The sequence below is a fragment of the Lactobacillus selangorensis genome (assembly GCF_001437205.1).
Lineage (GTDB): Bacteria > Bacillota > Bacilli > Lactobacillales > Lactobacillaceae > Paralactobacillus > Paralactobacillus selangorensis.
On sequence record NZ_JQAZ01000005.1, the window covers coordinates 56887 to 113781 of the forward strand.

Consider the following 56895-nt stretch of genomic DNA (forward strand, 5'->3'; position numbering starts at 1 on the left):
ACTCCTGTGCACGTGGTTCCTGCGGATGTTCGAAAAAGCCCTTCACATCGGTTTCATCTTCGAGAATCTTGCCGTCATCCATGAAGATGATTCGATCGCCCACTTCCTTAGCAAAACCCATTTCATGGGTGACGACCACCATCGTCATGCCCTGTTTGGCGATTTTCTTCATGACGTCTAAAACGTCTCCAATCATTTCAGGGTCTAAGGCCGATGTCGGTTCATCAAACAAGATGGCTTTCGGTTTCATCGCTAAACTGCGCGCAATGGCCACTCGCTGCTTCTGGCCCCCCGATAACATGCTAGGATAACTGTTAGCTTTGCTGTCAAGCCCAACCATTTCCAACAGTTGATGTGCTTCAGCTTCCACTTCAGCCTTGGGACGCTTCAAGACGATCAGCGGCGCTAACGTGATGTTTTCAAGGACCGTTTTATTGGCGTATAAATTAAAATGCTGGAACACCATGCCGACATTTTTGCGAATTTTGTTCATATTCGTATGTGGATCAGCGAGATCAAAGTTATCCACAATCAGCTGGCCGGAGGAGATACTCTCCAGTCCATCGATCGTGCGCAGCAGCGTGCTCTTTCCAGAGCCCGAAGGACCAATAATGGTCACCACTTCTTTGTTATCAATGTGCAGATTGATATCTTTAAGGGCGTGAAACTTTCCGTAATACTTTTCAACGTCGTGAAACTCGATCATAGACATGGCGAGTCCCTCCTTTTGATAGTTTCTTATTGTTTGTTCTTACAATTCTAACGGATTGCTCATTGATACGCAAGCTAAATATTTAAAAAGGGCATAAAAATAGCATTCGCACTTGATAAATGCGAATGCTAAGTCTTATTTTCCTCTCATTTTTCTTGATAAGCCACCTGTACTGCAATGGCATACGGCTCGCTGCCTTCGACGATGCCGGAACGGCCGGCAATTTTATAAGGACCGCCAGTGATGTATGCATTTGCCAATGCTAGGTTGAACTTTTCTTCGGCTTCACGGACACTGGTCATCCCGATAGCGGTCAAGTGACCGACGGGCTTGGCATCCATGCTGTTCATGCCGGCATAAACAACTGGCAGACGGCCTTCGAATTTCAAAGTATAGTATGGCAGCTGTACCCCAGCCTGACCAAGGGCATAGAACGGTTTCGCTGTTTTATGGGCTTCGGCATAAATCTCACGATCGGATAAACCATCGTAGTTCAAACTCAAGTAACCGTTTTGGACCAAGGTTTGTGCGAATTGATCGATTGTTGCCTGTTCTTCTGGCGAAGAGACCAAGGTGCTGGGCAGGACATGCTGATCGTTGAATAGCCCTGCCGCAGGTACGACCGGCTGTTTAACCATGCGTGCAGCTCGTTGATCGGCAGTTGCTTGCTGTGGTGGACCGCCTAAGAGCTGCTCGACTTTCGGTGAAATGTCCCACTTCGTCGTTTTATCGGTAAAGTAATAGAGAAAATTAAGGACCGAAAAGTAAAGCAGCAACAGGAACAGCAAGACAAACAGAATCCACCGGAACCGCCCATTTTGAAAGGCTAAGACAGCGGCATACAAAAAGTAAAAGTTGGCAAAAAAACCGACGATGGTAAAGAGGCGATTTTTGAGCTTTGTATTGAAATTAAAGTAGCCCAAAAACTGGTTGACCAAACTCAAAAAACCAAGCATACAATCGTCTCCTTTCTATTGACCGCTGGCATTCGTGGCCGCAGTTGTTCCCTGCTGGGTCGATGTTGCAACGGTATTATTATTAGTTGTCGCAGCGGAACTTGAAGTGGCGGCACTACTGCTGCCAGTCGAGCCGGTATTGGTCCCATCATCGGTAGTCCCAGTTTGATTTTGAGTGGTGCCGTTATTTGTATTATCAGTGGTATTGCCAGTATTCGTCCCAGTGTCGGTTGAAGTTGAATCGGCAGTTGTTGCCGAACTCGATGTAGCATCCGGCTGCTGACTGGTCTCTGTATCTGGCGTTGATTGCTGGTCATCAGAAGTGGCATCTGGTGCCGATGATTGATCATCCGAAGAAGAGGATGCAGCCGGTTTGCTGGGCGCAGATGTTGATGAGGAGGTGGTCGTCGCAGGCGTGTTCTTTTTTTCGACACTTGCGGTCGGTGTCCCACCAGCCTGAGTCACGTTCCCTTTGTTGACGACAAAGATGTTGGTGGCACTTAAAGCTAAAATAAGTGAAATAATGGCTGCCGGCGTTAACAGCGGCGGCGTACGATAGGCCATAGATAATCCTCCGTTTCATTCATTCAATAAAACCATTGTACCCTGAATTTGTAACGAGAAAAGGACAAATTCATTAAGAAACGATAAAGGTTCCTAACTGGCGGCCTTCAGCTTCTTTTGGCAATCCGGACACAAACCATACATTTCGATGCGATGCCCATCGATTTCATAACCCGGCAGCTGGTCGGTAAAGAAATCAATCGGGCACATCTTCAGTTCAGTCACCTTGCCGCAATTGCGGCAGATGAAATGATGATGGTGCGGTTGCTCGAAGTCGCATTGAAATTTGACCCGCGCCTGTTCGCCCTCTTCTTGTTCCTCTAAAATACCGGCTTCGACAAATTCTTTGACGTTGCGATAAATCGTATTGTGGCTCATGCCGGGATAACGTTTGCGCATATAGGCATCCAGCGCTGTTACTGTAATGTAATGATCTTGAAACTGACTTAAATAATTGATCAGGTCCCGTCGCTGGCTCGTCAGACGGTAGCCGTGTTTTTTTAATAAGGCTAAGGCCGAATTTTCGGTTGTCATAATCGGCATCCCCTTTTCTTGACAATCTGCTGAATCTTTTTATAATAAGCACTAATAAATCGTAATCGCTACGATTTATTTTATTGTAGCATATCTGAACGAATGCAACAATTTGAATAAGGAGGCGCCTATTATGGCTGAAAAAAATGATTACAGTAGTGCTTTACGGCGTTTGAAGAGTCGCAACAAACGGACCAAAGGGCGTGCCCTCAAGGTCATCAAAGAATTAAAACAAAAGCGCAGTAAAAAACGGGTTTAATTGAAGCAAAAACGGGACAGAATTCGACTTCTGTTCCGTTTTTTTACATATTGTGAGCACAAAACTTGCAATCAAGAAAACGGTTTCGTATAATAAAAACCATCGAGTTAGTGACAAGGAGGTCCTTACTGATGCAATTTGGAAATTATAGTTCAGCTTGGTATTGGATGGCATTGGATACCCAGAAACAAGTTTTTTATGCCACATCGAAAGCACAACCAGATTTGACGGCTGAAGGAATCACCGTTGATGATGCCGTTAAAAATCTGATTACTTTGGTGCAGCAAAACTCTGCTAAATCCAACTTAGCTACTAAAACCACTGCTTAAAAAAGTCCGGCTCACGAGTCGGATTTTTTTATTGCAATTTTTTTTGCGCCTGCACCACGATGGCATCAATCTGCTGACGTGCTGTTGTCCGGTCATCGTTGACAATCACATGGGCATACGGTTTCAAGGGCGCTGGCAAAGCCAAATCACGCCGATATTCAGGACTCGCTAAGCGTTCGGCCACCATTTGCTGTGCATCACCCCGTTGCAGCATCCGTTTTCGGAGCAGCTGCGGCTCATGCACGGTCAGAAACAGCAAGAGAATCTCATTCGGATTTAGCGTCTGCAAGTAAGTTTCAGCGCCCTTTGTATCAAGCACGATGCTGACGAGATTGCTTTTTTGCCAAGCTAAATCTAATGCTTCATGCGACGAACCGTATTGATAGTTAGAATAGGTCACATGTTCAATATAGTGTTTCGTTTTAAAAGAAGCCGGCGTTTCAAAATAATAGGCTGCCCCATCCTGTTCATGCGGCCGTTTAGGACGGGTCGTGTGGGTGATTACACGTGGAATCCCATAATGTGCCCGCAAGTACTGGCTGACCGATGTTTTGCCCGTTCCAGCTGCTCCTGTGATAATAATCAATTGATGTCCTGCCATGCTGCAACTCCTCCATAAAATGCTTTCCTCTATGATAACAAAAAAAGACGCCAGATAAAATCTGACGTCTTTTCAGCATGCTCACCATGACTAGTCGGTTTGTTTATAAACCGTTCCGATCAACCATACTGGTTCGCAACTAATCTTTATCAACATCGTTCGGGAAGAATGAGATAGATGCATGTCCTTCAAGTTCTTCTTCGATGCGGAGTAATTCGTTGTACTTTTCAACACGTTCTGAACGAGCTGGCGCACCAGCCTTTAATTGGCCACCACTGACAGCAACGGCAAAGTCGCTGACAAATGTATCGCCAGTATCACCAGAACGATGTGAAATCATAGTTGTGTAGTTGTTTTCATGAGCTAAACGAACAGCTTCCATAGTTTCGGAAACAGTCCCAATCTGGTTCAACTTGATCAAGATGGAGTTGGCCATGCCTTGCTTGATTGCTTTGCGAATCAAAGCAGGGTTGGTGCAGACGTTATCATCTGTGACGATTTGAACTTTATCGCCCATCTTCTTGGTGAAGGTTGTGAAGTTATCCCAATCGTTTTCACCAAATGGATCTTCCATGGAAACAATTGCTGGATACTTTTCAAGCAAGCCTTCATAGTAGTCAGCCATTTCCTTAGGTGTCTTTTCAGAACCTTCGAAATTGTAGTTGCCTGTCTTGTCATCATAGAAGGTTGATGAAGCAGCATCAAAAGCGATTCCGACATCTTCACCAGGCTTGTAGCCGGCCTTTTCAATGGCTTCGTACAAAACCTTGATGGCATCTTCACTGGATGGTAAATCAGGGGCAAAACCGCCTTCATCACCAACACCAGTTTGATAGCCTTTTTCTTCCAAGACTTTTTGCAGTGCATGGTAAGTATTCACGATACGTTCGAAACCGGCACGGAATGTGTCATGCTTCAAAGGTGTAATCATGAATTCCTGCATATCGATGCCGTTATCAGCATGTTCCCCGCCATTGATAACATTATGGAAGGTTTGCGGAATTTGAATGTATGTGCCGCCTAAGTAGCGATACAAAGGAATTCCTTGATAGTTTGCGGCTGCACGAGCAGTTGCCATCGAAACGCCTAAAATAGCATTAGCGCCTAAACGACCCTTGTTTGGAGTACCATCTAAGTCAATCATAATCTGATCAACATTGCCTTGGTCGAATGGTGAAACACCATTTAAAGCATCATTGATTTCGGTGTTGATGTTGTTAACGGCCTTTAAAACACCTTTACCGCCTAAACGGCTGCCGCCATCACGTAATTCAACGGCTTCTTTATCACCCGTTGACTTACCAGATGGAACTTCGGCACGGCCCATGGTCCCATCAGACAAAATCACATCAGCTTCAACAGTTGGAACACCACGAGAATCATAGATTTCGCGACCCTTAACTTGAACAATATAAGCAGACATAAAATACCCTCCCTTTGGGTTCAGACAAAAAAAGGCGTCATTCTCTTAAATTCAAACGAAAACGTTCGATTTTCAAAGAAGACGCGATTCATCGTTAAACCGATTTTACGGCGATTGAATCGCCTCTATCATCATTTTATCGTAGCACTTTCCAAATTAAAGTACAAATCTGAAGGCTCATTTTTTCAAAAAAAGGCGCTGACATTTGTCAGGCCTCATTTCATTTTTTTAAACCAAAATAGTCTCTAAAGCCGCTTTGGTACAGCTTGCTAACCGATTGGTTCCACTTCCAAATGCAGCTGATACTTTTCGCTTTTATCCATGACATCAATCACAAAATGATGTTCGTCAAACCAGCTGACATGCAGCTGGTCACTGGTTTGATTGTCTAAATCATTCAGATCATCCGAAGTGACCAGCGTTGATTTTTGCACCTGTGCGGCCAATTCATCTAACTCTTTAATCCCAGTATCCGTTAATTCTCCCTGCAATAAGGAAATGACACTCTGCAGCGCACTCTTAAATGATTCAATCCGATCGTCATCCAGTCCTTCAGTGAAGACGGACAACGACTTTTCATGATAGGTAGCACCAATTACTGCAAATCGCATTTGAACGACCCCCTTTTTCTAACTCTATTTTACTACGGAGTGGCTTATGCCGTCAGTAAATCATTGTAAAAAGCCGCATAAGTCAGCTGCTTATATGGGTTGAGCCATAAATAACCGATTCCGGCCGTACAGATTGCCAGAATATCCCAGCCGATGAAGCTCAGATCGAGCATAAATAAATCCATCTTATGCCCCCGCATCAGTTGCCGGCTGCGAGTAATACAGGCGTTGGTGTTCATCTGCTGTCCAGAAGCTTTGGCATCCTTCATGACCAGATAAGTCTGCCGATAAGCATAAAACTTGATGATGCCTGGGATAATCAATAACAAGCTCCACAGGAAGAGATAAATTGCTTTCAGAATGTAGATGAAGATGACACTGCCAAGATACTGACCTTGGAAGGCCTGAAATGAATCCTTGACTGGCGCAATGTCTGCATCAGCATTGCGAATCCAGTCTAACGAAGTAAAACTGACTCCGACTAAGAAAAATGTTTCGATGATGTTGATAAACATTCGGGCCCAGTCATGATGTTCGGCCTGAACGGTAGCATAGTAACGACCAAAGTCCGTCCAAGAATAAGTACTCGTTCGAAACGAGTTACCAATCAGCAACGCCAATAAGACCAATAAAATCACTGGCACTAAATTCAGCAGAATACCTTGCATCCAGTGTCTCCGCAGACGATTTTTTGCCGTCCGTTTCATTTCCGCACGTGTTTCCAATGTAAATTCCTCCTTTTACTTCTTTAAGACCATTTGGAGGGCAAATAAGATCAGGAATAAACCGCCAATCACATAACTCGGCCACTTGACCTTCTTACCTTCGCCAATACACCACTTGATGATCGAATAACTGATGAAGCCGAGTCCCATCCCATTCGAAATACTATTGGTAAATGGAATCAGGACGATAATCAGCGATGCCGAGACAACTGACGGTGCATCCGAAATAATATCCAAGCTATGAATTGATTGTAACATGCCGAGCCCAATCAAAATCATGATCGGAGCAGTTGCTGAAATTGGAATCATGCCTAAAAACGGGACAAAGGCTAATGAAATAACAAAGAAAGCCCCTGCAAAGACACTGGTCAAACCAGTTTTGCCGCCGCTGTCGATATCTGATTCACTTTCCAAAGCAGAAATCATGGAGGAAGTTCCCAACAGGCCGGCTGTCATATTGGACACGCCGACGACCCGAGTCACTTGGTCAAATTCCGTCGTACTATTGCCTTGGACCTCATCCAGCTGCCCAGGGACGGTGCCTAAAGTTTCAAACATCACGATCAGGAGCAAGGAAAAGACGCTCATCCAAAAACTGACTTTGGCAACACTGATATGCGCTGGATTAAACAAAATCTGATAATGATAATCCTGCAGCGACGGCACATGGAGATGGACCTGGCCGGTGATCTGTGCCAGAATCGTCCCGATAATCAGCACCCAGAGGTACGTGCCATGCACCTTGCGAATATGCAGGATCACAGCAATCAGCAATGTCAGCAACGTTAGATCCATCGTCGGGTTATAAAAAGTATTCATTGCAATAAAACTCTGCGAACTTTTGACAATCACTTTGCCTTCTCGAAGGCCCAGCGAGACTAAGTACAAGCCGATGCCGGCCCGAATCCCGTATTTAAAGTTAGCCGAAATCGATTGGTCAAGGATTCGGACAAACGGTGTCATCCCCAGCAGCAGGAATAACAGCCCACTCGTAAAAACGGCCAGTAAAGCTTCCGATAGCGTTAAATGAACCGTTTTGATCAAATCATACGTAAAGACAGCGTTCAGTCCCATTGCTGGTGCAATCATCAGCGGAACATTTGCAAAGAACCCGATTAGAACGCAGGCCACCGCCGTTGCTAAAATTGTGCCAATCAAAGCCGTTCCCAGTGGTTCGCCGGCGTGGTGCAGGACTTGGCCATTGATGGTCATCACATAAATCAGCGTAATAAAACCGATGAAACCAGCCGATAATTCTTGTCGCACAGAGGTGTGATTCTGCTGCAGTTGAAAATATTTTTTAAACATGCCCCATATTCGCCCCTTTTTAAGTTTTCAATCTTATTCTACCACCCTTTCAGCTCACAAGGTTGTACAAGACTTGGTTTGGGGATTGTATTCGATTTCAAAGTCGGATATCCTATTACATAGGAGGCGTTTTCGATGAAACATCCAGCAATTATTCTCATTGTCCTTGCCGCAATCATGCTGATTTTCGGTTTATTAGCGAAGGCGAATGCCGGCAGTTTTTATTCCATTAGCGGCATTTTATTTGTACTGGGCATTCTCTTCCTGCTACGTGAAACGCAAAATAACAATTCTGACAATCATTAAGGAGGTCTTTCAATGCGCAGGACAGCCTTATCGCTGATCAGCTTTGCACTCGTACTCTTTATTCTGATCTGGTCCGGACGCTTCTCAGCCTCCGCAACGATTTTGATGCTGAGCGGTTTTGCGGCACTGATCGTTGCGCTTATCTTACTGATCGCTAACCATTATAAAAAGTATTCCCGTTAAAATGGGAATCCTTTTTAAGTGCTTATTTTACCCGGGCCAAGAAGTACTTCTTCTTTCCCCGCCGGATAATGACAAATTTGCCGTCAAAACTGGCACTTGGATCAATTTCGTAATCGAGATCATTTTGCCGATCGCCGTTCACATAGATAGCACCGTTTTTGACATCTTCACGAGCCTGCCGCCGGGATGGTTCAATCTTAGTTGTATCCACCAGCCATGGAATGATGTTTTCCGTTTCATTCGGCACTTCCATACTAGGGACACCCTTAAACCCTTGTTCAATTTCTTCCGCCGTTAAATCTTTTAAGTTGCCGGAGAATAAGGCATCGGAAATATGCTGGGCTTGTTCAACGGCCTGTTCGCCATGTACAAATTTGGTTACTTCAGCTGCTAAAGCTTTTTGGGCAGCTCGTTTGCCCGGATCCGTTTTGACTTGTTCCGCCAAAGCATTGATCTGGTCTTCATCCAAGAAGGTAAAGTACTTGAGGTAACGAACGACATCCCGATCATCGGTATTCAGCCAGAACTGGTAGAATTCGTACGGCGACGTCTTCTTCGGATCGAGCCAGACGGCACCACCGGCTGTTTTACCGAATTTAGTGCCATCAGCTTTCAACATCAACGGAATCGTTAAGCCGTAGACTGGTGCTTCTGGGCCTTCGATTTTGTGAATCAAATCGATGCCGGCCGTAATATTGCCCCACTGATCAGCCCCGCCGATCTGCAGCTGGACACCATGATCACGGTATAACGTCAGAAAATCGACGGACTGCAAAATCTGGTAAGTAAATTCGGTGAAGGAGATCCCATTTTCAAGCCGGGATGCAACGACTTCCTTATTCAGCATCGTATTGACGTTGAATAATTTGCCATAATCCCGCAAAAATTCCAATAAGGAAATCTTGGACAACCAATCATAGTTATTGACGATCGAGAAATTTTCAGTCCCGAATAGCTTGACCATCTGCGCCGTTAAGGCATCTTCATTCTTCTTCACTTGATCCATCGATTGCAGCTGGCGTTCATCCTTGCGGCCGGACGGGTCTCCGATTGCGCCGGTTCCGCCACCGATCACGATAACCGGATGATGGCCCGCCAGCTGGAACCGTTTCAGCATCATAAAGGGAATCAAATGCCCGACATGCAATGAATCACCGGTCGGATCAGTTCCGCAGTAAAGGGAAATCTTCTTATCGGCGGTTAACTTGCGCAACGCATCCTCATCTGTCACCTGATTGATTGCATCCCGCCATTCGAGTTCATCGATAATGTTCTTTTTTTGTGCCATGCTTTTTTCCTCCTTGTTTCACGTGAAAATAAAAAAGTCCCTTGCCAAATAGGACAAGGGACGAAACGATCCGCGGTACCACCCAAATTGCCGGCACAACGCCGACCGCTCTGCTTATTTATTTTAAAGAAATGGACACGTGTGTAATTCGCCTGACGACCAGCATCGGTTCGCAGCTGCCACCGACTTTCTGAAGGCTAAGACCGTCATACTACTATTGAATAACCTCAGCTTACTGAATCCTCAGATGAAAGTCAACCTTATTTTAAAGAGTCGTCGCTGACCGTTTGATAAATTTTGCGAATAACTTTTTGTCTCGAAAAATGTTAAAATAGTTTTCATGAAATGTATTTTTGCAGCATGAGAGGATAGTTACATAAGATGAAGAAAAAGAAACGTTGGTGGTTATGGGGACTGGGAACGATCGTAGTTCTGGCTATCGTGATTCTGACAGCGGCCAGTTTCTACTTGTATCATTTTGCAATCGAGCCAACCCCCAAAACCCTTACGAAAGGCAACGGCCGTGATACACTGCTGATCCAGAACAAAAAGTGGCTCCAACAGCAGCATCCGCAAACATGGACGGAAACATCTGCAACGGACCACTTGAAGCTAGTCGCCGATTATTTGCCGGCGAAAAAGGCAACCACTAAAACGATGATTCTCGCCCATGGCTACATGAACAAAAAAGAAGACATGGCTAATTATGCCCGCATGTTCCACAATCAGGGCTATAATGTGCTGATTCCTGATGACCGTGGTTCTGGACACAGCGAAGGTACCTACATCGGTTTCGGCTGGCCGGACCGGCTGGACTATGTCAAATGGATTAAACAGGTGATTCAGAAAAACGGCTCGCACAGCAAGATCGGCCTGTTCGGCGTTAGCATGGGCGGGGCTACAGTGATGATGGCCAGCGGCGAAAAACTGCCGGCACAGGTTAAACTTATCATTGAAGACTGCGGCTACAGCAGCATCGAAAATGAACTGACCTATGAGCTCAACGAACAATTCCATATGCCGAAACAGCCATTGATTACAACCGCCGCCTGGGTAACCAAATTACGGGCTCATTATGATTTCCGTGACGGCAGCTCAACTAAGGCACTCGCCAAGAATAAGCTGCCAATGCTATTTATTCATGGGACTAAAGATACCTTTGTGCCGACCAAAATGGTTTATGCCAATTACAAAGCCGACAAAGCCCCTGGCAAGGAACTCTGGCTCGTCAAAGGCGCCAAACATGCCGCCTCATTCGAACATGACCCGGCCAAGTATGCCGCCAAAGTCAGTCAATTTGCACACCAATATTTCTAAACAAACAAAAGAACCTGCATGCAGGTCCTTTTGTTTGCCTTAATTTTCGGCACTGGCAATGTCCTTTAAAATATCTTTAGAAGGTTTTTGTTTTCGAAAAGCCTTATTCTTAGCCGGTAAATGCAAATCTAACTGGGCAAATTCCTGCAGATACAGTTTAGTGGCTACTGAATCAACCTTCAAAACATGGCCGCCAAATGAATGGTCCTTCGACAGGAAATGCAGATGAAAGCCCGGCACGGCAACGCCACCGTACAGCTGCGGTGCATAATAGCCAATCAGTGTTCCCTTGACGTGCGCCTTTTCGAAGACTTTCTGGGCATCCGCCGTCTGTTTCAATGTCGGATACGGTTCCTTCTGCTGTGCAACGGCCCGTGTTTTGACATTGGCAAACTCGCCGGTCATCCGCACTGCATAAAACAGATTCTGCGATGGCAGTTTATCTAAGATGGCTGAGCGGAGTTTCTCATCTTTCAGCGGTCCGATTTTATCAATAAACTGGTCCTTTTGATAGTGGACATTCGCAAACGGTACTTTTTCACGTTTTTTGATGCGGTTGACTTTGCCAGTCGCATTGACCTGATAAACTTTGCCGTCTAAGATGATTAGTTCGCCATTTAGACCGTCCAACGTTCCAATCCCAGTATCCCCATGTTCTAATAGTTTGCCTAACGTTTCCGTCCCGGCAAATAACCCCGGAACAAGCAATGCTAGTGTCCCATGCTGATATAACACCTTTGTCTTTTTCATGTTCATCCACCTCTTACAATTGATCTGGCAACAGATCCTCGCCTAATTTATGGTTATCGCTATAATCGACTGGAATATCGACTACAACAGGACCATCGTTATATTGGAAGGCTTCATCCAAAACGGCGCCTAATTGTGACGGATCAGCGACTCGCAGTCCTTTGGCACCAAAACTTTCCGCATACTTCACAAAATCAACCGGCCCGAATTGCACACCGGCACTTTGACCGTACTTCATTTCTTCCTGAAACTTGACCATGTCGTAATTGCCGTCATCCCAAATAATATGAACTAAGTTGGCATGCAAACGGACGGCCGTTTCGAGTTCCATGCCGGAAAATAAGAAGCCACCATCACCAGAAACAGAAATTGCCTTCTGACCGGGACGAGCTAACGTAGCGGCGATTCCCCATGGCAAAGCGACGCCCAGCGTCTGCATTCCGTTGCTGAACAACAGATGACGAGGCTCATAACTGCGGAAGTGGCGGGCCATCCAGATATGATGGCTGCCGACATCGACAGTCACCGTCATTTCGTCAGTGACCCGCTTTTGTAACGCCGCTACGATCGCCAATGGATGATTCAATTTCGAATCCGATGCCACTGGCGGCACATCGGCTTGGACGAGCTGCTCCTGCAGACTAGCCAGATAACGTGTCGCACCAGCATGAACCTTGTAATCCCGTAATTGCGGCGTCAGCAGATCAAGTGTTTGAGCAATATCGCCGATCAATTCTGTTTCCGGCTGGAAATGCGTATCAATTTCGGCGGGAATACTATCAATGACGATCGTACGCGCATCGGCCTGCGGATTCCAGTTACGAGGCTCGTATTCGATTGGATCGTAGCCGATGGCGATCACCAAATCACTCTGTGCCAATAATTGATCTCCAGGCTGGTTGCGGAACAAACCCACCCGTCCATAGAAATTCTGTACTTGATTGTGGCTGATGATACCAGCCCCTTGGAACGTCTCAACAACTGGCAGTTCGGTCGTCCGCAGCAAATTGCGGATAGCTGAGGTGACCTCTTCCGAAGAGGCACGCATTCCCAGCAATAATACTGGCAATTCAGCTTCTTTGATTTTACGAGCAACATCCATCATATCTGGCAGACTAGCCGGCCCTAACTTGGGTTTTTCCATCGGCTTAATGACGGGTGCCGTCACTTCGCTGTCGGACACATCCTGCGGGACCGACACAAAGGCCGCCCCCTGTTTGCCGGATTCCGCAGCTTGATAAGCATTTGCAATAATTTCAGATGTATTATCGGGATCCTGAATTTCGGCCGAATACTTCGTAATGGGTTCGAATAAAGCGGCGTTCCGCATGCTCTGATGCGTCGAACGCAGCAAATCGGCCCGTTTGACCTGGCCGGCGATTCCCAAAACAGGGTCGCCTTCTGCATTGGCAGTCATCAAACCGGTCGCCAAATTGGAAGCACCTGGTCCTGAAGTAGCGATTGCAATCCCTGGCTTGCCAGTAATACGGCCCATTCCAGCGGCCATAAAAGCAGCATTTTGCTCATGACGAGCCACAATCAGTTTAGGGGCATGCGGATTGATTGGATGTTCCAGCCGTTCGAACACCCGATCGATTTTTGCACCGGGAATTCCGAACACATAATCAACATGATGATTGGCCAGACTATCGACAATCATATCGGCGCCATATCTTTTTTCTGTCATTGCTTGTGCCTCGCATTTCTATTTTGATTTACTTTCTTAAAGTAAGTTGCTGTCATTGTAACACGAATTTTAACGCTTGCCAGCAATCTTTTGAAATCCTTTTCATTATTATACACAAAAAATAGGACGACGGCTGAAACCGAAGTCCTATTTTAGTGATTGTTAAAGTTGGAATTGAATAGGAAACACGAATGACGTATTCTGCCTATTTCATTGAGTTCAATGCTGCTTCAATCTCAGGGTTGCAAGCAAGTTGTAAACTCATGACATATTTACCGTCAATCACAATTGCCTTAGGGAAACGGACCGTACCGCTCATGTAGTAACCCTTGGCTGGATCGCCGCCGTCGACTGCGACATGAACCATCCCATCGTCACCCACACGAACATCGTATTCGTGTCCATCTTGTTCATACTTTTTGACTTGTTTTAAACTCACTGAAATCAATCCTCTCTTCGCACTATGCCGTCTTATTTGTCGCCGAGTAACTTTTCAGCAGCTTGTAAGACTTTTTCACCGTTCATCATGCCATAATCCTGCATGTTGATCATTGCCATTGGAATGCCGACTTTGTCAGCTTTCTTCTGCATATCATTTTGCATGTATGCAATCTGCGGTCCGAGCATCAGAATATCAGGACGATCATCTTCCGGTTTGGATAATTGGTTCGTAACATCAGCGGATGATGTCGCGAAGATCTTGTAGCTGACACCGTCTTTTTCGGCGGCATCCTGCATCTTCTTAACTAACATTGAGGTTGACATCCCTGCTGAGCAAGCTAGCATGATGATCTTTTCGTCTTTTGCCATTTTAAAAACATCCTTTCATAATCGAAAACTAAAATTTATTGAGCGTCAGCGGCTGTCTTATCAGCAGCTTCGTCTTCGGCCAACTTAGCTTGTTCTTTCTTATATAACATATTATCGTAGCTCTTAGCAAATGGCCAGTAGATCAAAGTCGAGATGACTAAGGTACATGTCTGCCAAATGGCCATCTTCCAGCCACCGATCAGGAAGCCGGAAATAATAGCTGGTGTTGTCCAAGGAGCAGCAACCCCGTTCAATGGCGGTACAATTCCGACACGGATAACAAAGTATGTGGATAATGCGACAACAACTGGTACTAAGAAGAATGGAACGGCTAACATTGGGTTCATAACGATCGGAATCCCAAACAGGAATGGTTCGTTAATGTTGAAGATCGCTGGTACTAATTCAATCTTCCCTAATGTCTTAAACTGAGTTGACTTAGCAGCAAACAACGTGAAGATAACTAATCCAATCGTAATCCCTGAACCAGTTAAGTTGATGAAGTTGTTGTAGAATTCGTTGGTAACAATGTGGGCCCCATTGGCTAATGATAATTTACCAGCATGGTACAATGTAGCGTTGGCAGCGGTGTTTGGAATTAAGAATGCGCCGGCAACGGCACCAACAATCAAGCCACCATGGATACCGAAGAACCAGAAGAATGGAACCGCAAAGGCAATAACCAAGGCACCACCCAGCGAATCTGACAAACCTTGTAATGGTAATTCGAGGACTTGGTACAAAAGTTGTAACAAATCTGTGTGTAAGTAACTGAAACCAGCATAGATGAACATTGCGACGGTGATAATCACACCGGCAGGAATCATCGCTGTAAACTGTTTTGCAACACTAGCAGGTACTTGTTCTGGCAAAGTAATCTTCCAGCCAGCCTTCATCATTGCTGAGTATGCCCAGCCAACGACAAGTCCGACTACGATGGCGCCGATCATGCCCTGACCGCCTAACCAAGTGATGTTCAAAACACCTGTAACGGGTGCTGTCATAACGCCTTGTAAAGCTTTAGGTAATTTATCGATGTTCGCTGTCACGGCTTTACCAGTCATAACGACTTTGCCGGCAGCATTTGTCACACCTGAACCCATAGCAGTTTTAACAGGGTTGGCAATTGATAATGTCTGGATTAAGAAGAAGGTTGCTAAGGCAGTTAACCCAGCTGGCAAACCTTCATAACCTTCATTTTGAACATAGACGAACGCCATCCCGACAACAGCCCAAATGGACAAAATGTTGAAGGTTACGTTGTAAGCCTGTGAGAAGAAGGCTGACCAGCCAGATGCTGTTAATGCAGCAGCAACTGACGGAATAGGAATGTTAGATAAAATTAAGAATACAGACCCAATAATAATGAATGGTAATGTGTAAACCATCCCATCCTGTAAAGCACGAACACCTTTTGTGTTCACGAACTTCATGATTGGTGGCATTACTTTTGTGTTAATAAAACCGCTAAACCCTTTTTGTTCTTGCATCGAGATTCATCTCCATTATATAAACCGGTTACATCATATCTCAAAAATAAAATCCCTCCACAGATTTTATTAATGATGCAACGTTTCTGTTCTAATCTAAATCTGCCCCATTCGACTGGATCACTTTCTTATACCAGTAGAATGAGTCTTTCTTGGAACGATCCAAGGTCCCATTGCCCTCATCATCACGATCGACATAAATCATGCCGTAACGTTTTGACATTTGGCCTGTCCCAGCAGAGACAAGATCAATGAAGCCCCATGGTGTGTAGCCCAACAAATCAACGCCATCTTGATTAACGGCATCTTCCATTGCTTGAATATGAGCCCGCAGGTAATCGATCCGATATGAATCATGAATTGAACCGTCTTTTTCAACTGTGTCCCGTGCGCCTAAACCGTTTTCAACGATCATCAATGGTTTATGATAATGCGAAGTCAAATAGTTTAAAGCATTGCGCAAACCAGTTGGATCGATCGGCCAGCCCCATTCGCTCTTCTTGACGTATGGATTATCGGCTGATTCACGGTCGCCAACATACTTGTAATCCGGATTGTCGGCTTTTTTCTCAATTGTCGATGTATTATAATAGCTAAATCCAATGAAATCGACTGTTCCAGCCTTTAATGTGGCCCGATCCTCTTCCGTAATATCCGGACGGAAGCCGGTCCGTTTGAAGTATGCTTCCAAATCAGCTGGATATTCACCATTTGACTGAACATCTTCCCACCAATAACGTTGTTGCGAAGCTTTTTCAGCAAACAAGATGTCTTCCGGCTTAGAAGTTGCTGGATAAAGTGGAATAAATGCAATCATACTTCCGATCTTGTAATCCGGATTGATTTTATGTCCTAATTGAACCGCTAAAGCGCTTGCAACGACTTCGTAATGAGAAGCTTGATACATAGCAGCTTCACGGGTCTTTTCGTCTTCGTTGTTGCGGAAGACCAGCCCTGAATCGGTTGCGACCAAGAAATCATTTGTATATGTAATCTGATTATTGATTTCGTTGAAGGTCATCCAATATTCAACTTTACCGTTGTAACGCTTGAAGCAGGTTTCGGCGAACTTCATATAGAAATCGATCACCTTGCGGCTCCGCCAGCCACCGTATTTTTCAACTAAATGATACGGCATTTCGAAGTGAGACAATGTTACAATAGGTTTAATCCCATATTTCAGGCACTCATCGAAAACATGGTCGTAAAATTCAAGGCCCTTCTCGTTTGGTTCGTCTTCATCCCCATTTGGGAAAATGCGTGTCCAAGCGATTGAAGTTCTGAAACAATTCAGACCCATGTCGGCAAATAATTTGATATCTTCCTTATAACGATGGTAGAAATCAATTGCAACATGATTCGGATAATACTCACCAGGTACAATTCCATCCGTGATCTTGCGTGGCTCGGTGGCCGTTCCAGCGGTCATCACATCAGCAATGCTGACACCTTTTCTGTCTTCGTTCCACCCCCCTTCAAATTGATTGGCAGCGACGGCTCCGCCCCAAAGAAAATCGGGACGTAATCCACTTGTTTTGGTCATATCTTTCCCTCCTATGCCTGCGAAAAGCGTTTGTAAAAAGTTTTTCAAAAAAATGTTGTGAATCACTTGCAAACGGAAATCGCTTTCATTACATTAAGGAGTATAAATCATGGGTACCAATTTTGCAAGTCCCCATAAATACTTTTTTGAAAGAAGTTTGTTAAATGTATCGAGAGATTGCGCAACAAATAATTCTTGCGATCACGCAAGGCAATATGATGATAAACTCCCGACCGAATCTGAACTGATCGACGAGTACAAAGTCGGCCGCAACACCATCCGCAAGGCACTTGATATCGTCGCCCAAAAAGGATTGATTCGCCGCATCCAGGGCAGCGGCTACTACGTCAATCACTTAGGCCTGTCCGATAAAGACAATGTGCTCAACTTGTCGCTTGGAATTGGGCAGCGTTTTAACGATCCGATCACCCACTTGACTTCAAAAGTGATCACTTTCGATCAGATCAAGGCCGATGAACAGATGGCGAAAATGTCGCAGGTCGAAGTCGGTACCGAATTGTATCGTATTTTTCGGCTCCGTTACTGGCATCACGAGCTCTATAATCTGGAAAAAGCTTATTTCGTCAAAAGCATCACACCCTATTTAACGATTGAAAGTGCTGAAACTTCTATTTTTAGTTTTATTCAGCAGACCTATGGGATCGAACCGACCAACAGCGAAAACTTCATCACAATGGAACGTTTGTCGGCCGCAGATGCAGAACTGTTGGGCTTCGAACCGGGCCACCACTGCATCACGCAACGGCAGGTCAATTTTTTGAAGAACAGTTACGTTTTCAACTTTTCCACCAGTTATTACGCCGATCCCAAAATGAGTTTTTATTTTCATTCTTCCGATCGCAGCAGCAACTAAATTGAACGCTGAAAGAAGGGCATGGTATTTGGCATGGCCTTTTTTATGGTTAAAATAAAATTATCAAGAAGGTGACCGTATGAATAAAGAACGTTTGCTGGCTTTTACGGATGCCGTGCTGGCAATTGTAATGACCATTCTCGTCCTCGATCTGCCGCAGCCGCAAACGGCAACCTGGAGCACTATCTGGCATTTACGGGAAAGTTACTTGGCTTATATCATTTCTTTTTTTGGATTAGCAATTATGTGGAACAACCATCATAATATCTTTCAGCTCGTTCGAGTGATCGACGGACGCGTCCTCTGGGCCAATACGATGATGCTCTTTGGGGCCTCCCTATTTCCCTATTCCACCAAATTTGTCGAAGATCATTTTGATTCATTCGTCGCTGAATTTGTCTATGGATTAGTCTTCTTATTCTTATCACTAGGCTATTTCGGTGTCTATTATACACTCGTCAAATGCGATCCCAAAAATACGAAACTGCGGCGGGCAGTGGATCGCCATGGGAAAATCGTCGGTGATTTTTCCATCAAGCTGCTTGGTTTTATCATCGGCTTCTGGTATCCGCCCGCCATTCTGCTCAGCACGATTTGTGCAATGAGCATCTGGGTTATTCCCGAACGAAAGGCCGAAGTAGAACTGGAAGGTAAATAAAAGAGGCTATGACATAAGTTTCTCTTTCACGAAAAATGACTCTTTAAATGCAATTTTTGCATTTAAAGAGTCATTTTTGTTTTAACAGCATAAATTTGCGAAACGCGGTAGCCATCTGGCATTTACATCACGCAGTAACCATCTGGCATTTACTAGCTTTTACAAAGCTAGGTAAATGTCTAGATGGTCTTGCGGGGGAGCTACGACGAAGTCAAAAACCGACTTCTGTAGCTCTCCCAAAGCTAAGTAAATGCCTAGCTGTCCTCGCGGGGGCATGACAACGAAGTCAAAAAACGACTTCTGTCATGCTCCCTTTTTAAACCTGTTCACTTTGATAATGATCTTCCATCGCCCGCAGCATCTTTTTGAAGTTATGCTTGCGGCCCCAACCGAGAAGTGTGACGCTCAGCCAGTTATTCAGCTGTTGACTGTCACGATTGGCAATCACCTTCTCGTTGTAAGTCAGCAGACTTTGCTGGCCATCATCCGCCGGCGTAATGTCATAACCGATCTCGTAATGGTTGCGATTGGTTTTCGTTTCATAGTGATAACTTTGATTGATCAGATTCTGTGTGATCGTAATCTGACCTTCCTGCTGAGCATTGAACCGTTTGCGGTAGCTGAACCCGTTCAACTGGTCTGGCCGTAAGGCTTGGCCGGTCTGCTGATTGATATCAACCAGAACAGAATGAATGATTTGTTTGTATAATGCCGCTGGCGGCATCTTCAATGTTTGTTTAATCTCCATGATGCGACTCCTGTTTCTTAGCATCACGCTTGTTGTAACGGAACTCAATGTATCCGATTAAGGTTACAATCACACCGACAGCGACCAGCGCGTAATTGGTTTTATGCGTCATACTGGGGCTGATGGCGATGATCAGCAAGCCGATGCTCATCACTGTTAATCCACTTTTTTTCATTCTTATTTGGCTGCCTGGGCACGGAAGTAAAGAACGGACCCCCAGCTTTCGGCTTTGATTGCTTTTTTAGCAATCTCAGCAGCTGCATCGAGGTCGCTTTGATTCGTCGAGAAGAACAACTTGATTCCCTGCTTCTTTTCAAACTTAAAGGTGACATCATCTTTATTGTAGCCGTTTAATAAATCAATAATCTTATCTTGTTGGATTGGTGCATCTAAAACAATCATGGTTTGACCTCCTAAATTTTACTGTTTGCCGCTGCGGTGAACGTCTCCAGCACTCGCTGGCCAGGCTCACCGCAACAGCAAACTACTCCTGCGGACAATTCGTTTCTTCTTATATTGTAAAGCGTGTTCGTGTAAATGGATTGGTATTTTTTAAGTTTGCTGTGCGAAACTAATTTAATTCAAGGATTCTGGGTCGATGTTGTTGCTGGCAATGACGAACGGTGCGTAAATGGCAAAACCAATGACGGAGTTGACTAATTGCAGCACTGGTGCACGCCAATCTAAACTCGTTGCCAAGAAGGAGTTCAAGAACGGCGGCATAACCCATGTCATCTGGATGCTGACTGGTGATACCCAGCCCCATGTGATGGCGAAGTAAGCGATCGTAACCATTACAACTGGTGCGACAACGAATGGAATGGCGTAGATCGGGTTCAAAACAATCGGCAGCCCGAACATAGTTGGTTCGTTGATGTTGAAGACCCCTGGTGCAATCGCTAATTTAGCTACTGTCCGTTCATCTTCACGTTTACTGAAGACAAAGATGGCAATCAGTAAGAGCAGTGTTGAACCGGCACCACCAATCCAAGCATACATATCGAAATCAGAACGTGTCCATAAGTAAGGTAATGCTTTTCCTTGGGCTTGGGCATTGACGTTGGCTAACTGAGCGGTTAACCAGATACTATCCAAGACAGGGCCCAAAACGTTGGTCCCATGAATTCCGAAGAACCAGAAGACTTGGACTAAAACAGTCAGCAGCAAGACAGCGCCGTAACCTTGTGACAAGGTCAATAATGGTGCCTGAATCGTCTTGCCGATCCAATCAACAACGGCTGCACCAGTTGCATCTGTAAAGAAGTAAGTGATAATCCCAACAACATACCATGCCACAACGGCTGGGATAATCCCAGCGAAGGCCTTTGAAATTGCCGGTGGAACTGAATCTGGCATCTTAATGGTAATATTGCGCTTCGTTAACATAATGTACAGTGCGCCGGCGATTCCGCCGACAATCATAGCTGTAAACAGGCCGGCCGAACCGAAATGACTGTTGAAGTTGAAGTAGCCCCAGCCAGTAACAGTCTTGCCAGCAACAGCAGCACCTGAATCTGTTAAGATTTTAGCAGCTGATTTTGGTAATGCTTTTGTCAATGTGATTGTGTAGGATTGCGTGACACTCATTAAGAATGCCCCTAAAGTAACAATCCCGCCTGTTAATGGTTCAACATCATATTGTTTGGCTAAGTTGTAGCCCCATGTAAAGGCGAAAATCAAACCGATAACAGCTAATGTCCCTGTCCAGACTTGTGAGTTGACCCCAACAACGGGTGCCATTGCGGTTACAAAGCCGGTCCAGCCATACTGAGTCGGAATATCACGGAAAAAGGCGTTTAACAAAACAGCAATCGAACCAGCCATAGTTGCCGGCATTGTCGTGATAAAGGCATCACGCAAGGCTACCAACCAGCGGATCGAGCCGATCTTTGTGGCGATCGGAACCACGTACTTCTCCAACCATTGAATTAGTGCGTTCATACAAGTTACCCCCTAAATAATTGCAATTCCAATGAAGCAGCATCAATAAATATGTAGCTATGTTTCTGACAACGGCAACAAACATCATTTATAAAAAAGTAAATTTTCTCATTTCGAACGAATCGGCATGACTAATGTTAAAATGATGATTGTTGTAATTCATTTTGAATGCTTCCGATCGCTAATCCGATCACCTCGATCTTCCCCAAATTGTTGATTCTTGACGGTTGCATCTGTGAACCGCTTTCATTACAATTGAAGTATAACTCGTAGGTACAAGTTTGACAAGCACGTACCTATCATTTTTGGTCCTACAGGAGGTTAACCAATTATGTATCATGAAATTGCCGAAGAGCTCGTTCGTGAAATCCAAGCCGGCCGCTTCGAAAATAAATTGCCAAGCGAGGCCCAACTCGTCAAGCGCTACAAAGTCAGTCGTAACACGATTCGCAAGGCCATCGACCTCGTCACTCAGAAAGGTTTGGTCCGTCGTGCGCAGGGCAGCGGCTACTTTATTAACGATATTAATGTCGCTGAAAAGACAGTTGTGAACCTCTCATTGGGCTATACCATTAAGCGAAAAAAATTAACATCAAAAATTTTAACGTTCGATGAAGTCCGTGCTGATAAGTCGTTGACCGACCGTTTCAACATCGCTGAAGGGACTGAATTGATTCGGGTTGTGCGCCTGCGCTACTTAAAAAAAGAGCTGTATAACCTCGAAACGGCTTATTATGTCAAAAGCTTGATTCCTTACTTATCAATCGAAGCAATCCATAATTCTATTTTTGAAGTCATCAAAGAAGCCTACGGAATTTCCGCCACAAGCAGCGATCAATATCTCGCCCAAGAGCACTTATCCGTTGAAGAAGCCGACTTACTCGGCGAGACCACTCAGGATAAAGAACTCATCCTTTACCAGACCAACTATTATGGCAATCAGCCGTTCAACTTGGCCCGCACTATTTATGTTTATCCGAATCTCAACCTTTATTTCCATGTCACCAATCAAACCGAAAAATAACTGAGCTGTTTGTGCAGATTCTGATCGTCTTTGCGCTATACTATAGTTACTAAAAGTAAATAGAGTAGTCATCACGGACTCATTCAAACCGGATCTGAACGAACCAGAGAACGTTTGAAGAGAATGTGCGGCTGGTGTTCTCAATCGAGAACACTTTTTTTATGCTCGCAGAGAGGAGAAACACAATGGAAACAAAAGTAACTCGGCAAACATGGCTGGCGATTCTTGCGACCGGCATGATCACCTTTTTAGGAATGATGCTGCAAACAGGACTGACGATCGCCCTGCCCAGCCTGATGCAGATTTTTCGGGTCGATGCCGACATGAGCCAGCTAATCAATAGTTTATACGATATGATGGTGACCATCTTGATTATCATGTCGCCGTTTCTGGTCAAGCGCTTCAAAACACCGGTGCTGTTCTTCAGCAGTATCGTCCTATTTTTAATCGGAATTGCAATCAGTGCCTTAACCACCAGCTTCGGCATTCTTTTATTTGGACGACTCGTCCAAGGCATTGCAGTCGGCATCACCATTCCGCTGATGTTCAATATTATTCTGACGAAAGTGCCCCGCCAGAAAATGGGCATGATGATTGGGGTCGGCACGCTGATGATCACACTGGGACCGGCTGTTGGTTCGTTTTACGGCAGTTTGGTCCTGCAGCTGGCGAATTGGCCGTTTTTGTTCTGGATTGTCGGCGGCCTCGTTCTCGTCAGTCTTCTAATGGGCATGCGGACCATCACCCCCTTGCAAGCCACCCAAAAAGTTCAGCTGGACTGGCTCGGGCTGCTTGAAGTCATTCTTGTATTCGGCGGTTATACCTTCGGCTTTTCCTTCTTAAGCAGTCAGACGATCAGTCCCGTCCTCATCTGGGGGAGTTTAGGATTGGCGCTCATCTTTACAATGGCCTTTATTTATCACTGCAATCATTCCGATGAACCCTTATTGCGTCTGACGATGTTTAAACAGGCCGATTTCCGGCGGCTATTAGTCGCCTTTTTCATCAGCCAGATCGTCGCCGTTGCGATTGAATTCATCCTCTCGATGTACTTGCAGTCCGCCGCTGAATTTTCGGCGGTCGCCACCTCTCTGGTTATTTTTCCAGGTGCGCTGCTGGCCGCTGTCGTTTCACCCTTTGGCGGTATCCTGCTCGACCGGCACGGTGCTAAACGCGTTTTGTATACGGGCTCAGCCTTGTATACGGTTGGTCTGATTCTCTTTGTGGTTACCGATAACTTGATGGGCGCCATCATGGCAACACTTTTTTATATGGCCGTCATGCTGGGATTGGGGATTGTGACCGGCGACTTGCAAACCAGCGGACTTGGTACCTTAGACGGCAGCGACCGTACCGATGGCAATGCCCTCTTTAACGCCGCCCAGCAATTTGCCGGCACAATTGGTCTGACGCTGATTGGGACAATCTTTACCGCCTTCCAAGCCGGCAAAAAAGGACTGGCGTTTGTAGCTGGAACACGGCAAGGTTCCCTCTGGTCCTTTGTTTTTCTGACCGTGCTCACCTTGATTGCCGACTATGGACTCTGGCTGACGTTTCGCCATTCCCAGCAGAACACTTCAAAATAGTTTGTCATTTAATTTCAATTGGCAACGGTCGTTGTTAAGTTTCTCAAAAGTAAGAAGTTTTTTTATTAAAAGTATTAAAAAAACGGTTTACTTACTTTTTAACAGTGCTATGATGAACTTGCAGTTAAGTTACATAGACAGGGAGGAATTTAAATGAAAAACGTCCTTATTTTAGGTGCACATGGTCAGATTGCGCAGCTGGCCACTCAGATGATGCTTAAGGAAGACCTGCATCTGACGCTGTTCTTACGCAACGCCAGCCGCATCACCGTCACCGATCCGCAAAAGGAAACCGTTGTTGACGGCGATGTCACTGATCTTGAGTTGCTCAAAAAGACCATGCAGGGGCAAGATGTGGTTTACGCAAACTTGGCCGGCGGCAATATTAAAGCGCAGGCACAAGCGGTTGTGACAGCCATGGATGCTGAAAATATCAATCGTTTGATTTGGATTTCCACATTGGGCATCTACGATGAAGTCCCTGGCAAGTTCGGTCAATGGAACAATGCCACATTGGGCAGCTACTTGACCACCTATCGTTCTGCTGCTGATGTCATCGAAGGTTCTGACCTCGATTACACCATCATCCGTCCAGCTTGGCTGACCAACAACGATGAAGTGGTTTACGAAGTCACTCAGAAAGGCGAACCGTTCAAAGGCACCGAAGTTTCCCGCAAGAGCATTGCAGCAGTGGTCACGGACATCACCTTGCATCCCGAAAAGTATGCCAAAGCATCGATTGGGGTCGACAAACCCGGTACCGGCGGTGATAAGCCAGCTTGGTACTAATCAATTCGATAATCAAAAAAGGATGTCGGAACAATCTGTTCCGACATCCTTTTATTGTGTCTAGCTTAAATCAGCCCCATTTGAGGCAATCACTTGCTTGTACCAGTTGAAGGAATCCTTCTTATAACGTTTCAAAGTCCCGTTGCCGTCATCATCCTGGTCAACATAGATGAACCCGTAACGCTTCGACATTTCAGACGTCGAGAAACTAATCAGATCAATTGGGCCCCACATGGTGTACCCCATCAGGTCAACCCCATCTTCAATCGCCTGCTTCATCTGTTCAATATGTTTCCGTAAATAATCGATTCGGTAAGCGTCATGAACGGTACCGTCTTCAAATTTATCGACGGCACCCAGTCCATTTTCAACGACGAAGAGCGGTTTACGATACCGGTCCCACATCTCATCCAGCGAGATTCGCAGACCGACGGGATCAATCTGCCAGCCCCAATCGGATTCTTCAAGATACGGATTGCGGCCGCCCGTCGCCATATTGCCATTCACTTCAGCACCCTGGTTGGCCTTTGTCACCGTCGTCATATAATAACTGAAACTGATGAAATCAACGGGATACTTCTTCAAGAGCTCTTGGTCATCAGGCGCCATCTTGAGCTTGATGTTATTTTCGGCGAAGTAGCGATTCATATATTCTGGATACTCGCCCCGAGCTTGAACATCGGTAAAGAATAAGTTTTTGTCATCTTCCATTTGAGCTGCCTGCACATCAGCCGGATTCGGTGTCGCTGGATAAGTTTGCATCCGGGCAAGCATGCTGCCGATTTTAGCATCCGGATCAATTTCATGGAGCTGTTTCGTAGCAATTGCACTGGCCACAAATTGATGGTGCAAAGCCTGATAACGCGTCTGTAACTGTTCTTGATGACTCTGGTCGGAATCAACGACTCCCGTTTCGTGAAAGCCCCAAACACCGGTGTTGATTTCATTAAAGGTCAGATAATAAGGTACCCGACCCTTGAAGTGCTTGAAAATCGTTTCGGTGAACCGGTTGAAATCGGCGATCGTATCCCGACTCAGCCAGCCGTTCTGCTTTTTCGTCAACCCAATCGGCATCTCATAATGCGACAAGGTGACCAACGGCAGAATATGATACTGCTCCAATTCGGAAATCACATCATCGTAGAACTGCAACCCAGCCTGATTCGGCTCGGTTTCATCGCCGTTCGGAAAGACACGTGCCCAAGCAATCGAGAACCGGTAGATTTTGAAGCCCATTTCGGCAAATAACTGAATATCTTCTTTATAGTGATGGTAAAAATCGACGCCACGCCGTTTCGGATAATTCTTATCGGTTGGATCAGCAATCGCTGTTTCGATAGATTCCTTCGTCACGGCATCCATCGATATCTTTTTGCGATCATCGGCCTTTTTGACGACTTCGGCCGTTGTTAAGCCCTTACCGTCAACGTTCCAAGCCCCTTCGACTTGGTTGGCAGCGGTCGCACCGCCCCATAAAAAGTTTTTCGGAAATTGTTGTGGATATCCTTCTTTATACATTTGCTGGAACTCCCTTCGTATTCGCCGCAGCAGCTGGCTTTGGTGCTAATTTCAAGAACCAATTGTGATCCGTTTCAGTCGCCGCAGTGGGTTCAACTGCACCATAATGATTCGTGTTGGTAATAATAACCATGACAGTCGTATCATAACCCGCCGCCGCAATTTTTTCACGGTCAAATTTTACTAACGGCTGACCAGCGGTGACGTGCTCATTTTGTTTCACAAGTGTTTTAAAGTATTTTCCTTTCAGTTCAACCGTATTGATTCCGATATGAATCAAAATCTCAGCTCCGCTGTCATCGATCATCCCGAGCGCATGTCCAGTTGGGTAAACCGCCGAAATTGTGCCGTTTGCCGGTGCGACGACTTCATCATTGCTAGGTACAATCGCCAGCCCTTTCCCCATCGCTTCGGACGCAAATACTTCGTCCTTAACGCTGGTTAATGGAATAATTGTTCCTTCAACAGGTGCTTTAATTTCATCGGTGCCATTACTATTTTTAGGCTGATTTTCATTCTTTAGCTGTTCCGATGACTGGTCGTCTGGGACGCCAAAGAAGTATGTTATCATAGCCGCTCCGACAGTGGCGACTGTTAAACCGATAATTTCACCCATAAACCCATGATCTAAGAAGGTCGGCAGCGATAATAAACTCGGCATCGTAAATGAAGAAGCATGAACGCCGGAAATGCTAATAATAGCACCGCCGACAGCCCCGCTGGCAACCGCAATGTAAAATGGCTTCTTCAGCTTCAGTGTGACCCCATAAATGGCTGGTTCGGTAATCCCAAACAGACCGCTGAGTGCGGATGAACCAGCCAAGCTCTTCATCTTCTTATTCCGTGACTTCATAAAGACGCCGAATGCGGCACCGGCTTGTGATAAAACGGCGGCACAGATGATCGGTGTCAGCGGATCATAACCTAATTTGGTAAAGTTATTCATGATCAATGGCATAAAGGTCCAATGCACCCCGAAAATAACGAAGACTTGCCAGAAAGCACCCATGATGATGCCGGCAATGATCGGCGCAAAATGATAAACGGCCATGACGCCCGTTGCCAAAGCATTCCCAATTAAAGCACCAATTGGTCCGACAACAATCAGCGTCAATGGCACCATAATCATCAGCGACAGCATCGGTACGAATACATTGCGAATTGCTTCCGGCATCAATTTTTTTAAGAGCGGTTCAATGTACGACAAGGCCCAAATGGATAAGAGAATCGGAATCACTGTTGTCGTATATGTGGTTGGGACCACTGGAATGCCGAAGAAATGCATTGTGGTTCCTTTGGCAAAGGCGGCCACCAAAGATGGATACAGGAGCGCTGCCCCAATCGAGGCCCCAACAAATTGGTTGACTTTTAACTGTTTTGCAGCCGTAAAACCCAGAAAAACGGGAAAGGCGTAGAAGATTGCGGCGCCGGCTGCATACCAGATCTGATATTGGCCGCTCTTTTCAGTCATCCATCCCAATGCGACGAACAATGCCAAGAAGCCCTTCAAAATCCCGGCGCCGGCGAGTGCACCTAAGAAAGGCAGAAAAACGCCGGAGATAAATCCGATAAAGCGATTGATCAAGTTCGGTTTGTTAGCCGCTTCTGCTGGTACAGCCGGTTGTTCATCCGTATTTTCAAGTCCGGCCAAATCAACTAAAGCGTCATAAACTTTCGCAACTGAATTTCCAATCACAACTTGATATTGACCGGCACTTTGAACGACTGTGATTACGCCGGCCAAAGCATCGATTTTCTTCGTATCGGCTTTCTTCTCATCATTCAAATAGAACCGCAAACGAGTGGCACAATGCCACACCTTGCTGATATTGCTTTTCCCGCCAACGCCAGCGAGTACTTGTTGTGCTAAACCTTGGTAATCCATGTTTGTCCCCTCCTATAAAAAAAGCCTAAACGGCTGCATGGCAATAAATACCATGCAATCGTCTAGGTTTTGCCTAATCTAATAGTAACAATCCTAATTAATTGCCTCGTTAATAATTCGTTGAATATGAATCGTGAGATAAACCTGTTCGTTTAAGCTCACCGACTGGCCCGTCGTTTTCGTCACATATGCGACAATCTTTTCAACGGCTGCATATGCCGTCGCATACTTTTGGGTGATGTGATTGTACAGAATGGTATCATCCTGCCGTGTCTGCGAATGCTGCTCAGTCTTCGTAAAAATGCGATTCACGAAAAACCGCAAATGCACTAGAAAACGCTGGTAACTGAAATTGTCCTCCGACAAACCAAGATGCAGCTGGTACTTAATGATATTCAGAATATCGCTGATCATCTTCGTTTTGGCCTGCATTTGATCCGAAACCGAATTGCGTGTGCTGTTTTCCACAAACTTCATTGCGATAAACCCAGCTTCGTCTTCAGGTAACGAAACTTGAAACTGCTGATTGACCCTTTTTAGCGCCGCTTCTCCGACTGCAAATTCACGTGGATAGGCCTGTTTCGTCTCCCATAAAACTTCATTCTGAATCTCAATATGATGCTGATACCGGTACACTGCAAAATGAATATGATCTGTCAGTGAAATCAATAAGTAATTGTTAAAGTCCATTTGGAGTGTTTCAGAAGCATGGCTGATAATTTCCGCAGCAATTTCGAAATACGCCGAATCAATATCTTTCATCAGCTTTTGAAAACTCGTAATCCAGTTTTGTTCAGTCGGTACATAGGTCTGCGCAACAGTCGCTTCATTCACTTCGTCGCCCGGTTTCTTTTGAAACCCCAGTCCCTTTCCGATCAAAACAGCATTATGCCCATTTTGTTCGGTGAGAATCACGTTATTGTTAAAAACACGTTTGATCCGCATGTACTCGCCTCTTCACTACAGAAATGAAAAACCTGATAAACAAACTGACACCGCATGCATCTGCCAGTCGTTCATCAGGTTTTGCCCACTCATTGATGTGGTAACAATCCTTATTAACAATTTCATTGTAGCAACAAAAGAAAACGATTGCAACCAAAATTTAAAATATTAGACCACGGTTTTTTCTGTTTTCCAAGTGCATAGGCCAACTCATTAAAAAAGTGTAACGCCGCTTCATCACGTCGTTACACTTCATTTACTTCGTATCAATTTTAACGGTCATTGTGGTAAACGTCTCCTGTGTCAGCAGCTGCAAACGTTGAAACAGCAGCACGATCCAGGTAAATGCCAGTACAAAACCGCTGATTTCAAAGACCGTCAGAGAAATATAGCCGATTCCCTGAAAGGCAATATCCATTCCAATCAAAGCCGCCGCAATTCCGTACGAGAGCGTTAAGAATTCCTTTGTGACGTGCGGCAGCAGCCACCGAATCCCGATGATCAGGATAATGATTAGATAGACTAAAAATTTGGCCACCCCATCATGCAAATTATGGAAATTCTGATTATTGGGAAACAACCCAACTGCACCCAAATTTAACGCCAATAATGTCAGTAAAACCCGCAGGATGATTAACCGCCAATCTTTAGGATAAATTTCACGAATCAGCACAAATAAATAATCAATCAGGGCAATCAGAATCAGTGCTGCGACGATTAAGGTAATGTTAAACCGCCAGCCGGCTGTCGCTGAATTGGTCCCAGAAAACTAAGGTTATAACGCCACCAGTGTCGTTGCCCATTCGACGCCATCGCAATGACGACGCCTGATACAATTACAATCGTAAACAGCGCCACCAGCCGGGTCGAGTTCAGCGACCGCGACGCGAGCGTCATCCAATAATTAATCAGATAATTAAAAATGCCGAAAATCGCCTCTGCCGTCCAACAATCGAAACTGGCCCCGACAAACAGCGAACCTAAGAGCCAGAACGTGCCCATCAGGATAAACGCCAGAATAATCACAAATGACAGAACAATCGTCGGAAAATTCCGCCAGTAAATCCGACGAGCTGCTGCATCGCCATTCCGCCGCTGCCGAATCAGCGAAACGGTGAAAAAGAGCGACCCCGTAATGATACCCAGCACAATAATGAACGATGCAATCGAATAATCACCCGTCAGTTTCACATGGCCGATGTGCTTGGACGACCAGTAAATCAGCAAGCTGACGCTGCTGATTAAGGCCACAATCAGCGGCGGCAGATAATCCTTCCAGCCACTTTTCGGGGTCGGCTTGGCGAGAATCAGCTCATTATCCCGCACCGTTAAATCAAGCTCGTGCGTCGTGTCCAACCCCAGCTTTTTAGCCGCCGCATCGGGAATCTGAATAAAATAACCTTTTTCTTTCATTGTTTCTCCTTGCTATGTATTGCCACAATACCTAATGATAGCATAAAATGCCGCCTGAACCGGCATTGATTCGTCCGCTTAGTATCACTTGTAAAAAGTAAGCAAAACTGCTATATTGAAAGGATTGCAAACGAAGGAGGACAAGACAAATGGCCATGCATGAACTGAGTTTAGGCACCAAAGTGGGCCTTTCAATCCTGAACGATCGTTGGTACAGTTTAATGCTCATGCGCTTAAGCACGGATTTCACTGATTTCATTGTCCTGCGTAAAGCTGTTCGAGGCCTTTCAACGACGAAATTATTGGTCGTATTAACCAAACTGAAACAAATGGGTCTTGTCGAAGCCAATGATGACTATGCATTTAGATTATCTGCGCATGGACAGGAAATCCAAATGTTATTGACGCAAATCGAACAATTCGGCAATCATGAATTGATGCACTTAGGCACCATCCTGTCGAAATCATAACGAACATAAAAATCAGGAAGAAACAGCTTCCTGGTTTTTATTTGGTCACCGTAATGGTCGTCTGCGCAATTGCAATGGTATTCGCCAGCAAAACGAGCTGATGGCCACCTGGGTACAACGTCCGGGTGGTTAGTTGCTGCCAGTTTAATTTGTGTGTACCGTCAATTTTTTGTCCGGGTGCCAAAACAGTATCTTTGAGAAAGAAAATCTTGCGTTTCGGCTGCCCGTTGGCTTTGATGTAATCGACACCGAGTTCGAGTCGTAACGGCAAATCCCGCTCGCCGCCATTTTGACATTGATACATAACTTGGGAATGACCGCCGATTTTTACTGCTGCTGGTTGGCTCGTGATTCGTGCTAGCGTCAACGCTTCCGCCGCCGTCAGCGGATAACCGAATAACGTCATCACCTCTGGCCGTCCTGCTTTGAACAATGTCCGCAGTGCTTTTTTGATAATCCAGTCCGTTTCCGGTGACTGATGCCAATAGGGGGTCACAAATTGAAGCACCTGTTCAGGATGATCTTTGCTGATGTCATTCAGGTTATTGGCCACACTCGTGCGGACATACTTGCTTGAATCAGCCATCAAATTTTCAAGAATCGGAAAAATCGGCGCCGGGTCGTGTTTAAATACCTTCAAGGCTCGTCCCCAAGGCAAACGCGGCCGACAGCCTTCACTGGCCAAACGGCGTAAGTCGGCGTTGTCAGAGTGGCTCCATGTCAGAATTTGTGCCATCGTTTTGGCAGGTGCTTGTTCGATAAACGGCCGAATGGCAAATTCAGCCGATGAAGATTGCGTCAGCACGGCTAAAATCCCAATCGAGGTCTGCCAATCATCCAGGCCGTATTGGGCCACGTAACCCGGTAAGCATAACGCTGCAAACCCGGTGATTTGATGACTGACAGCCGTCAAAATCGGTGCTGCCGCTTTAAAATCACTTGGAAACTGCTGGTGTAGGCATGTATCGATTCGAGTCATTCGTTCCATCAACCTTAATTGTGACCAATCGTCAGCCTGCACTGCCGCTGCAAATTTATCAACTTGAAAAGCGGGCAGTTGCCCTTGCACAGCCTGCCCCAATTGCCGTAGAAAGGCATCCGAATAAACTTCTTTTAAGGGTGTTGCCACTTTGTTCACGTCCTTCAATCAAAATTTCTACTTTCAGTTTAGCAAACACACGTTCGAACTGCAATTGAAACAAGCCTGACAGCGGCGGTTAATTTCGTTACACTAACAGAGAAAACTTTTTCAGAAAGGAAGACATCGATGGATCACAATGCAGCTATCAACAAAGTATCGCCGCTTTTGCCACTCACACATGAACAGCACCAGCTGGTCGACCAGATTGAAACTTTCATCGCCCACCATATTCAGGATGCCCAACCAGCTGTTTTCACCGTTTATGGGGACGCCGGTACTGGCAAAAGTGTCGTGCTCTCGCATTTATTCAATGACCTTGAAACGGCGGCCCGAACCGATGCTCAGTCGCCGGTCGCCGGAACGACCAACTATTTTTTAGTCAACCACCCCGAAGTACTCAAAGTGTACCGTAATATTGCTGGTCAGCAGAAGCACCTCTATAAAAAGGATTTCGAACGACCGACAACACTGATCAACCGGCTCGAGAAATCCCAGACAACGGCTGATGTCGTGGTAATCGACGAAGCTCATCTGCTCTTATCGAAACCCGATCACTACAACAATTTTTACGGTACCAACCAGCTTAGTTCGTTATTACAATTGGCCCACGTTATCGTGCTCGTCTTCGATGAAACCCAAGTCTTGCGTATGAAGAGCTTCTGGACCGAAGAACGGCTCGAAAAATTATTAGCGCCGTACACAACGGAATCTGTGCGGTTGACCCATCAATTCCGAATGACGGCCAGCGATCAATTGGTTGACTGGATCAATCAGTTGACCCATCGGCATCTTGAACCGCTCCCGAAAGATGCTGGTACCGACTATGATCTGCGTATCTATGCCGATGCCGAACAGATGCGTCGGGCCATCGTCCAGCGCAATCACGAAGTCGGCTTAGCACGAATCGTATCGACCTCCGGCTATCCGTCGACGCTCGATGGTGGTAAACATTACATTACGGAGGGCAAATTTCACCTGCCGTGGGATCAGTATAACTACACTAGTGTCCCTTGGGCGGAAATTCCCGCCACAATCAACGAAGTCGGTTCAATCTACACTTGCCAAGGTTTCGATCTCAATTATGTCGGCATTATTCTAGGGCCGCCGATTCAACTCGATCCTGCGACTCATCAGCTGGTCGTCGACCTCGATAAATATACCGATGTCGAAGCGTTCAAACACCGACAGGATTTAACCGATCCTGACGAAATCCATGCGATTGAAGTTCAAATGATTCTCAACTCAATCAATGTGCTGATGAAACGTGGTATTCATGGGATGTACCTCTTTGCTCACGATCCCGTGCTGCGCCAGTATTTGCTGACGCATGCGAATGGACATGCCCAAAAATGAAGTCATGACGTAAGGAACTTTTTACACAAAAATCGCTGCTAAAATTGTATTTTAGCAGCGATTTTCATTTAACCGGGTAACGATGCTAAATGCGATAGCAAGCTGGTTTTCATGGCGGTGTAACAATAAAGTCAAAAATCGACTTCTGTCACATGCCCATTTTTTTCGACTTCAGTCGGACGCAATTGTTTCAGCAGTGCGTACGGCGATAAAAAACGGGTGTCGATGATTAGCTGCACGAGTTCATCAGCTGATGCTTGTTCTGGCTGCTGCTGAAACCAAGTTAAGACAATATCGATCAGCCCCTGAATGATAAATTCCTGGACCACTTGGCCCGCAATTCCGTTGGCTGTCTGCTCATTCGGTGTAATTGCTAAATATTTACGCAGTAGTTCTTTGCCCCGATTTCTGAAATACGGATCCCCTTGTGGCCCGCTCAGCGCTTGAACGAGCGCAAAACGCTGACCCGTCAAGGCGTATTTCCCGACCGCAGTCACCACCTCCCGCAAGAGGTCTTTCGACTCATCGAGAAACGCCAGCTGGCTCATTGGCTCGTAGATGTAGCGGCCCAAAATGGCATCGACACCATCGAATAATTCAGCTTCGGTCCGGTCAACTAAATCTTCTTTGTCTAAATAATGCAGGTAGAAGGTCCCACGATTGATGTGCGCCGCTTTCGTAATATCAGCAACCGTGATTTTTTGGAGTCCCTTAGTGCGAACCAGTTTAATGAGCGCCGCTTCGATTGCTTGCAGCGTTTTAGTCACTTTTGCATTTTGTGTCGTCATATCTATTTCCCCCTGCGCTCATCTTAAATCAACGCATTGTGCATTTCAACCGATTTAAATCAACACTTTTTAAAAAATTTACGATTGAATCGCCTTAAATAGGCCTTTATACTGATTATTGAAATCAACACAATGTTTATTTAAGGAGACGATCTGCATGAATGATTTTATTCAAGTTGAGCATTTAACCAAAACATACGGAAACGGTGCTAATGCCGTCACGGCTAATCACGACCTCAATTTTACGATTTAAAAAGGCGAATTAACGATTATCGTCGGTGAATCTGGTGCCGGCAAATCCACTTTACTCGATATTCTCGGCGGTATGGATACGGCCACTTCCGGCAGTGTCATCGTTGCCGGTCACAACCTGACCAACGATTCCAAACGCCAGTTGACGACCTTCCGCCGTCATGAAATCGGCTTTGTCTTCCAATTCTACAATTTGGTGCCGAATTTAACGGCACTGGAAAATGTACAGTTAGCTTCCGAAATTGCACCCGATGCCCTTGACTCGCTTGACACACTCGACCAAGTCGGACTAAAAGGACGCGCCAATAACTTTCCGGCGCAATTATCCGGCGGGGAACAGCAACGAGTCGCAATTGCCAGAGCGATTGCTAAGAATCCAACGCTGCTTTTATGTGACGAACCCACTGGTGCCCTTGATTATCGGACTGGAAAGCACATCCTGAAACTGATTCAGGATTTTGCCCATTCAACCGGCAAGAATGCAATCATTGTAACCCATAACAGTCTCATCAAACCAATGGGCGACCACGTTTTGGAAGTCGTTGACGGCCAGATCAAGGAAGACGTGCATAACGAAACACCGGTTCCCGTTGAAACTTTGGAATGGTAGGTGCTGTCCATTGGAAAATAATAAAATGATCCGTAAAAATATTCTCCGTGAATTTCGGCATTCATGGGCACGCTTCCTATCGATTGTCGTCCTCTTAGGGCTGGGTGTCTTTGTCCTGGTCGGTCTGAAATCAACCGGGCCCGACATGCGGGCAACGGTCACCGATCAGTACCAGACGCAAAATTTGGCCGATGCTCAGATCAAAGCAACCGCTGGATTTACCAAGGCCAATCAGAATGCCATCCGGAAACGCTCTGAAGTCAAAGCAGTCACGTTCGGCCAGATGACGGCTGCCGTCATCAAACATCGCCAAACATCTGTACAGATTCTGTCGCAATCGCAACGTATTTCTAAAGCCACACTCACAAAGGGCAAAATGCCGACGAGCGACAACCAAATCGCCCTTAGCAGTCAATTGGCTCAGAAATACCATGTCGGGCAAAAAATCACCCTCGTTAATGACCACAACGGGACCCCTAGCCGGATCAAAAGACAGACCTATACGATCACTGGCTTCGTCGAATCAAGCGAATACATCAAAAAGGACGATTTAGGGACCACCAACGTTGGGACTGGCGAATTAACGGCCTTTGCCGTTGTTCCCAGCAGCAGTTTCACGACCACGACACCTAACGTCGCCCGCATTAAATTCAGCGGCGTTCATGGCGCCGCCTATAGCAACACCTATGAAAATGGCGTCAACCGCAAAGTAACTGCTCTGCAGCCGTTCCTGAATAAAATGGCCCGCCAGCAGCGCCACAACCTACGGACCACTTTACAGCAAAAATTGCAGCCGCTCGAAACAGCGCAAGCACAAGGATTGTCGACGCCTGCTATGGTCAAACAGCTGGCCGCCAGCAAACAAAAAGCTGCCCAGATTGCCAACGTCAATGTGACGATTCAAGGCCGCAACGATTATAACAGCGGTTATAGCCAATATGGCGAAAATGCCAAACGAATCGATGTTCTCTCCGATAGCTTCCCCATTTTCTTCTTCGCCGTCACTATTTTAGTGTGTTTCACCACTATGTCCTGAATGGTTCAGGAAAAACGGACCGAAATCGGAACGCTGCGAGCACTTGGCTACACCAAATGGGAAGCCATGGCCGAATTTATTTTGTACGGAACGCTGAGTGCCCTGATTGGGGCTGTAATTGGTGCTTATGCTGGCTGTGTCATTCTGCCCAAGGCCATTTTCAACGCTTATGCGGCCAACTTCATCTATTCAGCCGTTCAAATCAATGTTTATTGGGGCGTCATCGCAATCGCAACCTTGTTAGCACTTGCCTGCACATTGATTGCCGTTTGGTCGGTCGGCCACAAAGCACTCCAAGAAAATCCCGCCCAGCTGATGCTGCCAGAGCCTCCAAAAGGTGGTACTCGCATTCTGCTGGAACGAATCAAACCATTGTGGAAGCGACTGCCATTCTCGCAAAAAGTCACGGCACGCAACCTCTTCCGCTATAAGAGCCGCATGCTGATGACGATCGTCGGTGTGGCCGGCTGTGTCACATTGCTGATTACCGGTTTTGGGATCAGCGACTCCCTCAACAACATCGTCTCAGAACAATATAGCCAGATTGTCCACTACGATCTGATTGGTGTTTACAACAATTCCGCCACTGCTAGTCAGAAAAAAGCCTATCAAAAGGCCGTCGCCGACCAGTCCGCAGTTAAAAAATTCAGTCAAGTTTATGAACAAAGTGTGACCGCCAAAAACAGCACTTTGCAGGATAACCAGAGCATCACCCTGCTCGTCCCGAAAAATCAGAAGCAGTTCAAACAGGAAGTCACCTTAAAAAATCGCCAATCCGGCCGCACGCTCAAATTATCCGATCATGGGGTCATCCTGACGGAAAAATTGGCCAAATTGTTCAACGTTAAAAAAGGAGACCATTTCACCTTTAAAGACGCCAACGGCCATGCTTACCACGTTAAAGTAGCCGGTATCACTGAAATGTACGTCGGTCATACGCTATATATGAGTCCAGCCTATTACCACCAAATCATGAAGCACCAAGTCCGTTACAATGCCGACATGATTCAATTGCAGAAACGTGATAATGCCACCATCAATCACGTTTCCCAGCAGCTAATGAAACAGGAGGCGGCCGTGACGGTCGTTCAGTCGAACACCGCCAAAAAGATGATTGAACATATTCTAGGCGGTCTGAACCACGTCGTCATTATCTTGGTCGTGGCCGCTTCAATGCTGGCCTTCGTCGTTCTCTTCACCTTGACCAACATCAACATCGACGAACGGGTCCGTGCATTGGCCACCCTGAAAGTGCTTGGTTTCTATCCAAAGGAAGTGCTGATGTACATCTTCCGTGAAACAATTCTCTTGACAGTGATCGGCATCCTCTTCGGTTACGGCTGCGGCTATCTTTTCCACCAATACATTATGGATGTGCTGCCGCCGGAAATGGCGATGTCGAATCCTGGTTTATTGACCTCGAACTTCGTCATTTCCACCGTGATGACGCTCCTCTTCTTAGGAATTGTGATGCTGCTGATGGCCCGTAAAATTAAAAATATCGATATGCTTGGAGCATTGAAATCCGTCGATTAGAACACAACGAGACCGTGACATAAGTGTCTCTTTCACGAAAAATGACTCTTTAAATGCAAAAATTACATTTAAAGAGTCATTTTTGTTTGAACAGTATAAATTTGCAAAACGCGGTAGCCATCTGGTATTTACATCACGCAAAGCTGAGTAAATACCTAGCTGTCCTCGCGGGGGCATGACAACGAAGTCAAACAGCGACTTCTGTCATGCTCCCTTTTAAATTCGAACTTATTTTCCTTCGTTATTCTTCTCGCTGCAGGACGTACAACAATAACAGGATTCCCAAGATTCCAAGCCCGCCAAATAGGCCTGGTCCGCTCGTATCATGACGGACCAAGGCGACAATAATGACGATCAATGCACAAATCACCAAGATCAGTTGGGCCCAATTTACTTTCATGCCTTCCGCCCCTCTCACACTTGTCTTATCACAAGAATAAGCGCTTTCATTATTTTTGACAAGTCTTATTTCTTTTCGCCGGCAATAAGCGTATGCTATTCCGAAAGAGGAGGCATCGGTATGGCAAAATTCAAAGCCGGCGTCAGAGGACTGGACATCGCTGCCAGTCTGTTCACGCTCATCTGCTATCTCTTGGCACCTGCTAGCATCCCCGTTCATCTGAATAATATCGGACCGCAGAATGAATTCGGTCCCAAATGGATGCTGTTTCTGTCGTTGCTCGCCCTATGCTTATTCGGTGAGCTGCTGATTTGGTTTTCAAAACGCCGCCGCAAACGCTTATCGGCACAAGGTTATCCGCACTTGCTTCAATTTGAATATGGCTATTTAGCGGTCGATGCACTTGTGTTCGTTGTCTTCGTTGTCACCATGATCAGTTAATTTTTTTAGTAATCAAAAAGTGCTCTTTTCAGGGCACTTTTTTAATGCACTTGTGTTGTTAAGAAATGGCCTAGCACCCGATTAAAAGTACCCGGCCGTTCAGCCATCACTTCGTGTCCGCTCTTCAAACGCACCACGTGGATATTCTGCTTCTGCAGATACGGCAGGATGAAATGCCAGTCGAAATACCAGCTGTGACTGGCCACAACCAGCAAAATCGGTAATTGACTATTTTGCAAATCAGATCGCCAATCCTGACGGGCATGGTCGACTAGCAACGGCAGATTCGGCACAAAGGGGAACGGATGCAGCCGTTCGGCCGGTGTCAAAACTTTTTTAACGAGCGGATCGAGCGGCCGTTTAAAGGTGCCAGTCACATTTTGAAGCAGCCAGCGTTTAAAATCCGGCGACCAGGCGCCATGCGCCAGCATTTGCGGCGTTTGATCGACCGCCACAACGGCTGTTAATTTTTCCGGAAATTGTCCCAATGCGCCATAGCAGAGACTGGCCCCCATCGAATGCCCGATTAAAATAGGCTGTTTCAAATCGAGACCAGTAATCAGTTCCTTTAAATCCAGCAATAAGCGCTGCATATTCAGTGACTTCGTAGTGCGCTGCGAAGCCCCATGATTGCGATGATCATACGTGATCACCTGAAACCCCTGGGCAACGAGAAACGGAATCTGACGTGCCCAAATCTGCTGATAACCGGCAAAACCAGCCACTAAAACGAGCGGCTGCCCTTTACCAAAGACATGGTAATCGAGCCGAATCTGATCAGATGTTTCAAACTGCATCCTATGTGCCTCCTAAACATCATTTCCTTTAGTTTAGGCCTGATGAGCGCTGGAAACAATCCGCTTACCCTAATTTGATCTGTGCGTCGGCTAAGGCGGCATCGACGACATCCATCACTGTCAAACTGTGCGCCATCCGCCGGTCTGCTTCAGCCATATCGTGTGTATCGATCATCTTGGTAAAGGCTGCAAATTCTTGATACATGCGGTGCGGATGAATCCGTTTGTCGACTGTTACGGTGTCTTGATTCCGTAAATGTTCGGTAAATTTTTCCAAGGTATTGGTCGGTCCGATCACTTCAATATCGCCTTGATCGCCTTCAATTGTCGAACGAACCGGTGCGGCACAATCCTTGGCACCTGTGCAGACCACTTTAAGGCCCGGATACTCAAGGAGCAGTATGCCGGAAGTATCGATACCATGGTCAATATTGGCGAAATAATGCACCTGTGTCGGCGCACCGAGCAAGCCGACGACAAAATGAATGTTATAAATATTGAGATCCATCAAGGCTCCGCCGCCTTTTTTCGGATCGAAAGCCGTCTGAATATTACCATGCTTAAACGCATCATAACGAGATGAATACTGTGAATAATTACAGTCGATAATCTTCAAGCTGCCTAATTTGGGTAAATCGGCTTGAATCTGCTGATAGTTATTGAAGTACTGATTGCTGATGGCTTCAACTAAGATCAAATTCTTACGCTGGGCCAGATTCGCCAAATCACGGGCTTGACCGGCATTCAGTGTAAACGGCTTTTCGCAAATGACGTTTTTGCCTGCTTCCAGCGCTTGCTTGGCATAGGAATAATGGAGAAAATTGGGTAGGCCGATATACACCGTATCGACATTCGGGTCGGCCAGGCATTCAGATAGCTCCGTATAAATCTTAGGAATCTGATACTGGGCCGCCAATTTTTGCATCGTCGGCAAACCATGCTGTGTCCCTAAAATGGCTTCAAGTTGAACGTTATGAACATCCCCAATCATCGTCAGCATATCTGAGACAATCATGCCGGACCCGAATAATGCTAATTTCATTTTAACAACTCCCTTTCTAATCTTGTCAGGATGAGTATACGTACCAAAACCTATCCGCAAAAGGCTTTCTGGGCATTCGGGCCCGACTGTTTAACATTCTTTGCCAAATAGAGACAAACGTGAACTTTTTGTTCAAAAGCCGTATCATGAAAATAGAAAGAAGGGATTCAATGCTGCTCACTGATCAATTAAAAGATACTAGTCAGCTCACGAATACTGACCAGCAGATTGCCGCTTATATCCTCAAGCATCTGGCAGCCACTTCGAAAATGACGATTCAGCAGCTGGCCGCTGCTACTTATACATCGCATTCGGCGATTGTCCGACTCGCCCAGAAATTGGGCTATTCTGGTTACCGCTCTTTTCGCTACGCAATTACAGAAGCGGCCTATCATCAGCAGCATGGACTCGACCAAATCGATGCCAATTTCCCGTTTCTGCCGACCGATTCACCCGTCACGATTGCCAAAAACATGGCGCATCTTTCCACCAATACCATCTCACGTTCTTTAGCACAGCTCGATGCGGACAAATTGGCTGAAGCGGCCCACCGGATCACAGCGGCCCAGCGCCTCTTTTTATTCGCAGTCGGCGACTCGCAGATTCGAGCCCGCAGTTTTCAGAACAAGCTGACCAAGATTGGTCAGTTCGCCATTCTGGCCGAAGAATATAATGATGAAAACTGGACGGCAGCCACCCTCACGCCCTCAGATTGTGCCCTCTTTATTTCCTACGGCGGCAACACCGAACAGCACACGCAGCTTTTACAATTATTAAATGAAAAAAAGGTGCCGACAATCTTGATTACCGGCAATGCCAAATCGACCCAGATTCAGCTGGCCGATACTGCTCTAGTGACGGCCCAAACGGAATACGAGAACCTGAAAATCAGCACTTTTGCCTCTCAAATCAGTTTTGAATATGTGCTTGACACCTTATTTGCCCTAATCTACGCTGGCGATTACCAGCAGCATCTCCATGATTTAAAACAGCATTATCAACAATTGGATGAGCATCATCTAATCTAAGGGAAAGCCTCTTTTGCAACTACGGCAACACACCATAAGTCAGTTTTGCCTTCTAAATATTCCAAGATAACTTTTTTCTTTATTCCTACAGAGAACACAGCAAAACCCCTGAGTTGGATTTTCTCCAACTCAGGGGTTTTGCTTCACACACTTTAAATGTGCGTTTTTTTTAGTTTAAAACGGTCTTCGTTGCTGCTGCTAAGTTTTCAACCACCTTTTCACCGTCATCCTGGGTCGCATTGTCATTCGTCAAAACAGCAATCGTATACCCTTGCTCAGAAGTCTTGCCGACATGGCCGATACTGTTGACGATCCAGTCGCCGTTGTCTTCTAAACGCCAGCCGTTTTTCAGCTGGTAATGAGTCGCGCCGGCCGAAATGCCCCAATCCTGATCACTTTCAACGGTACTCATCAAACTCATTGCATACGTCCGTTCGCTCTTGGTCAGATAATTATCGGCACCATAGAAAATTGCATTTAAAACTTTCAATTGATCGGCAGCCGTCGTGGTCGTCATTGCCCAGCCAGTCATATCGGCAGTGGTACCGGTCATGCCCAGCGCCGAATAGGTTGCATCGTTGCCATCATTGCCGCCTAAAACATTGTCCAACAAATCGGTGCAGGCATCATTATCGCTGTTTTCAATCATCGCCTGCATTTCCGATTGTTCAGTTGACGTTAAGGTGGTGCCATTCGTCTGATTTTGATGCAAAACGGCCGCCATGACGGTCACTTTCAAGATACTGGCCGTTGGAAAGGTCGCATCATCACTTTGTTTGACGCTATATGTATAGGTTCGGCCTGTTTTGGGCGAATAGACCGCAATATCGACATTGGCAGTCGTCCCTTTCAAAACTTTCTGCCACGCCGTTTGCAAGGCCTGATTGACATTGACGGTGTTGCCGAGTTTAACGACATGATTCGAATGGTTCGTGGCTGACGAACTGCCGGCCGCCTGATCCATTTCCGCCTGCTGTGTCGTTTGCCGATTAGCCAGCATCCCTTTAACGATACGGCCGCCCGCCAAAATAATGGCAACACCGACAATTACCCGTAATAAGATTCGATACTGCTTCTTTAAACGTCTTCTTCTATGCATTTCAAAACTTCTTTTCTTATTCTTAATAATTTAACTTATAATAGCGACCTTAAAGTTTCCTTAAAATGAATTTAAAGTGCCTTGCGAGCATCAAAAAATCACCGTCAAGACGGTGATTTTAACGTTCTTTTAATTGTTTCAAATGTTTGCGGCGCTGTTCGCCGGTATTGAACCAGACCCAGCCGAAGTTGATAACGACTAGGATGGCCGTTGTAATGAAGACCATATTGTAATTAAACACGGCCGCAACCACCGAACCGAGTAACGAGCCCAAGACGGTTCCGATATACTGAAACGACTGATTCCACGAAAAAATCCGGCCGGTGACCGAATGCGGAATATTCTGGGTGATGATTGCCTGCACTGAAGGCAGCATCGAGGCATTGGCAATCCCGATGCAAAAGCGCAGGAAAATCAGCTGCCAGACGTTCGTCACAAACGCCATTGGCACATAGAAGATGATTGCCAAAATGAACCCTAGCGATAAAATCAATTCAGTCCCGATGTGATCACCCAAATCGCCTAACCGTGAAGCAGCCAGCACCGTCGCCAATCCTGGTGCAGCGGCGACAATTCCAGCATAGAAGCTGACCATCGACGAATGATGCATAATCTGGCTGACATAGAGCGAAATAATCGGCGAAATCGAATAGTTGCCGGCCTGAATAATCAACGTCGTAATGAACATCGCCAAAATTAAACGGGGATGTTTAATTGTCCTGATGACTTCCTTAGTCGACTTCATATCCTGCCGTTTTACCGGTGCAAAATCTTCTTTTACTTCAAATAAAACAATGAAGAACACAATCAGAATCAAAAAACCGGTAATGAAGAACACCGGCCGATAACCGACGAATTGCGCTAAAGCACCGCCAATCAACGGTCCAAACAGCATTCCGCCAACTGTCCCCGTCTGCAAAGTTCCTAAGGCTTTGCCGCTTTGCCGAGCCGGCACTTGGGTAGCAATCAAAGCTTGGGCATTGGAAACAAATCCTGACACGAGTCCTTCTAAAGCCCGCAAGCCAATCAATTCCCAAACGTTAGTCACTAAACCCATCAGTGCAATGATGATGCCCATGCCTAATGAGGCCCGCAATAGCATCGGTTTGCGGCCGGTACGATCAGCCAGCGTGCCCCACATTGGTGAAACGATTGCTGAAACGACATAAGTTGCTCCGAAGGCGAGTCCACTGTAAATACTCAGCATTCCCTTCGAATAATGCCCTAAATCACGAATATATAAGGACAGGAACGGCATGATCTCGCTGAAGGCAAGCCCAAAAAGGAAAGTTCCAAACCACAAAACACGCAGATTGCGTTTCCACTGTTCCTGATCCGGTTGCTTGTTGTTAGCTGAATCCAAACAATCGCACTTCTTTCTAATCAATAAATTGATACACAAATTATTAGTATAGCACTTTGGTAAATCGTTAGCGACCTAACAATGGCCGTCTACCAAAACAATCCCAATCAAAAAGGCGTGCGGCTCTGCCTGGAGCTGCACGCCTTTTCCAAATCATTTTAATAAAAACTAGGCTTGCGCCAATTAGTTCCTGGCTCGCCTAAGCCAAGGCTCTCACGATGGTAGTCTTGCTTGCCATCCAGCAGGTCTGTGACGAATTGGGCCACCGCTTCACGAGTGATTTGAGCATCAACGAATGGTTCGCCCTTCTTGGTAACCTCAACTTTGGTATTGCCCGTCCGATTATACAACCAAGTAATCCGCAGAAGGACATAGTCGAGGTCGCTGTTTTCGACGATCGCTGCGGCTTTCGGCAAGTCGCCCTGCCAGACTAAACCAGTATTGTCCCGATACCATTGTTGGAACGGACCAGTGACTTCCTGATAAATATCAGGAATGCTCAAGGCGATAAACCGTTTAACACCAGCGTCATCTAATGTCTTCACTAATGGGCCCATAATGTCAGAACCGGCAACGAAGGCGATGAAGACGGCATCGACACCGGCCAAATTGGCTTTAATCTTATCTGTTTCTTCAAACGTCCCATCGACTAAAGTGACCCGATCACGCTGCTGGTCCGCTAAACGAGAAGTCACATTGCGGCCGTACAACACTAAATCAAATTTCGTTTGTGCCAGAACATCAGCAGTCACCATTCGGCCGATTTGCCCAGCAGCACCTAAAATCATCACTTTCATGGCAATTCCTCCTTAAAGTCCGTTGTACCAATCTGCAATCCGTTGTTGCGCATGGGCGGCTTCGCCAGCGGCCATGCCAAGACCGGCCTTAACCGTCATCTGCCCAGCAGCCTTGGCAAAATCGGCCTCATACGCGCCTGGGGTGCCAGCATCCGTATAAAATGGTGCAATCGTCACGGTACTGTTCTGATGGGCCTGCAAAAAGGCCAGCACCGGCGTCGATGGTGCCCCATTCCAAACTGGACCGCCAACTAAAATCAGATCATATGCCGCCAAATCCGGCTGTGTTCCGACTAGTTTCGGCAACTGACCGGACGCAAGCTGCTGTTTGGCTTCATCTGAAGTAGCAAACATGTCCGCAGAGAAAGTCCCTGCCGGCACTTCAAGCCGTTGCAGCGCACCATTTGAAACGGTCTGAATTTCTTGAGCGAGCCGTTCGGTCCCACCTGTTTTTGAATAATAAACAATCAATGTTTTTTGTGCCATTTGATGGCCTCCTTATTTGTTCATTTTTAGAATAAACCTTGGAGCGCACACCAAGGCAAGCTAAATTCCTTTTTATTTTTAATCGTCGGCATGCACATCAAAGGCATTGAGCAGCATTTCTTCATTGCCGGGTGCATCGGGATCATACGAGCCCTTGCCGGTATCGAGCTGGCGCAATTGCTTCATTTCGGCGGGTGTCAGCTTAAAGTCGAAGATTTCACGGTTGCTCTTGATACGAGCGGCATGAACTGACTTAGGAAAGACGATGATGCCTTCCTGATTCTCAAACCGGAGGATGACCTGCCCAGCATCCTTGCCGTACTTCGCAGCAATCTTCTGAATCGCCGGTTCATTCAGCAAATCATGATTACCCTGGCCAAGCGGTGCCCATGCTTCGAGCTTCACATTGCCATCGGCTAATAACTGCCGTAATTCCTGCTGCTGGAAATAGGGGTTGAATTGAACTTGGTTGACGGCCGGCAATGTGTCAAACTGTGGAATCGATTGTTTCCAGTACTTCGGTGTCATGTTGGAGACCCCAATCGAACGAATCTTGCCGGCATCCCGTGCTTCTTCCATCGCCTTCCAAGCACCAACAACATCACCATATGGCTGGTGCAGCAAGTACAAGTCGATGTAATCAATGTCTAATTTCTGCAATGAACGGTCGATTGCCTTTTTGGCGGGTTCATACCCATAATCCTGCAGCCACAGTTTGCTGGTCACCCAAATCTGGTCACGTGGAATGCCGCTGTCACGGACAGCTTTGCCGACTTCGGCTTCATTAAAGTAAGCCGTCGCCGTATCGATATGGCGATAACCATCTTTTAAGGCTTCGCTGACAGCCGTGTAAGTCGACCCGTCGGCGGGAATTTGAAAAGTCCCAAAGCCCATTGCCGGAATATTGTTGCCATCATTTAATTGAATCATTGGTGTTTCTGTCATGTTAATCAAGCTCCTTTGTATCTGCATCTTGTAATTGTTTCAAACTCGAACCGAAAATTTGTTCAATCGTAACAGGATCACGATGGTCAAAGAATTGACTTTGCTTTTGATCCAGTTGAGCGATCTGTTGCATGTCGGCCGCTGACAACTCGAAATCGAACACATCGATATTTTCCGCCATCCGCGTTTGGTGAACAGACTTCGGAATCACGGTAATGCCCCGCTGCAGCAACCAGCGTAAAATAACTTGGCCCGTCGACTTGCCGTATTTGGCCCCGATAGTCTTTAAAACCTCATTGCCGAAAATCCCTTTTTTGCCTTCTGCGAATGGGGCCCAAGCTTCAACTCGGACGTCCTGATTTTGGTTGAATTCGACTTCGGCCGTCTGCTGATACCATGGGTTAACTTCGATTTGGTTAACGGCCGGTTTGACAGACATCGTCAATTCCAAATTTTTTAATTGATCGGCATAGAAGTTGGAGACCCCAATGGCACGGATTTTGCCGGCTTTCTGTGCCTCTTCCAAAGCCCGCCAAGCCCCCATTACATCCCCATACGGCTGGTGCAATAAATACAGGTCCATGTAATCGAGTCCTAATTTTTCTAAAGAAGCATCGATACCCTGCTTCGCCCGGTCATAAGTAAAATCGGAGACCCATAATTTCGACGTGATGAATAAATCATCGCGTTTGAGGCCGCTCTTCTTAATGGCTTGACCAACGGCAGCTTCATTTTGATAAGCAGCGGCCGTATCGATCAAACGATAGCCGGTTTGCAAAGCAGCTGTCACAGCTGCTTCACATTCAGCGGCGTCGGGAATCTGAAAGACTCCGAAACCTAATTGCGGCATTTCAACGCCATTATTTAATTTGATTGTTGGTACATTTGGCATCATTACTTTCCTCCTGTTGACTTGATGATGGGTTCATTATGCACACGTTTTTGCGTTTTGAAAATAACTTGTTTGGTATGCTAGTATACATTTTTTGTATGCTCTCATCGTGTTGCCAAGCATCAAGGGGTATTTGGTCAGTCTTTTTGTGAATCGGCCCTCATTTCAGTTTGAACGTGCAGCACATGATAAAGCGTACTTAACACGCTGCCTGTGGAATCTGCTGCTCATTTGCCATTATGAACAACCTCGCCTTCCTGATTTGCCCCTAGTACAGCAGCAAGTGGATAAAGACATAAAACACTTATCTTTTATGCTAAAGTATACCTAAAAACGATAGAAGGCTTCTCAATGAATATTCGTGTTTTGCGTTATTTTCTGGCTATCGCCGAATTGCGAACAATCTCCGGTGCAGCTCGTTTTCTCCATGTTTCGCAGCCGACCTTGTCGAAGCAGATCAGCGACCTGGAACAAGAACTGGGCGTCAAATTATTTACTCGTGGCCATCGGGAAATCACGTTGACGCAGGAAGGTCGTTATTTGCAGGCTCGGGCCAAAGAAATCATTCAACTTGTCGATAAAACGACCGACACTTTGCAAAGCGATCACGATCTCATCAGCGGCGAATTGGACATCGGTGCCGGCGAAAGCATCGGCATGGAACGAATCTTAAAAACCGTCAGCGGTATTCAGCGTGATTATCCTGGCGTCAAAATTCACTTGCACAGCGGCGATGCGGCCGAAGTCGAAGACCAGCTCGATGCCGGCGTTCTCGACTACGGCGTCATCATCGGCAAGCGGCAGTTAAATCGCTACGCCACTTTAAAACTGCCTGAATTTGATCGCTGGGGGATTGTCCTGCCAGCTGATGATCCACTTGCCCAAAAAGAAACACTCCAACCGGACGACTTGCGGCACAAACCGCTAATTGTCTCTGAACAGGCGGCCCATCGGCATCGTTTTGCCGACTGGTGGCGGAATCAGGCCAGCGACATTCGCATCATCGGGACCTATAACCTCTTATTTAATGCGACCATTTTAGTTCGCAATCATAGTTGTTATGCCGTCGCCCTCGAAAACTTAATCGTCAATCGGGATAACGCCCACCTTGCCTTTCGCCGGTTCAGTCCCGAACTGACCGAACCGATTACCTTAATTTGGAAAAATGCCAATACCCCGTCGCCAGTCGCCCGACTCTTCTTGCAACGGTTGCAGGCCAGTCTCGCCACATCCGAAGAAAAATAGTTTTTAGTTATATCTGACAATCAAAAATAGGTATTTCACATTCTTGCGAATTGAATTTATGCTAGAAGCATCAAATCGCAAGGAGGTCGTTTCATGGCAGCAATTCAATCCAATACAGAACATCAGCGCAAGATCATCGCTCAGAACCAGCGCTTGATTCAGCATTTAAATACGGACCTGCATTCGCCCGAAGAAATCAACCAGCTGGTCAGCGAGGTCGTCGGTTATCGAATCGATGCTTCAACTGAGATCCGGCTGCCGTTTTATACGGATTACGGCCGCAATATCAAACTCGGCAAACACATTTTTATCAATAGCAATGTCATGATGGTCGATCTCGGCGGCATTACGATTGATGATGAAGCACTGATTGGACCCGGCGCTTATTTAGTGTCCGTCAACCATCAAAATGAACCGGCCCAGCGTCATAATCTCGATGTCCGGCCGGTCCATATTAAACGCAATGCTTGGATTGGTGCTCGTGCAATCATCCTGCCGGGCGTGACTGTCGGTGAAAATGCAATCGTCGGTGCCGGTGCTATTGTCACCAAAAATGTGGCCGCCAATACCGTCGTCGTCGGTTCGCCGGCTCATTTTCTCCGTCATGTTTAAAAAAGGCTTGCCTTAAAGTCAGCTTCAAGGTTTATACTATTTTTGCATTTTTAAGATAGAAAGAAGATTACTCATTGACAGATTATAACAACCAATTTTTCGAAGGCGAACGTTCCTTATTCGCTGAACACGACGCCAATATCGTCAACACGACATTCGGCAACGGTGAATCCCCATTAAAGGAAAGCCGCAACATTACCTTGACCGATTCCATTTTCAAGTGGAAGTACCCATTGTGGTACAGCAAGCACGTTCATGTCGACCATTCGATTTTTGAAACGATGTCGCGTTCCGGCATCTGGTACACCGATGATATTGATATTAAAAACAGTACGCTGCAGGCCCCGAAATTATTCCGGCGGGCCCATCAGATTACCTTGACCAACGATCATTTCTCCGATGCCGAAGAAACACTGTGGAATTGTTCCGACATTCACATCGACAATGTCCAGGCGACGGGCGATTACTTCGGCATGAACAGTGAGAACATTTATGTCGATCACCTCAATCTCGTCGGCAATTATGTCTTCGATGGCGCCAAAAACGTCGAAGTCCATAACTCGACGTTCGTTTCTAAAGATGCGTTCTGGAACTGCGATAATGTCACGGTTTATGATTCGACCATCAATGGTGAATATTTAGCTTGGAACACCAAGAACTTAACCTTAATCAACTGTACCATCGAAAGTGAACAAGGGTTATGCTACATCGACCATCTGACAATGAAAAACTGCCAGCTGCTCAACCCGATCTGACGTTTGAATACTGCAGCGATATCGATGCCGAAATTACGACCCCTGTTGTCAGCATCAAGAATCCGATCAGCGGTACAATTCGAGTCGACCATGTCGCTCAAATCATCTTGGACCCCGACAAGATTGATCCCAAGCAAACCCAAATTATTCCGAATACGCAAAATGAGGCGACTGCTTAATGTATGATTTTGAAACGATTCCGAATCGGCGCAACACCGATTCGATCAAATGGGATATCAAACCCGACGAACTCCCGATGTGGATCGCCGACATGGACTTCAAAACGGCCCCTGAGATTACGACGGCCATGCAGAAAAAAGTCAGTCAAGGAATCTTCGGTTACGAAGCACCCGGCCAGGATTATTTTGATGCCGTAGCCGACTGGTACGCCACTGAACATCATGCCCGGCCGCAAACCGATTGGATGATCTTCACAACAGGTGTCGTGCCGGCCATTTCGGCGATTGTCCGCCGGATTTCCCATATCGGCGACAATGTCGTCGTTCAAGCGCCGGTTTACAATATTTTCTACAACTCAATCCGCAACAACGGCCGGCATATTTTATCAAATGACTTGCTTTACGATGAAAAAACGCTGACTTATGCGATTGATTGGGACGATCTGGAACATAAACTGGCCGAACCGCTGACCACCTTAATGATTCTCTGCAATCCCCATAATCCAATCGGCAAAGTCTGGACCAAAGATGAACTGATTCGTTTAGCCACGTTGTGCAAAGACAATCACGTGACGCTTTTAAGCGATGAAATTCATGGCGATTTGGTCCTGCGTGGCCATGACTACACGCCGTTGTTCTCGTTGCCAGCCGACTTGATTCAGAACATCATTACTTTGGTTTCACCTAGCAAGACGTTTAACGTCGCCGCGCTGCATGCCGCCACTGCGATCGTGCCGAATTCTGATTTACGGGCGTCCGTTAATCGGGGTCTGAATACCGATGAAGTCGCCGAACCGAATTTATTGGCAATTCCAGGCACAATTGCCGCCTACACCCAGGGCCATGACTGGCTGGCTGCTTTGAAGCAGCAGCTCGTTGCCAATGAAAAAATGGTAACTGATTTTGTAGCCGCCAACATTCCAGCCATCAAAGTCGTCCCATCCGCCGCCACTTATTTAATGTGGCTCGATTGCCACAATGTCAGTGATAACAGCGAAAAACTGGCAGATTTCATCCGTCAGAAAACCGGTTTGTACCTGAATGCCGGTGGTGAATACGGCGGCGATGGTCATGATTTTCTGCGCATGAATATTGCCTGTCCAGCTTCCATGGTCCAAGATGGACTCGAACGGCTCCAGAAAGGGATTGCTGCCTATCAAAAATAGGCACACAAAAAGCCGCCAGCTATCCTGACGACTTCAGTTGCCGCTTTATCCTAAAACATTTTTGGTCGCTTCGGCCAGGTTTTCGATGACCTGTTCACCGGCTGCTTGACTAGAGCTGCCGTACGTCAAAACGGCGATCGTATAACCATCCGCATTGATTGCGCCGACATGGCCGATGCTATTAACGATCCATTTGCCGCTGTCATCGCTGAGCCAGCCGTTTTTCAGCTGGTAGTTGGTGGATCCGGCTGAAATTCCCCATTGCTGGTCGCTTTCGGTCGTGTTCATCAGCTGCATCGCATAACTGCGTTCGCTCTTGGTCAGGTAATTATTGGCCCCATAGAAAATGGTATTTAATAACTTGACTTGGTCGGCCGCCGTCGTGGTGGTCAGCCCCCATGACTCCAAATTAGCCTTCGTATTGTTCATATTCAGCGCCGAATAAGTGGCATCGTTGCCGTCATAGCCGCCTAAATCATTATTCAGCAGATCGGTACAAGCATCATTATCGCTGTTTTCAATCATCGTCTGTAATTCTGATTTTTCGGTCGTGGTCAACGTAGTGCCGTTCTTCTTGGCCTTATGCAACACGGCGGTCAGGACGGATGCCTTAACGATGCTGGCGGTATCAAACGTATCGCTATCACTCTGTTTGACGGTATACGTGTATGTCTTATTCGTTTTCGGCGAATAAACAGCAATGTCGACGTCAAGACCGGACACATTGGCAAGCACATTCTTCCACGCCGACTGCAGTGCTTGATTGGTCGCATCGTTCGTCGTATTGCTCAGCTTTTGCGTCGTCGCTGTTTTGCTGGTTGCCTGGGTCGATTGGCTAGTTGCCGTTGCACTCGAAGAGGCTGCTGCTTCATTGCTGCTGTCAGAGGCATTGACAAAGTGGAAACACAGGACGATCATTCCGATTACTAAAGCGGCGACGGTAAGGACATGGACTATTCTTTTACGCATTTAAAAACTTCTTTTCTGATTTAGATTGTTAAAACTGGATTTTAGAGGAGCTACCTTAAAAGTACCTTTAAAACGTGAAGATTCAGTGACGCAATCGCAATCATTTTAAGCTGTTTTTGAAATCAATATGCGCTGTAAAGCGCGCCAAACCGGCATTCTAATCTTGATGTTGGGTAACTCGGCACACTTATTAAGATTTTTATAAGCCTAATTATTTGACAATTTTTATTTTTGATGAAATTTGTGTTTGACTTGAAGTCTGCTTTAAGTGGTATTGTAAAAACGGTATCATAACAATATCAAGTTGTTTGGAGGCGATTCACAATCGATAATATCAAACGCAAAGCACAGCACCTGCCCTATCACTATGACGACCCGAAATTAATCGGCGACCAGACACAATACTTAGATTTGGTCTACCAGTTCAACCAGCTGCGGCCATCGCAAACGGCTGAAAAAGAAGCGCTGCTGCACAAAATGTTTGCCGAAGTCGGACCGCAGACACACATCGAAGCACCGTTCCATGCCAATTGGGGCGGGCATGACGTTCATTTAGGCGCCCATGTCTATTGCAATTTCAATATGACGATGGTCGACGATGCCCCGATTTATATCGGCGATGATTGTATGTTCGGTCCCAATGTCGTCATTGCGACATCTGGTCATCCTGTTTTGCCCGTACTGCGCAAACACGGTTATGTCTATAACTTCCCTGTTACCATTGGCAACAACGTCTGGGTCGGTGCTGGGGTTCAAATCCTGCCTGGCGTCACCATCGGCGAAAATACCGTCATCGGTGCCGGCAGTGTTGTCACCCACGATATTCCTGCCAATGTCGTTGCCTTCGGGTCGCCTTGCAAAGTGGCACGCCCCATCGGTGACAAAGACAAAGAATATTATTTTAAGAACCATCGCTTAGATGTTTCTGACTAACAAAAAGGCGTTTTGCTCGCCGGCTCCATGCCGGCATGTTAATCTGAAACTGATCAATTTGATTATAAAAAAGGAGTGTTTCTTGTATGAAAACAGCTATTTTTGAAAAAGCCGGCCAAGTCGGCATTAAAGATGTCCCCATGCCTAAAATTGAAAAAGATGATGACGTCATCATCAAAGTTGTCCGGACCTGTGTCTGCGGTTCCGACCTCTGGGCTTACCGTGGTTTAGACAATGCCCCAGAAAATTCTGAAAACTCCGGCCACGAAGCTATCGGGGTCGTCACCGAAGTCGGTTCCGCCATCACAACTGTTGTGCCTGGTGATTTTGTCATTGCACCATTTACCCATGGCTGCGGCTATTGTGCTGCTTGCCGGGCCGGATTTGACGGTATTTGCCAAAGTCACACCGACAATTTCAGTACCGGCGACCAAGCCGAATACATCCGTTTCCAGCATGGCGAATGGGCTTTAATCAAAATTCCCGGCAAACCAGAAGACTACAGTGACGGCATGCTCAATTCCTTATTGACCTTAGCCGATGTCATGGCGACCGGCTATCATGCCGCCCGTGTTTCCAATGTCCATGAAGGCAGTACCGTTGCCGTCATCGGTGATGGTGCCGTTGGTCTCTGCGGTGTCATTGCAGCCCAGATGCGGGGTGCCAAGCGCATTATCATGATGAGCCACCATGAAGATCGTGCCCAAATGGCCCGTGAATTCGGTGCCACCGATATCGTGGCTGAACGTGGCGACGATGCCGTTGCGAAGGTCAAGGAATTGACTAATAACGCCGGTGTTGATGCTGTGCTCGAATGTGTCGGTTCTGAATCTTCCAACGACGAAGCCATGAAGATGGTCCGTCCTGGTGCCATCATCGGCCGTGTCGGCTTGCCGCATGAACCGAAGATGGATATGGCACAGTCCTTCTATAACAACACCATTATTGCTGGCGGCCCTGCCTCTGTCACCACTTATGACAAGAACGTCTTATTAAAGGCTGTCTTAGATGGCGACATCCACCCTGGCAAGGTCTTCACAAAACGTTTCAGTCTTGATAACATCGATGCTGCTTACAAGTCTATGGCTAACCGTGAAGCCATCAAGGCACTGGTCATCCCTGAAGACTAATTTCACGCAATCTATTCAAAAAACGCCGACAAATTTGCCGGCGTTTTTTGTATACGCACTTAAAACCAAAATGTGCATTGACACATTCCATCAGCATTCGCATACTGAAGATAGTTGTTTTACATAAGGAGGATATCCATTTGACTTGGCTCATTATTATTGTTGCTTCTGTTTTGGCTGCACTAGTGCAAGGATTGACTGGTTTCGGTTCCGTAATCATTATGATGATTTTCTTTCCAGCCATTTTTCCGATCAGTCGGGCGGCCGGAATTGCTGGCACGATTATGTTTACCAGTGTGCTGACCCTGACACTCCGTTACCACCATTACTTTAAGCTAAAACGAGTATTGCCGCCGTTTATCGTCTATGCCGCCGTTGCCACTTGGTCGGTCCATTTGAGCAATGTGCTCGACACCCGTGTCTTGCGGCTGATGCTCGGTGCACTCTTGGTTGTTTTGAGCCTCTACTTCATTTTCTCAAAAAGTGCCGGACGTGCGAAATATCCTTGGTACATTGCCCTTTTGTTCATGGTCATCTCCGGCTTCTTTAACGGACTCTTTGGAATCGGCGGTCCGTTGATGGCCCTCTACTTCCTGTCATTATCCGACTCGATGGGCGATTATCTCGGTAATATTCAGGGTTTCTTCCTAATCGATGCCTTTTACATCACCAGCGTCCGTGTCGCCAACGGCATTTTAGGGACGATTGACATCCCGTATATCATCGTCGGGATGATTGCGGCCATATTCGGGACCATCATTGCCACTCACTTGTCAGAGCGCTGGGACCTGCAGACCATTAAGCCTTGGATCTACGCCTTTATCGGCCTCAGCGGCATTTATTATTTATTTTTCTAAAAAAGGCTTGACATGGAACGCGTTCCATCGTTTACGCTTGCTTTGTTAAAGAACAACGTAAGGATGGTGAGCCTCATGACACAGCTCGTTTTAGATCAAACCAAATTATTCGCACCAGTTGCTGGCCAAGTAACCTCGTTAGATAAAGCACCCGATACCGATCTCCGTCACAAACGAATGCGAATCGGTTTTGCGATCGAGCCGACGGACAGTATGATTTACAGTCCCGTTGACGGGGTCGTGACCTCAACCTTCCCGACCCGCCATGCGATCGGCATTACGAGTGGTGCGTTACAGCTGCTGGTCTATTTCGGAATCGACACGATCGATCTGAATGGCGAGCCATTTGAAAATTTTGTTCATGTCGGCGATACAGTGACTCCGGAAACGGCAATTGCTGCAATGGACCTCGCCGCCATCGAAATGGCCGGCAAGCAAACGACCGTAACTGTTTTGTTGTACGATACGGATATTCAATTACAATCTTATCAACTCTTAACCAAACACCGAGTTGCGGCGGGCACGTTAACCGCCGAAATTATCACCCGCTAACTAAAAAAACGACTAGCGCCGCAATGGGCCTAGTCGTTTTTATGTGTTGCAAATTCGGGATTGGCGCTGCGGACCTGGTCGGGAAAATGTCGTTTTAAAGTCTGAAACGCCTGTGTCACTTCTGCTGGGATTGCGACGTGTGCTAAATAGCCTTTACCACGTGGTCCGTAACCCGTCGGTGTATCCGCTAGACGTGGAATCTCGCCCATTAACAAAGTGAGGTACTGCGAAACTGGCCACATTCCGGCCACCTGATGGTCGTAGCCAGTCAGATGGTCGTTGACCTGCACCTGATAGGCCGCATAATTGATAATCCGAACCTGCGGCGCATATTTGGCGAGTGTCGCCGCCATCCGCCGCTGCATCGTCGCATCTTGACATAGCAGGATACTGTTAAATTCGATTTGATGTGCCTTCAATAACGCCAGTAAATTGGTAATATTGTTGCCGCAATTTGTCGATTCGCACTCCAGTAAATCGACCTGCAATCCATCACGGCGTTTCAAATAGGCGGCAAATAATTCTGCTTCGGACATTCCTGCTACTTTTAAGTCTGGATACAGTTGCTGAATCTGTTTCCGTAAAGCGGCCGTCGTGTGACCATGACCACCGACAATCACATATTTCTTGGCTAGGTGCTGGCGAATGCCTTCAGCCAGAACACGCTCGCCCGCCAAAATACTGCCACCGAATAAGACCATCACATCCACTTGCTGCAGGCCATAACGCTCCTGTAACGCCGTTATGGTCAGTGTTGGCACATCACGCACACCGCAAAAGGCGCCTAACCGATTAACGGCTGTACTCAGTTCACTCATCTAAATCCCTCCGTTTTGAGTTTAGTATACGCTTAAATCAGCTGAAAATGCCGCAACGCCGACACAATTCCATGCTGATCGAAGGCACTTGTCACGTAATTCGCATATTTTTTGACACGCTCAGTGGCATTGCCCAATGCGATAACCGCTGAAACGCGTTCCACGTCAAGCCTGAATTGCTAAAAAATATTTCAAATACGCGTTCTAGAAATCAGTCCGGCAGACTCCTATAATAAACTTATTCACACTGTGAACAATTTGTCATTCGATCAAAGGAGATTCATTATGGAATATCAAACATTCACAAACGGCGTCAAAATTCCCATGTTAGGTTTCGGGACTTATGAAATTCCCAGTGACACAGTCGGCCCGTTGATTCAAGACGCGCTCGACACTGGTTATCGTCATTTTGATTGTGCCCATCTG

General features: G+C 46.4%; 63 protein-coding genes and 2 pseudogenes (2 of these 65 cut by a window edge). 26 read left to right on the plus strand and 39 right to left on the minus strand.

Annotated elements, in window-relative coordinates; translation table 11 throughout:
* From IV40_RS07370 to IV40_RS07385, 4 genes are all read right to left on the minus strand, one after another.
* Window positions 1–712 carry the 5' portion of an amino acid ABC transporter ATP-binding protein gene (locus IV40_RS07370; protein ID WP_057770077.1) on the minus strand. It extends 23 nt beyond the left edge of the window, so 712 of the gene's 735 nt are visible here — the first part of the coding sequence; its start codon is at window positions 710–712; its stop codon lies beyond the left edge, outside the window.
* A 146-nt stretch (window positions 713–858) separates the two neighbouring features.
* Entirely contained in the window at window positions 859–1668 is an 810-nt protein-coding gene (locus IV40_RS07375) for a DUF6681 family protein (RefSeq protein ID WP_057770079.1), read from the minus strand.
* A 15-nt stretch (window positions 1669–1683) separates the two neighbouring features.
* Window positions 1684–2232: a hypothetical protein gene (locus tag IV40_RS07380; RefSeq protein ID WP_057770080.1), complete on the minus strand. Its 549-nt coding sequence runs from the start codon at window positions 2230–2232 to the stop codon at window positions 1684–1686.
* A gap of 93 nt (window positions 2233–2325) precedes the next feature.
* Window positions 2326–2766: a Fur family transcriptional regulator gene (locus tag IV40_RS07385; RefSeq protein WP_057770081.1), complete on the minus strand. Its 441-nt coding sequence runs from the start codon at window positions 2764–2766 to the stop codon at window positions 2326–2328.
* Window positions 2767–2899: 133 nt separating this feature from the next.
* On the opposite strand from IV40_RS07385, the gene IV40_RS10825 reads away from it, so the two are divergent.
* Both IV40_RS10825 and IV40_RS07390 read left to right on the plus strand, forming a co-directional pair.
* On the plus strand, window positions 2900–3025 hold the full coding sequence (locus IV40_RS10825) for a putative metal homeostasis protein (protein WP_162258850.1): 126 nt from the start codon (window positions 2900–2902) through the stop codon (window positions 3023–3025).
* Between the two features lie 131 nt (window positions 3026–3156).
* Window positions 3157–3354: a hypothetical protein gene (locus IV40_RS07390; RefSeq protein ID WP_057770083.1), complete on the plus strand. Its 198-nt coding sequence runs from the start codon at window positions 3157–3159 to the stop codon at window positions 3352–3354.
* Between the two features lie 28 nt (window positions 3355–3382).
* Here the strand turns inward: IV40_RS07390 and IV40_RS07395 are convergent, their stop codons facing one another.
* The 5 genes from IV40_RS07395 to IV40_RS07415 form a co-directional block, all read right to left on the minus strand.
* Window positions 3383–3955 carry a guanylate kinase gene (locus IV40_RS07395; RefSeq protein ID WP_057770085.1) on the minus strand — a complete coding sequence of 191 codons (573 nt, stop codon included), beginning with the start codon at window positions 3953–3955 and terminating at the stop codon, window positions 3383–3385.
* A 139-nt stretch (window positions 3956–4094) separates the two neighbouring features.
* A complete protein-coding gene (gene eno, locus IV40_RS07400; RefSeq protein WP_057770086.1) occupies window positions 4095–5378 on the minus strand; it encodes a phosphopyruvate hydratase in 1284 nt (427 codons plus the stop codon).
* Window positions 5379–5647: 269 nt separating this feature from the next.
* Window positions 5648–5989 carry a hypothetical protein gene (locus IV40_RS07405; RefSeq protein WP_057770088.1) on the minus strand — a complete coding sequence of 114 codons (342 nt, stop codon included), beginning with the start codon at window positions 5987–5989 and terminating at the stop codon, window positions 5648–5650.
* Window positions 5990–6033: 44 nt separating this feature from the next.
* Window positions 6034–6714 carry a DUF975 family protein gene (locus IV40_RS07410; RefSeq protein WP_057770089.1) on the minus strand — a complete coding sequence of 227 codons (681 nt, stop codon included), beginning with the start codon at window positions 6712–6714 and terminating at the stop codon, window positions 6034–6036.
* A 15-nt stretch (window positions 6715–6729) separates the two neighbouring features.
* Window positions 6730–8022, minus strand: a complete 1293-nt coding sequence (locus IV40_RS07415; protein WP_057770090.1) for an NCS2 family permease — start codon at window positions 8020–8022, stop codon at window positions 6730–6732.
* A 135-nt stretch (window positions 8023–8157) separates the two neighbouring features.
* On the opposite strand from IV40_RS07415, the gene IV40_RS10750 reads away from it, so the two are divergent.
* Window positions 8158–8328: a hypothetical protein gene (locus tag IV40_RS10750; protein ID WP_156404255.1), complete on the plus strand. Its 171-nt coding sequence runs from the start codon at window positions 8158–8160 to the stop codon at window positions 8326–8328.
* Between the two features lie 12 nt (window positions 8329–8340).
* On the plus strand, window positions 8341–8511 hold the full coding sequence (locus IV40_RS10755) for a hypothetical protein (RefSeq protein WP_156404256.1): 171 nt from the start codon (window positions 8341–8343) through the stop codon (window positions 8509–8511).
* Window positions 8512–8533: 22 nt separating this feature from the next.
* Here the strand turns inward: IV40_RS10755 and tyrS are convergent, their stop codons facing one another.
* A complete protein-coding gene (tyrS, locus tag IV40_RS07420; RefSeq protein WP_057770091.1) occupies window positions 8534–9799 on the minus strand; it encodes a tyrosine--tRNA ligase in 1266 nt (421 codons plus the stop codon).
* Window positions 9800–10180: 381 nt separating this feature from the next.
* Here tyrS and IV40_RS07425 point away from each other — a divergent pair, with 381 nt between their 5' ends.
* On the plus strand, window positions 10181–11116 hold the full coding sequence (locus IV40_RS07425; RefSeq protein ID WP_057770092.1) for an alpha/beta hydrolase: 936 nt from the start codon (window positions 10181–10183) through the stop codon (window positions 11114–11116).
* A gap of 39 nt (window positions 11117–11155) precedes the next feature.
* On the opposite strand, the gene budA is transcribed toward IV40_RS07425, so the two are convergent.
* The 6 genes from budA to IV40_RS07455 all read right to left on the minus strand — a co-directional run bounded on the left by budA (window position 11156) and on the right by IV40_RS07455 (window position 17396).
* Window positions 11156–11866 (minus strand): acetolactate decarboxylase, encoded by a 711-nt coding sequence (gene budA / locus IV40_RS07430; protein WP_057770094.1) that lies wholly within the window; start codon window positions 11864–11866, stop codon window positions 11156–11158.
* A gap of 13 nt (window positions 11867–11879) precedes the next feature.
* Window positions 11880–13553, minus strand: a complete 1674-nt coding sequence (gene alsS / locus IV40_RS07435) for an acetolactate synthase AlsS (RefSeq protein WP_057770096.1) — start codon at window positions 13551–13553, stop codon at window positions 11880–11882.
* A 205-nt stretch (window positions 13554–13758) separates the two neighbouring features.
* Window positions 13759–13992: a hypothetical protein gene (locus IV40_RS07440; protein WP_057770098.1), complete on the minus strand. Its 234-nt coding sequence runs from the start codon at window positions 13990–13992 to the stop codon at window positions 13759–13761.
* A 32-nt stretch (window positions 13993–14024) separates the two neighbouring features.
* On the minus strand, window positions 14025–14363 hold the full coding sequence (locus IV40_RS07445) for a PTS sugar transporter subunit IIB (protein ID WP_057770100.1): 339 nt from the start codon (window positions 14361–14363) through the stop codon (window positions 14025–14027).
* A gap of 35 nt (window positions 14364–14398) precedes the next feature.
* Entirely contained in the window at window positions 14399–15853 is a 1455-nt protein-coding gene (locus IV40_RS07450) for a PTS sugar transporter subunit IIC (protein WP_057770102.1), read from the minus strand.
* Between the two features lie 91 nt (window positions 15854–15944).
* Entirely contained in the window at window positions 15945–17396 is a 1452-nt protein-coding gene (locus IV40_RS07455; RefSeq protein ID WP_057770104.1) for a 6-phospho-beta-glucosidase, read from the minus strand.
* Window positions 17397–17505: 109 nt separating this feature from the next.
* On the opposite strand from IV40_RS07455, the gene IV40_RS07460 reads away from it, so the two are divergent.
* Window positions 17506–18270, plus strand: a complete 765-nt coding sequence (locus IV40_RS07460) for a GntR family transcriptional regulator (RefSeq protein WP_057770105.1) — start codon at window positions 17506–17508, stop codon at window positions 18268–18270.
* A gap of 79 nt (window positions 18271–18349) precedes the next feature.
* Window positions 18350–18928, plus strand: a complete 579-nt coding sequence (locus IV40_RS07465) for a TMEM175 family protein (protein ID WP_057770106.1) — start codon at window positions 18350–18352, stop codon at window positions 18926–18928.
* 316 nt (window positions 18929–19244) lie between these two features.
* On the opposite strand, the gene IV40_RS07470 is transcribed toward IV40_RS07465, so the two are convergent.
* The 4 genes from IV40_RS07470 to IV40_RS07485 form a co-directional block, all read right to left on the minus strand.
* A complete protein-coding gene (locus IV40_RS07470; protein WP_057770107.1) occupies window positions 19245–19676 on the minus strand; it encodes a DUF3284 domain-containing protein in 432 nt (143 codons plus the stop codon).
* Complete coding sequence (locus tag IV40_RS07475; RefSeq protein WP_057770109.1) at window positions 19666–19851, minus strand: hypothetical protein; 186 nt, start codon at window positions 19849–19851, stop codon at window positions 19666–19668. The genes IV40_RS07470 and IV40_RS07475 overlap by 11 nt, the downstream gene beginning before the upstream one ends.
* Window positions 19852–19853: 2 nt before the next feature.
* Entirely contained in the window at window positions 19854–20078 is a 225-nt protein-coding gene (locus IV40_RS07480) for a hypothetical protein (protein ID WP_057770110.1), read from the minus strand.
* A gap of 174 nt (window positions 20079–20252) precedes the next feature.
* Complete coding sequence (locus IV40_RS07485) at window positions 20253–21617, minus strand: PTS sugar transporter subunit IIC (RefSeq protein ID WP_057770111.1); 1365 nt, start codon at window positions 21615–21617, stop codon at window positions 20253–20255.
* Window positions 21618–21948: 331 nt separating this feature from the next.
* On the opposite strand from IV40_RS07485, the gene IV40_RS07490 reads away from it, so the two are divergent.
* The 3 genes from IV40_RS07490 to IV40_RS07500 all read left to right on the plus strand — a co-directional run bounded on the left by IV40_RS07490 (window position 21949) and on the right by IV40_RS07500 (window position 25016).
* Window positions 21949–22641, plus strand: coding sequence for a GntR family transcriptional regulator (locus tag IV40_RS07490; RefSeq protein ID WP_057770112.1), 693 nt, complete (start codon window positions 21949–21951; stop codon window positions 22639–22641).
* A gap of 185 nt (window positions 22642–22826) precedes the next feature.
* Entirely contained in the window at window positions 22827–24227 is a 1401-nt protein-coding gene (locus IV40_RS07495; RefSeq protein ID WP_057770113.1) for an MFS transporter, read from the plus strand.
* A gap of 153 nt (window positions 24228–24380) precedes the next feature.
* Entirely contained in the window at window positions 24381–25016 is a 636-nt protein-coding gene (locus IV40_RS07500; RefSeq protein ID WP_057770115.1) for an SDR family oxidoreductase, read from the plus strand.
* 60 nt (window positions 25017–25076) lie between these two features.
* On the opposite strand, the gene IV40_RS07505 is transcribed toward IV40_RS07500, so the two are convergent.
* From IV40_RS07505 to IV40_RS07525, 5 genes are all read right to left on the minus strand, one after another.
* Window positions 25077–26534, minus strand: a complete 1458-nt coding sequence (locus tag IV40_RS07505) for a glycoside hydrolase family 1 protein (RefSeq protein WP_057770117.1) — start codon at window positions 26532–26534, stop codon at window positions 25077–25079.
* Window positions 26527–28419, minus strand: a complete 1893-nt coding sequence (locus IV40_RS07510; protein WP_057770119.1) for a beta-glucoside-specific PTS transporter subunit IIABC — start codon at window positions 28417–28419, stop codon at window positions 26527–26529. Before IV40_RS07510 ends, IV40_RS07505 begins: the two co-directional genes overlap by 8 nt.
* 93 nt (window positions 28420–28512) lie before the next feature.
* On the minus strand, window positions 28513–29364 hold the full coding sequence (locus IV40_RS07515) for a PRD domain-containing protein (protein ID WP_057770121.1): 852 nt from the start codon (window positions 29362–29364) through the stop codon (window positions 28513–28515).
* Window positions 29365–29620: 256 nt separating this feature from the next.
* A complete protein-coding gene (locus tag IV40_RS07520; RefSeq protein WP_057770123.1) occupies window positions 29621–30037 on the minus strand; it encodes a hypothetical protein in 417 nt (138 codons plus the stop codon).
* Window positions 30038–30081: 44 nt separating this feature from the next.
* Window positions 30082–30777: a hypothetical protein gene (locus IV40_RS07525; RefSeq protein WP_057770125.1), complete on the minus strand. Its 696-nt coding sequence runs from the start codon at window positions 30775–30777 to the stop codon at window positions 30082–30084.
* Window positions 30778–30926: 149 nt separating this feature from the next.
* Here IV40_RS07525 and IV40_RS07530 point away from each other — a divergent pair, with 149 nt between their 5' ends.
* On the plus strand, window positions 30927–31247 hold the full coding sequence (locus tag IV40_RS07530; protein WP_057770126.1) for a winged helix-turn-helix transcriptional regulator: 321 nt from the start codon (window positions 30927–30929) through the stop codon (window positions 31245–31247).
* A gap of 37 nt (window positions 31248–31284) precedes the next feature.
* Here the strand turns inward: IV40_RS07530 and IV40_RS07535 are convergent, their stop codons facing one another.
* Window positions 31285–32376 carry a DNA alkylation repair protein gene (locus tag IV40_RS07535; protein ID WP_057770128.1) on the minus strand — a complete coding sequence of 364 codons (1092 nt, stop codon included), beginning with the start codon at window positions 32374–32376 and terminating at the stop codon, window positions 31285–31287.
* Window positions 32377–32514: 138 nt separating this feature from the next.
* Between IV40_RS07535 and IV40_RS07540 the strand changes: the two genes are divergently transcribed.
* Window positions 32515–33741, plus strand: coding sequence for a DUF2075 domain-containing protein (locus IV40_RS07540; protein WP_057770130.1), 1227 nt, complete (start codon window positions 32515–32517; stop codon window positions 33739–33741).
* 131 nt (window positions 33742–33872) lie between these two features.
* Here IV40_RS07540 and IV40_RS07545 read toward each other — a convergent pair whose 3' ends face one another.
* Entirely contained in the window at window positions 33873–34529 is a 657-nt protein-coding gene (locus IV40_RS07545) for a TetR/AcrR family transcriptional regulator (protein WP_057770132.1), read from the minus strand.
* A 157-nt stretch (window positions 34530–34686) separates the two neighbouring features.
* On the opposite strand from IV40_RS07545, the pseudogene IV40_RS07550 reads away from it, so the two are divergent.
* The 3 genes and pseudogenes from IV40_RS07550 (at window position 34687) to IV40_RS10925 (ending at window position 37963) form a co-directional block, all read left to right on the plus strand.
* A pseudogene (locus IV40_RS07550) lies at window positions 34687–35391 on the plus strand (ABC transporter ATP-binding protein).
* Between the two features lie 25 nt (window positions 35392–35416).
* Window positions 35417–36427, plus strand: a complete 1011-nt coding sequence (locus IV40_RS10920; protein WP_057770134.1) for a hypothetical protein — start codon at window positions 35417–35419, stop codon at window positions 36425–36427.
* Complete coding sequence (locus tag IV40_RS10925) at window positions 36428–37963, plus strand: ABC transporter permease (protein WP_057770136.1); 1536 nt, start codon at window positions 36428–36430, stop codon at window positions 37961–37963. It begins immediately after the preceding gene.
* Between the two features lie 241 nt (window positions 37964–38204).
* Here IV40_RS10925 and IV40_RS10760 read toward each other — a convergent pair whose 3' ends face one another.
* Window positions 38205–38363: a hypothetical protein gene (locus IV40_RS10760; protein WP_156404258.1), complete on the minus strand. Its 159-nt coding sequence runs from the start codon at window positions 38361–38363 to the stop codon at window positions 38205–38207.
* A 120-nt stretch (window positions 38364–38483) separates the two neighbouring features.
* Here IV40_RS10760 and IV40_RS07565 point away from each other — a divergent pair, with 120 nt between their 5' ends.
* Window positions 38484–38804, plus strand: a complete 321-nt coding sequence (locus tag IV40_RS07565) for a hypothetical protein (RefSeq protein WP_057770138.1) — start codon at window positions 38484–38486, stop codon at window positions 38802–38804.
* A gap of 41 nt (window positions 38805–38845) precedes the next feature.
* Here the strand turns inward: IV40_RS07565 and IV40_RS07570 are convergent, their stop codons facing one another.
* The gene (locus tag IV40_RS07570) at window positions 38846–39601 is read right to left on the minus strand and encodes an alpha/beta fold hydrolase (protein WP_057770140.1); all 756 of its coding nucleotides are present in this window, start codon (window positions 39599–39601) and stop codon (window positions 38846–38848) included.
* Window positions 39602–39665: 64 nt separating this feature from the next.
* A complete protein-coding gene (locus tag IV40_RS07575) occupies window positions 39666–40643 on the minus strand; it encodes a Gfo/Idh/MocA family protein (RefSeq protein ID WP_057770142.1) in 978 nt (325 codons plus the stop codon).
* Window positions 40644–40813: 170 nt separating this feature from the next.
* On the opposite strand from IV40_RS07575, the gene IV40_RS07580 reads away from it, so the two are divergent.
* Window positions 40814–41671, plus strand: coding sequence for a MurR/RpiR family transcriptional regulator (locus IV40_RS07580; RefSeq protein ID WP_057770145.1), 858 nt, complete (start codon window positions 40814–40816; stop codon window positions 41669–41671).
* A 169-nt stretch (window positions 41672–41840) separates the two neighbouring features.
* Here IV40_RS07580 and IV40_RS07585 read toward each other — a convergent pair whose 3' ends face one another.
* The 6 genes from IV40_RS07585 to IV40_RS07610 form a co-directional block, all read right to left on the minus strand.
* A complete protein-coding gene (locus IV40_RS07585) occupies window positions 41841–42770 on the minus strand; it encodes a serine hydrolase (protein ID WP_057770146.1) in 930 nt (309 codons plus the stop codon).
* Between the two features lie 118 nt (window positions 42771–42888).
* Entirely contained in the window at window positions 42889–44133 is a 1245-nt protein-coding gene (locus tag IV40_RS07590) for a multidrug efflux MFS transporter (protein ID WP_057770148.1), read from the minus strand.
* Between the two features lie 158 nt (window positions 44134–44291).
* On the minus strand, window positions 44292–44930 hold the full coding sequence (locus tag IV40_RS07595; protein WP_057770150.1) for an NAD(P)H-binding protein: 639 nt from the start codon (window positions 44928–44930) through the stop codon (window positions 44292–44294).
* 12 nt (window positions 44931–44942) lie between these two features.
* A complete protein-coding gene (locus tag IV40_RS07600) occupies window positions 44943–45416 on the minus strand; it encodes a flavodoxin (RefSeq protein WP_057770153.1) in 474 nt (157 codons plus the stop codon).
* A 78-nt stretch (window positions 45417–45494) separates the two neighbouring features.
* Window positions 45495–46361 (minus strand): aldo/keto reductase, encoded by an 867-nt coding sequence (locus IV40_RS07605; protein ID WP_057770154.1) that lies wholly within the window; start codon window positions 46359–46361, stop codon window positions 45495–45497.
* Window position 46362: 1 nt separating this feature from the next.
* Window positions 46363–47253 (minus strand): aldo/keto reductase, encoded by an 891-nt coding sequence (locus IV40_RS07610; RefSeq protein ID WP_057770317.1) that lies wholly within the window; start codon window positions 47251–47253, stop codon window positions 46363–46365.
* 351 nt (window positions 47254–47604) lie between these two features.
* On the opposite strand from IV40_RS07610, the gene IV40_RS07615 reads away from it, so the two are divergent.
* The 4 genes and pseudogenes from IV40_RS07615 to IV40_RS07630 all read left to right on the plus strand — a co-directional run bounded on the left by IV40_RS07615 (window position 47605) and on the right by IV40_RS07630 (window position 51210).
* Complete coding sequence (locus tag IV40_RS07615) at window positions 47605–48498, plus strand: LysR family transcriptional regulator (RefSeq protein ID WP_057770156.1); 894 nt, start codon at window positions 47605–47607, stop codon at window positions 48496–48498.
* Between the two features lie 93 nt (window positions 48499–48591).
* Complete coding sequence (locus IV40_RS07620) at window positions 48592–49110, plus strand: DapH/DapD/GlmU-related protein (protein WP_057770158.1); 519 nt, start codon at window positions 48592–48594, stop codon at window positions 49108–49110.
* Between the two features lie 74 nt (window positions 49111–49184).
* Window positions 49185–50044: pseudogene (locus IV40_RS07625) on the plus strand (DUF3737 family protein).
* A complete protein-coding gene (locus IV40_RS07630) occupies window positions 50044–51210 on the plus strand; it encodes a MalY/PatB family protein (RefSeq protein ID WP_057770160.1) in 1167 nt (388 codons plus the stop codon). The pseudogene IV40_RS07625 and the gene IV40_RS07630 overlap by 1 nt, the downstream one beginning before the upstream one ends.
* Window positions 51211–51255: 45 nt before the next feature.
* Here IV40_RS07630 and IV40_RS07635 read toward each other — a convergent pair whose 3' ends face one another.
* On the minus strand, window positions 51256–52179 hold the full coding sequence (locus IV40_RS07635) for a serine hydrolase (protein ID WP_057770161.1): 924 nt from the start codon (window positions 52177–52179) through the stop codon (window positions 51256–51258).
* Between the two features lie 324 nt (window positions 52180–52503).
* Here IV40_RS07635 and IV40_RS07640 point away from each other — a divergent pair, with 324 nt between their 5' ends.
* From IV40_RS07640 to IV40_RS07655, 4 genes are all read left to right on the plus strand, one after another.
* Entirely contained in the window at window positions 52504–53112 is a 609-nt protein-coding gene (locus tag IV40_RS07640) for a sugar O-acetyltransferase (RefSeq protein WP_057770163.1), read from the plus strand.
* Window positions 53113–53198: 86 nt separating this feature from the next.
* Window positions 53199–54242: a zinc-binding dehydrogenase gene (locus tag IV40_RS07645; RefSeq protein WP_057770165.1), complete on the plus strand. Its 1044-nt coding sequence runs from the start codon at window positions 53199–53201 to the stop codon at window positions 54240–54242.
* A gap of 140 nt (window positions 54243–54382) precedes the next feature.
* Entirely contained in the window at window positions 54383–55099 is a 717-nt protein-coding gene (locus IV40_RS07650) for a sulfite exporter TauE/SafE family protein (RefSeq protein WP_057770167.1), read from the plus strand.
* Window positions 55100–55174: 75 nt separating this feature from the next.
* Complete coding sequence (locus IV40_RS07655; RefSeq protein WP_057770169.1) at window positions 55175–55651, plus strand: PTS sugar transporter subunit IIA; 477 nt, start codon at window positions 55175–55177, stop codon at window positions 55649–55651.
* Window positions 55652–55680: 29 nt separating this feature from the next.
* Here the strand turns inward: IV40_RS07655 and IV40_RS07660 are convergent, their stop codons facing one another.
* Window positions 55681–56469, minus strand: coding sequence for a YdcF family protein (locus IV40_RS07660; protein ID WP_057770171.1), 789 nt, complete (start codon window positions 56467–56469; stop codon window positions 55681–55683).
* A 32-nt stretch (window positions 56470–56501) separates the two neighbouring features.
* Complete coding sequence (locus IV40_RS10765) at window positions 56502–56633, minus strand: HAD hydrolase family protein (RefSeq protein WP_156404260.1); 132 nt, start codon at window positions 56631–56633, stop codon at window positions 56502–56504.
* A 121-nt stretch (window positions 56634–56754) separates the two neighbouring features.
* Here IV40_RS10765 and IV40_RS07665 point away from each other — a divergent pair, with 121 nt between their 5' ends.
* Window positions 56755–56895: the 5' portion of an aldo/keto reductase gene (locus tag IV40_RS07665; RefSeq protein ID WP_057770173.1), read on the plus strand. 663 nt of this gene lie beyond the right edge of the window; only the first 141 of its 804 coding nucleotides appear in the window; its start codon is at window positions 56755–56757; the stop codon falls past the right edge of the window.

Coding starts and splice junctions, on each gene's coding strand:
- tyrS (WP_057770091.1), bottom strand. CDS start 9,799: ATGGCACAAAAAAAGAACATTATCGATGAACTCGAATGGCGGGATGCA.
- alsS (WP_057770096.1), bottom strand. CDS start 13,553: ATGACAGAAAAAAGATATGGCGCCGATATGATTGTCGATAGTCTGGCC.
- eno (WP_057770086.1), bottom strand. CDS start 5,378: ATGTCTGCTTATATTGTTCAAGTTAAGGGTCGCGAAATCTATGATTCT.
- IV40_RS07425 (WP_057770092.1), top strand. CDS start 10,181: ATGAAGAAAAAGAAACGTTGGTGGTTATGGGGACTGGGAACGATCGTA.
- IV40_RS10920 (WP_057770134.1), top strand. CDS start 35,417: ATGATCCGTAAAAATATTCTCCGTGAATTTCGGCATTCATGGGCACGC.
- IV40_RS07485 (WP_057770111.1), bottom strand. CDS start 21,617: ATGAACGCACTAATTCAATGGTTGGAGAAGTACGTGGTTCCGATCGCC.
- IV40_RS10760 (WP_156404258.1), bottom strand. CDS start 38,363: ATGAAAGTAAATTGGGCCCAACTGATCTTGGTGATTTGTGCATTGATC.
- IV40_RS07445 (WP_057770100.1), bottom strand. CDS start 14,363: ATGGCAAAAGACGAAAAGATCATCATGCTAGCTTGCTCAGCAGGGATG.
- IV40_RS07380 (WP_057770080.1), bottom strand. CDS start 2,232: ATGGCCTATCGTACGCCGCCGCTGTTAACGCCGGCAGCCATTATTTCA.
- IV40_RS07465 (WP_057770106.1), top strand. CDS start 18,350: ATGAATAAAGAACGTTTGCTGGCTTTTACGGATGCCGTGCTGGCAATT.
- IV40_RS07395 (WP_057770085.1), bottom strand. CDS start 3,955: ATGGCAGGACATCAATTGATTATTATCACAGGAGCAGCTGGAACGGGC.
- IV40_RS10750 (WP_156404255.1), top strand. CDS start 8,158: ATGAAACATCCAGCAATTATTCTCATTGTCCTTGCCGCAATCATGCTG.
- IV40_RS07385 (WP_057770081.1), bottom strand. CDS start 2,766: ATGACAACCGAAAATTCGGCCTTAGCCTTATTAAAAAAACACGGCTAC.
- IV40_RS07620 (WP_057770158.1), top strand. CDS start 48,592: ATGGCAGCAATTCAATCCAATACAGAACATCAGCGCAAGATCATCGCT.
- IV40_RS07525 (WP_057770125.1), bottom strand. CDS start 30,777: ATGAAAGAAAAAGGTTATTTTATTCAGATTCCCGATGCGGCGGCTAAA.
- IV40_RS07610 (WP_057770317.1), bottom strand. CDS start 47,253: ATGCCAAATGTACCAACAATCAAATTAAATAATGGCGTTGAAATGCCG.
- IV40_RS07630 (WP_057770160.1), top strand. CDS start 50,044: ATGTATGATTTTGAAACGATTCCGAATCGGCGCAACACCGATTCGATC.
- IV40_RS07405 (WP_057770088.1), bottom strand. CDS start 5,989: ATGCGATTTGCAGTAATTGGTGCTACCTATCATGAAAAGTCGTTGTCC.
- IV40_RS07595 (WP_057770150.1), bottom strand. CDS start 44,930: ATGAAAGTGATGATTTTAGGTGCTGCTGGGCAAATCGGCCGAATGGTG.
- IV40_RS07390 (WP_057770083.1), top strand. CDS start 3,157: ATGCAATTTGGAAATTATAGTTCAGCTTGGTATTGGATGGCATTGGAT.
- IV40_RS07460 (WP_057770105.1), top strand. CDS start 17,506: ATGGGTACCAATTTTGCAAGTCCCCATAAATACTTTTTTGAAAGAAGT.
- IV40_RS07505 (WP_057770117.1), bottom strand. CDS start 26,534: ATGTATAAAGAAGGATATCCACAACAATTTCCGAAAAACTTTTTATGG.
- IV40_RS07545 (WP_057770132.1), bottom strand. CDS start 34,529: ATGACGACACAAAATGCAAAAGTGACTAAAACGCTGCAAGCAATCGAA.
- IV40_RS07655 (WP_057770169.1), top strand. CDS start 55,175: ATGACACAGCTCGTTTTAGATCAAACCAAATTATTCGCACCAGTTGCT.
- IV40_RS07450 (WP_057770102.1), bottom strand. CDS start 15,853: ATGCAAGAACAAAAAGGGTTTAGCGGTTTTATTAACACAAAAGTAATG.
- IV40_RS07375 (WP_057770079.1), bottom strand. CDS start 1,668: ATGCTTGGTTTTTTGAGTTTGGTCAACCAGTTTTTGGGCTACTTTAAT.
- IV40_RS10755 (WP_156404256.1), top strand. CDS start 8,341: ATGCGCAGGACAGCCTTATCGCTGATCAGCTTTGCACTCGTACTCTTT.
- IV40_RS07415 (WP_057770090.1), bottom strand. CDS start 8,022: ATGTTTAAAAAATATTTTCAACTGCAGCAGAATCACACCTCTGTGCGA.
- IV40_RS07475 (WP_057770109.1), bottom strand. CDS start 19,851: ATGAAAAAAAGTGGATTAACAGTGATGAGCATCGGCTTGCTGATCATC.
- IV40_RS07490 (WP_057770112.1), top strand. CDS start 21,949: ATGTATCATGAAATTGCCGAAGAGCTCGTTCGTGAAATCCAAGCCGGC.
- IV40_RS07660 (WP_057770171.1), bottom strand. CDS start 56,469: ATGAGTGAACTGAGTACAGCCGTTAATCGGTTAGGCGCCTTTTGCGGT.
- IV40_RS07645 (WP_057770165.1), top strand. CDS start 53,199: ATGAAAACAGCTATTTTTGAAAAAGCCGGCCAAGTCGGCATTAAAGAT.
- budA (WP_057770094.1), bottom strand. CDS start 11,866: ATGAAAAAGACAAAGGTGTTATATCAGCATGGGACACTAGCATTGCTT.
- IV40_RS07510 (WP_057770119.1), bottom strand. CDS start 28,419: ATGGATTACCAAGGTTTAGCACAACAAGTACTCGCTGGCGTTGGCGGG.
- IV40_RS07575 (WP_057770142.1), bottom strand. CDS start 40,643: ATGAAATTAGCATTATTCGGGTCCGGCATGATTGTCTCAGATATGCTG.
- IV40_RS07495 (WP_057770113.1), top strand. CDS start 22,827: ATGGAAACAAAAGTAACTCGGCAAACATGGCTGGCGATTCTTGCGACC.
- IV40_RS07570 (WP_057770140.1), bottom strand. CDS start 39,601: ATGCAGTTTGAAACATCTGATCAGATTCGGCTCGATTACCATGTCTTT.
- IV40_RS07615 (WP_057770156.1), top strand. CDS start 47,605: ATGAATATTCGTGTTTTGCGTTATTTTCTGGCTATCGCCGAATTGCGA.
- IV40_RS07635 (WP_057770161.1), bottom strand. CDS start 52,179: ATGCGTAAAAGAATAGTCCATGTCCTTACCGTCGCCGCTTTAGTAATC.
- IV40_RS07455 (WP_057770104.1), bottom strand. CDS start 17,396: ATGACCAAAACAAGTGGATTACGTCCCGATTTTCTTTGGGGCGGAGCC.
- IV40_RS07530 (WP_057770126.1), top strand. CDS start 30,927: ATGGCCATGCATGAACTGAGTTTAGGCACCAAAGTGGGCCTTTCAATC.
- IV40_RS10825 (WP_162258850.1), top strand. CDS start 2,900: ATGGCTGAAAAAAATGATTACAGTAGTGCTTTACGGCGTTTGAAGAGT.
- IV40_RS07540 (WP_057770130.1), top strand. CDS start 32,515: ATGGATCACAATGCAGCTATCAACAAAGTATCGCCGCTTTTGCCACTC.
- IV40_RS07515 (WP_057770121.1), bottom strand. CDS start 29,364: ATGCGGATCAAACGTGTTTTTAACAATAACGTGATTCTCACCGAACAA.
- IV40_RS07580 (WP_057770145.1), top strand. CDS start 40,814: ATGCTGCTCACTGATCAATTAAAAGATACTAGTCAGCTCACGAATACT.
- IV40_RS07480 (WP_057770110.1), bottom strand. CDS start 20,078: ATGATTGTTTTAGATGCACCAATCCAACAAGATAAGATTATTGATTTA.
- IV40_RS07605 (WP_057770154.1), bottom strand. CDS start 46,361: ATGACAGAAACACCAATGATTCAATTAAATGATGGCAACAATATTCCG.
- IV40_RS10925 (WP_057770136.1), top strand. CDS start 36,428: ATGGTTCAGGAAAAACGGACCGAAATCGGAACGCTGCGAGCACTTGGC.
- IV40_RS07470 (WP_057770107.1), bottom strand. CDS start 19,676: ATGGAGATTAAACAAACATTGAAGATGCCGCCAGCGGCATTATACAAA.
- IV40_RS07585 (WP_057770146.1), bottom strand. CDS start 42,770: ATGCATAGAAGAAGACGTTTAAAGAAGCAGTATCGAATCTTATTACGG.
- IV40_RS07500 (WP_057770115.1), top strand. CDS start 24,381: ATGAAAAACGTCCTTATTTTAGGTGCACATGGTCAGATTGCGCAGCTG.
- IV40_RS07565 (WP_057770138.1), top strand. CDS start 38,484: ATGGCAAAATTCAAAGCCGGCGTCAGAGGACTGGACATCGCTGCCAGT.
- IV40_RS07600 (WP_057770153.1), bottom strand. CDS start 45,416: ATGGCACAAAAAACATTGATTGTTTATTATTCAAAAACAGGTGGGACC.